Source organism: Actinokineospora auranticolor, assembly GCF_002934265.1.
GTDB lineage: Bacteria > Actinomycetota > Actinomycetes > Mycobacteriales > Pseudonocardiaceae > Actinokineospora > Actinokineospora auranticolor.
In genome coordinates, this window is sequence record NZ_PTIX01000018.1 from 57,322 (window position 1) to 114,992 (window position 57,671).

Below are 57,671 nucleotides of genomic sequence, written 5' to 3' on the forward strand. Positions count from 1 at the left end.
ACCTGCTCCACACCGGACAGGTCGGCGCCGACGGCGAACACGAACGGCTTGCCGGTCACCGCGATCGCGCTCGGGTCGGCGGCGAACGCCTCGTCCAGCGCGGCGTTGAGGCTCACCAGGCTCTGCGGACCGAACGTCGACGGGCGCGTGTGGTCGTGCCCGTTGTCGATGGTGATCAGCGCGACCGGCTTCGGCAGCCCCGGCTGGCGCACCAGCCGCGTGGTCGCCTTCGTGACGACCTCGTCCGGGAACGCCTCCGCGGCCTGTTCCTGCGTCAGCATCAGTTCCCGCTCCCGTCCCAGATGGGGTTCTCCCAGATCACGGTGCCACCCATGCCGATCCCGACGCACATGGTGGTCAGGCCGTAGCGCACGTCCGGGCGCTCGGCGAACTGGCGCGACAGCTGGGTCATCAGCCGCACGCCGGACGCGGCCAGCGGGTGGCCGCAGGCGATCGCCCCGCCCCACTGGTTCACCCGCGGATCGTCGTCGTCGAGCCCGAAGTGGTCGAGGAACGCCAGCACCTGCACCGCGAACGCCTCGTTGATCTCGAACAGCCCGATGTCCGAAATGGACAGCCCGGCCCGGGAGAGCGCCTTCTCCGTGGCGGGCACCGGTCCCACACCCATGACCTCCGGCTCCACACCGGCGAACGAGTAGCCCACGAGCCGCATCCCGACCGGCAGGCCCAGCTCGCGCGCGGTCCGCTCCTCGGCCAGCACGCACGCCGTCGCGCCGTCGTTGAGCCCGGCCGCGTTGCCCGCGGTGACCCGGCCGTGCGGGCGGAACGGCGTCTTCAGCCCCGCCAGCGCCTCGACCGTGGTCCCCGGCCGCGGCGGCTCGTCCTCGGTGGCCAGGCCCCAGCCCAGCTCGGCGGACCGGGTCGCCACCGGCACCAGCTCGGGCCCGATCTTGCCCGCCTTCACCGCGTCGGCGAACTTCTCCTGGCTGCGCGCGGCGTAGGCGTCGCAGCGCTGCTTGGTCAGGTGCGGGAAGCGGTCGTGCACGTTCTCCGCGGTCTGACCCATGATCAGGGCGGTCGGGTCGACGAGCTTGTCCGCGATGATCCGCGGGTTCGGGTCGACGCCCTCGCCCATCGGGTGGCGGCCCATGTGCTCGACGCCGCCCGCGATCACCACGTCGTAGGCGCCGAACGCGATTCCGCTCGCGGTGGTGGTCACGGCGGTCATCGCGCCCGCGCACATCCGGTCGACGGCGAACCCGGGCACCGACTTGGGCAGCCCGGCCAGCAGTGCGGCGGTGCGGCCGATGGTCAGGCCCTGGTCGCCGATCTGCGTGGTCGCGGCGACGGCCACCTCGTCGACCCGCTCCGGCGGCAGGCCGGGGTGCCGGCGCAGCAGCTCGCGGATGACCTTCACGACCAGGTCGTCCGCCCGGGTCTCGGCGTAGACGCCCTTGGGTCCCGCCTTCCCGAACGGTGTCCGCGCCCCGTCGACGAACACGACGTCGCGGACGACTCGGGAGGCGGACGCGGCGGATGGGGCCACGGTGGTGCTCCTCGGTGTCGGATCCTGGGCTACCGTCCGGTAACCCCTGCCCACTCTAGCCCTTGTTACCGCCGGGTAACCACTGCGGCGCGCCTCACCCGGCGACCACCGGCAGATCCGCCGCGAACCGCCGCCCGGCCACGTGCTCCAGGTGCGGCACCAGCCGCACGCCGTGCTCGCCCGCCTCGGTCCGCGCCACCACGGCCTCGGCGGGCTCGCTGCCGAGGTTGGCGACCAGGTGCGGCAGGTCGGCGGGCATGTAGACCATCTGCCCCGCGATGGCGTCGATCATGTGCTCGACGTTGTGCCCGTAGTAGGTCCGAATGCGACCCCGGGTCACGTACAGCGCCGACTCGTGGTCCTGAAGGCGCACCGGACCCCGGCCGCGCGCGGGCACGGAGACCACGTACATCCCCAGCCCCCGGGCGCCGACGGTGTCCCGGCAGATCCCCTGCTCGCCCGGCGTGATCACCCGGACCGTCGGCGCGTCCGGGGTGTTGCGGGCGCGCGGGATGGTCGCGGCGGCGAGCACGGGGTCGCGCTTGGTCGTGCCGGTCCGGTAGCAGTCCCAGTCCGCCAGCCGCGTCGCCAGGTCCCCGCAGTACGCCTGCTCGACCTCCAGGTGCGTGCCCTGGCCCGCCGACCCGTACGACCAGCCCAGCGCGCGCACGGTGTCGGTGTCCAGGCACGGCGCGGCGTCGAGGAAGTCCGCGACCCGCTGCGGCAGCGGCGGCATCAGGTCGTCCGGCACCCCGACGGCGTGCAGGCAGGCCCGCTCGGCGTGCCCGGTGTCCGCGCGGAAGGTGACGCCGATGCAGAAGTCCGCGGGCACCACCTTGCGCATGGCCTTGAGCGTCGTGACGCTCGGCGTCGGCAGCGCGATCCCGCCGAGCACCTGGGCGCAGCGCTGCGCCGTGAGCGGACCCCGGGCCCGGAAGTACGCGGTGATGGTGTCGTCGCGGTGGTCGACGGCGGCGAACCGTGCGTGCGTCAGGCCTGCGGCGACCAGCCCGGCCAGGTTCGCCCGCACCGCGGCGGGCGCGGCGTCGAACACCGCCTCGGCCGGTCGCGTCCCGCCGAAGTAGACCCACGTCCTGGCCAGGCCGCCGATGCCGTCGAAATCGCACGACTGCACCGCGTCCGGGTCGAACTGCGCGTCCCACACCTGCACCAGCCGGGTCAGCGCCGTCTCGACGATGAGCCCGCGGCGCAGCGCGGTGTCCACCGTGTCGGCGTGCAGGCGGGCCAGGAAGCGGTAGCCCAGGTGGTCGCCGGGGCGGCTGGTGGTCTTCCACAGCACCGCCCCCGTGTGGAAGTGGTGCTCGAACGCGCACAGGACCCGGCGCGCCGTGTCCTCGTCCCACGGGGCCTCCACGACCGCCGCCAAGTGGGCGCCGTCGGTGAGGAAGCGGGCGGCGTCGAAGTTGTTGGTGGTCATGCTCGGCTCCAGGGTTCTGCAACTGGGGCCGGTGGGGTCGCGGACGCCAAGAGCACCGTAACCGCGCCCGCCGATGATCGGTACGCGAAGACGCGATCAACCCCGGTCGGTGAGCCCGACGAACTCCGCCATCCGCCCGACCGCGTAGCCGAAGAACTCGTCGGCCGGGTCCGCGCTGCCCACGAGCTGGCCGAACAGCTCGAAGCTGATCATCCCGAACAGCTGGGTCCAGGCCAGCAGGATCCGCGCCAGGGCGCCGGGGGGCAGGTCGTCCGGCAGCACCGCCCGGACGGCCTCGGACTGCGCGTGCACGACCGGGGGCAGTTCGCTGTCGGGCACCCCGGCCTCGGCCGCGATGCCGATCAGCACCAGCGCGACCCGGGCCGCGGGCGCGACGGTGTCCTGCGGCGCCCGGTAGCCGGGCACGGGGGAGCCGTAGATCAGCTCGTACTCGTACCGGTTCGCCAGCGCCCAGCCGCGCACCGCCGCGCACGCCGAGTGCCAGCGGGCCAGCGGCGTCGGGCCGTCGTCGGCCTGCTCCGCCGCGGCGCCGAGCGCGTTGTACGCGTCGATGATCAGCGCGGTGAGCAGGTCGTCGCGGCTGGGGTAGTACCGGTAGAGCGCCGAGGACACCATGCCGAGGCTGCGGGCCACCGCGCGCAGCGACAGCCTGCCCGCGCCGCCGTCCGCCAGCTGCCTGCGGGCCTCGTCCTTGATCTCCCGAGTCAGTTCCGTGCGCGCCCGGTCCCGCGCGGTTCGCCCAGCACTCATGGTCACGAGTCTGGCACAGGTCGGAGCGGTGCACAAAGATGAGAGCAGTGCTCTTGACAAGGAACGCCGATCCGCGTTGACTGGGATCATCCGAGAGCACCGCTCTCGCTTTCGAAGGAGTCCCCGCCATGAGCACCCAGGCCCACTACAAGCGCCCCGGCCGCGTCGAGGTCAACACCTTCCACCGCCTCGTGCGGTTCCTCGTCCGGCACGGCGTCAGCCTGTGGGGCGCGCGCGTGCTCTCGGTGCGGGGGCGCAAGAGCGGAGAGCTGCGGTCCAACCCGGTCAACCTGCTGACCCTCGACGGCGCCGAGTACCTGGTCGCGCCGCGCGGGCACACCGAGTGGGTGCGCAACCTCCGCGTCGCGGGCGAGGGCGAGCTGCGCGTCGGCAAGCGCGTGGACCGCTTCACGGCCGTGGAACTCCCGGACGCCGACAAGGTCCCCGTCCTGCGCGCCTACCTCAAGCGCTGGGGCTGGGAGGTCGGCATGTTCTTCGACGGCCTCGACGCCAAGTCGCCCGACGAGGAGCTGCTGGCCGCCGCCGCCAAGTTCCCGGTGTTCCGCGTGGCGCTGACCTGACCGTCGGATTGTTCAACAGCCGGGCACGACCGCGATCGCCGACTCCGCGCCTCGATCAGGCGCTCGCCTTGAGCGCCTCGCTCACCGCGTCGACGGTCAACCCGATCTGCCACTGCCGGGCCCCGCCCGCGCGCAGCGCCTCGGCGACCGAGTCGGTGTCCAGGTCGGCCGGGGGCTGCCAGCAGGTGCGGCGCAGCAGGTCCGGCTGCAACAGGTTCTCCACCGGCAGCCGGTTGTCCTCGGCGATCTTGTTCAGCGCCGTGCGGGCCGCCGCGAGCCGGGCCGCGGCCTCGGGGTCCTTGTCCGCCCAGCGGTTGGCCGGGGGCGGTCCGTCCGCGGGCGGCGACGGGTCCGGCAGCTCCGACTTCGGCAGCTGCGCGGCCGCGCGCAGCGCCCGCATCCACGTGCCCGCCAGCCTGCGCTGCGCCCGGCCCTTGAACACCGGCAGCTGCAGCAGCGCCTGTTCGTCGCCCGGGTTCACCGAGGCCGCCTGGATGATCGCGCTGTCGGGCAGCACCCGGCCGGGGGCGATGTCGCGCTCGCGGGCCATCGCGTCCCGCGCCTCCCACAGCGCCCGGATCGAGGCCAGCCCGCGCGGCGTCCGCACGCTGTGGATGCCGGAGGTGCGCCGCCACGGCTCCTTGCGCGGGGGCGGCGGCCCGGCGGTGCGCAGCGCCTCGAACTCCTCCAGCGCCCACTCCAGCTTGCCCTGCTCGCGCAGCTCGGCCTCCAGCGCGTCGCGCAGCTGGATCAGCAGCTCGACGTCGAGTGCGGCGTAGTTGAGCCAGTCGACCGGCAGCGGCCTGCGCGACCAGTCCGCCGCGCCGTGGCCCTTCTCCAGCCGGTACCCCAGCAGCAGCTCGACCAGTGTGCCCAGCGCGACCCGCTCGAACCCGGCCAGCCGACCGGCGAGCTCGGTGTCGAACAGCCGGGCCGGGCGCAGGCCCAGGTCGGCGAGGCAGGGGAGGTCCTGGGAGGCCGCGTGCAGCACCCACTCGCCGGTGCCCAGCGCCTCGACCAGGGGTTGCACCCGGTCGTCCACGGCGACCGGGTCGACCAGGAAGGTGCCCGCGCCCTGGCGGCGGACCTGGACCAGGTACGCCCGTTGGGAGTAGCGGTAACCGGACGCCCGTTCGGTGTCCACGGCTATCGGCCCGTGCCCGCCCGCGATCCGCTCTGCCGCCCGCGCCAGCGCGTCCAAGTCGACCACGACGTCGGGGGTGCCCTCCGCGGGCTCGGTGAGCAGCACCGGGGCCGGGGGGTCGGTTGCGGCGGGTCCTGAGCCGGGGATGGTCACGGCCGATGACCCTACGGCACAACCGGTGACAAACGTCGGAGATCAGCAGCAGTCGTGTGGCTGGGCCATGCCCAGCCCAGCCACACGACTGCTGTTGTCCTACCGGATGACGCCCGCCCGCATGGCCAGCGCCACCATCTGTGCCCGGTCGCCGGTGCCCAACTTCCGGCCGATCCGCGAGAGGTGCGACTTCACCGTCAGCGCCGAGAGGTTCAGCGCCTCGCCGATCTCCTTGTTGGACTGCCCGTCCGCGACCAGTTGCAGCACCTCGACCTCGCGCGCCGAGAGCTCGCGCGGGGTGTTGTCGGTGCCGGGGACCCGCGTGCCCGTGGCGAGGACCGGCGCGACGCTCGGGTCGGCGTAGACGCCACCCTCGAGCACCCGGCGGACCCCGTCGGTCACGACCACCGGCGATGCGGACTTCAGCAGGTAGGCCTGGGCCCCTGCCTGGAAGGCCGATCGAACGGCGTACGGGTCGTCGGACGAAGCCAGTACGACGATGCGCGGCCAGTTGTGGCTGCGCAGCTCCGTGACCAGCTCGATCCCGCTACCGTCCGGCAACCCGAGGTCCAGGATCGCGAGGTCGCACGGGCCGGTGGCCTGTGCTCGCGCCCTTGCCTCGGCCACCGTGGCGGCCTCGTGCACTGTGCCCGCGCCCATCTGCGTGAGCCGAGCGGCTATCGCCTCCCTCAACAGTGGGTGGTCGTCGACCACCAGCACTGAGAACAGCTCCTCCCGCGGGTGCGGGACCATGTTCGCCGGCAAGGCGCCGGCTGGCGTGGTTCGAACGGCCTGACCTAAGCCGACGGCAGCCACGTCACTACCTCCCTGGAGTCGGTCGTTGCCCCCCGACCGGCACTGGGACTTTCGACCAAACAGCCGCGCCGCCGTTGGACCGAAAGTGGTGTCGACGAAGGCAGCCTAGCCGCCCAAGCGGGTTAGCGGGACGATCAATCGGGTAAGTATCCGATCGGGTTGTGACTGAGGGGCGTTAGGGTCACACGTTTGGGTGAGTCCCTAGTCGGTGACGTAACGCGTCGCCCCCACCACGCGATGAAATGGAGTCACGGGTAGTGCACACGGCCGCATCGGAGCGGGCTCGACTGCTCCTCTCGCGCACCCCCCTCATCGACGGTCACAACGACCTCCCCTGGGCGCTGCGCCTCCGACCCGGCGACGACCCGGCCACGATCGACGCCGCGGGCCTGGTCGCGGGCACCGACCTCACCACCGAGCAGGACGGCCTGCACACCGACCTCGCCCGGCTGCGCCGCGGCCACGTCGGCGGCCAGTTCTGGTCGGTCTACGTGCCCTGTTCCCTGGTCGGCCACGCGGCCGTCACCGCCGTGGTCGAGCAGGTCGAGCTGGTGCACGCGCTGATCGCCCGGTACCCGGACCACCTGCGCCTGGCCACCACCGCCGACCAGGTCGAATCCGCCTTCGCCGACGGCCGGGTGGCCTCCCTGCTCGGGGCCGAGGGCGGGCACAGCATCGCCGGGTCGCTGGGCGTCCTGCAGGCCCTGCACCGCCTCGGGGTCCGGTACATGACCCTCACGCACAACGACAACACGCCGTGGGCCGACTCGGCCACCGACCAGCCCGGAGTGGGCGGGTTGTCCGATTTCGGCAGGCAGGTGGTCGCCGAGATGAACCGCCTGGGCATGCTCGTGGACCTGTCCCACGTGGCGGACACGACGATGCGCGCCGCGCTCGACACCACCACCGCGCCCGTGCTGTTCACCCACTCCTCGTGCCGGACGATCACGGATCACGCTCGGAACGTGCCCGATGACGTGCTCGAACGCCTTCCCGGGAACGGCGGCGTGCTGATGGTGACCTTCGTGCCGCGGTTCGTCTCGTCCGCCATCGCGGCCTGGGACCAGCGGATGGCCGAGGCCATGGCCGCCGCCGGGCGCAAGCACGCCGACCTGGCCGACCGGGAAGACTTCTTCGCCACCTGGGACGGCCGCCACGACCAGCCGACGGCCACGTTGTCCGACGTCATCGCCCATCTGGAGCACGCCCGCGAAGTCGTGGGAATCGACCACATCGGCATCGGCGGCGACTACGACGGCTGCGCCGAACTCCCCACCGGGTTGGCGGACGTCAGCGGATATCCGACGCTTTTCGGCGCGCTCCTCGACCGCGGTTGGAGCGAGGACGACTGCGCGAAGGTTGCTGGGCGTAACGTCCTCCGGGTCATGCGTTGCGCCGAAGAGGTGGCGCGCGCCGCCCGATAACTGGCAAAAGGTAATTTCTCCCCGCCGTCCGTTATCCGGACACGGGGCCGGTCGGGGGACCGACGCGTCGTGGACCCATCGGCGCAACCCCCGTCCGCCACCTCCCAACTGGCAACCGGTAACCCGTTTAGCGGTTCGCGCCATGGCTAGCGTCACGCTGACGCCCGTGCGCGCGCACGGGCTCCGCTCTGGGAGGAGACGGGTTTTGAGCGTGACAGCCAGACGTGTCCCGACGTGGCGGGTCGCCGCCGCCGTCGGGCTCAGCGGGGCCGTGGTCATCGGTCTCAGCGCCGCGACGGGCACCCCGGCGGGTGCCGCCGACAACATCCTGCGCAGCGACGACTCCGTCGCCCGCTCCTGCTTCGAGAAGCTGCTGCCCGCGGGCACCCGCGGCACGGACCGCCGCGAGGTCACCGCGGGCGTCGACGGCCTCGTCCAGGCCCGCCTCGCCCCGCAGGGCGCGGGTGTCGGCGACTGGGACATCGCGGTGTTCGACAAGAAGACCGGTGGCGTGGTCGCCGCCTCCGCCGCGCTGCGCAGCGCGGAACTGGCCGAGAGCTTCGTGACCAAGGGCCAGCAGCTGGTGGTGCAGGGCTGCCGCTACGCCGGTTCCGCCCGCTCCGCGCGCCTCGGTGTGGACTTCCTGGCCATCAACGCCCAGGGCGGCTCCACCAAGCCCGCCCAGCTGGTGCGCGTGGAGACGCCCACCCGCCAGCAGAAGGACCGGCTGCTCACCCTCGACCTCGACGTCACCGAGAAGGCCGACGCCACCGGTGTCGAGGTCATCCTCTCCTCCGACGAGGACCGCAAGGTCCTGGCCGAGAGCGGGTTGCGCTCCACCGTCGTGCGGCCGGACCTGTCCGCCGACTCCGCCGCCAACGCTCGCCGGGACGCCGCGTTCACCGCGCGCACGCCCAGGTCCGCGCTGCCGTCGGGCCGGTCGAGCTACCGGCACCTCTACGACTACGACTACGAGGTCAAGGAACTGGCCCGCCGCAACCCGGGGCTGGTCCGCGCGATCACGCTGCCCAACGCGACCTGGGAGGGCCGCGAGGTCAGCGGCCTGGAGATCGCGACCGACGTGGACAACCTGGCCGACGGCAAGGCGGTCAACGTCACCATGGGCGTGCACCACGCCCGCGAGTGGCCCTCGGCGGAGCACGCCATGGAGTGGGCCTACGAGCTGGTCAACGGCTACCGCGCGGGCGGCGAACTCCGTTCGCTGGTCGGCAAGACGCGCAACATCATCGTCCCGGTGGTCAACGTCGACGGCTTCTCGATCTCCCGCGAGGCCGAGCCCAAGGGCGACTTCACCCGCTTCGACTACGAGATGAAGCGGAAGAACTGCAACGTCAACGACTCGCCCGCGGAGTTCCGCACCGGCGTGTGCAAGGCGAACCCGGGTGGCCGCAGCCGCGGCACCGACCCGAACCGCAACTACGCGGGCTTCTGGGGCGGCGCGGGCGCCGGTCTCGGGTGGAGCAGCGACACCTTCCGCGGCTCGGCGCCGTTCTCGGAGCCGGAGACCCGCAACATCCGCGACCTGGTGTCCAACCGCCAGGTGACCAACCTGGTCACCCTGCACACGTACTCGAACCTGGTGCTGCGCGTCCCGGGCGTCGCGGACGTCCGCCCGCCGCTGGACGAGCCGGTGTACAAGGCCCTCGGCGACAAGATGGCCTCCCGCAACGGTTACACGAGCCAGCCCGCGTGGATGCTGTACGACACCACGGGGTCCACTGAGGACTGGTCGTACTTCGCCACGGGCGGCTACGGCTTCACCTTCGAGATCGGCGCCAACGAGTTCCACCCGCCGTACGAGACCGGCGTGATCGCGGAGTACGCGGGCCTGGCCCCGGCGCCCGGCGCGGGCAAGGGCGGCAACCGGCAGGCGTTCATCGACATGCTGAGCAACGCGGCGGACCCGGCGGCGCACTCGACGCTGATCGGCTCGGCGCCGAAGGGCTACCAGCTGCAGCTGCGGAAGTCCTTCCAGACCCCCACTTCCCCCGTCCTCAACCCCGACGGCTCGACCGGTCTGCCGATCTACGTGGCGGACACGCTGACGTCGAACCTGTCGTCGACCGGTGGTCGGTTCAGCTGGGCGGTCAACCCGTCCACCCGCCCGTACGTCGCGGGCCGCTACGGCCGCGACCCGAAGGGCCCGGCCCAGGCGGGCGTCGTGCTGCCGAACCCGCCGGGGGTGCCGCCGGTCAACACCAACTTCCCGGCCGACACCACGGCGGAGCGCATCCCGTTCCACGTGGACGGTCTGCCCAAGGTGGACAACGGGAAGCTGACCGTCTCGATCAGCTGGGCCGACGCCGCGACCGACTGGGACCTGTACATCTTCGACGCCAAGGGCAACGTCGTGACGTCCTCGGCGAGCGGCGGCACCAACCAGGAGCGGGCCGTGCTGTTCGACCCGCCCGCCGGTGACTACACGGCGGCGGTCGTCAACTTCTCGCAGGCGGGCCCGACCACGGACGACTGGGGCAGCCTGAAGGTCGACTTCGCCTCCCCGCTGCCGACCACGTACGGCCCCAAGGAGCCCTACCAGCTCACCTGCACCGACAAGAAGGGCAGGCTCGTCGGCCTGGCCGACGTCTACGCCGACCGCGGCCAAACCGTCGACGTCGGCGACGTCTGCCAGCGCTCGGCCCGCCAGACCAAGGAGCGCGGCAGGCGCTGACCGCCTGACCGGCCACCCTTGACCCACTGAAGAAGCCGCAGGGCCACCCGGCCCTGCGGCTTCTTCCATCCGCTGGCTCTGTTTGTTCGCCTACCCGCGAGGCCCGCTCTTCTTCTTTCCCGCTACCCCGCGATCCGCCCGCCCACGCAATCCGCTCTTTTCTCGGCCACCCCAGAATCCGCCGCTGAATCCCAGCCCCCACCCCAACGCAACGCGCCCCCGCTATACGCCTTGACTGGGTGGATTTGCTTTGTGTGGGGGAGCGAGTCTGCCAAGCTTCCCGTGGGTGGGGCGGGCTTGCCCATCCCACCCGGCTTCTCGCCCCACCGCAGGCTCGTAGGGGACCCGCGCAAAGCAAGTTCGCCCAATCGAGGCCGCCCATCTTTTCCGCGAAGAGCCGGACCGATCAACCCGACCACGGCCCCAGGCGGCACCCCGCGACCACAAAGATGATCAACGCATGCTTCCGGCCCCCACTATCCATTCTAGCCACGGGGAACGACAGTTCCGGCCGAAGACAATCATGCCTGTGGACAACTCGGACACCCGACAAACGAGCGAGCGCCCTACTCCCCGCCACGCCGCTGCTCGAACAACGCGACCCCCACCGGCGGCAACCCCACCACACTCGCCATCAGGTCGCAGAACGCCTCCCCGTGCGGCGCCAACCCGCCGGTCGGCGTCCACGACGCCCGCAACTCCAGGTCATCCGTCCGCGCGGGTCCCGCGATGTCCCCGAACCGCGCCGACGAGGTGTCCGTCACCGTCCCCCCCAGCGCCGTGAACTCCGCCCCCGACGCCGCCAGCGCGTCCGTCAGCCACGACCAGCCCACACTCGGCAGCAGCGGGTCGTCCGCCAGCTCCGCGTCCAGCTCCGCGCGCACGTACGCGACCACCCGCAGGACCCCGTCCCACGCTTCCTGCCCCTGCGGGTCGTGCAACAGGATCAGTCTGCCCGTGGCCTGCACCTCGGCCGGGCCCAGCGCCTCCGCGGTCAGGGCGAAGGCCCAGGGGGCGAGTCTCTGCGGGGGGCGGACCTCGGCCAACTGGAGTTCCGGGCGGGGTCGCAGCGACTTCAGCGCCTGTACGGCCTGGGTGAACAGCTCAGGCGCGGTCGACGTTCCGGTCACGACTGGTAACTGTAGGACCACCCGAGTCGGTGAGCGGGGAGGGCGCGCCGAGCTTTTGGGAGCGCTTTGCGGCACCCTCGGTGTGGGGGAGGGGCGCACCGGTCCACGGTGCGCATGGGAGCATGGGGGAGCGATGACTGATCTGATCACGCAGGTCGCCGCCAGGCGGGACCTGTCAACGGCACCTTTCCTCGTCGCCGCGCGGGGAGGGGCACCCGAGCGGGTGCCCGTCTGGTTCATGCGGCAGGCCGGGCGCTCGCTGCCGGAGTACCGCGAGCTGCGCAAGGGCACCCGGATGCTCGACGCGTGCTTCGACCCGGCGATGGTCGCCGAGATCACCCTCCAGCCGGTGCGCAGGCACGGCGTGGACGCGGCGATCCTGTTCAGCGACATCGTGGTGCCGTTGGTGGCGGCCGGTGTCGACCTCGACATCGTCGCGGGCACGGGTCCGGTCGTGGCCGCGCCGGTCCGCGACGCGGCGGCGGTGAAAGCGCTCCCCGCGCTGGACGCCCAGCAGGTCGACAAGGTCGCCGACGCGGTCCGCCTGCTGACGGCCGAGCTCGGCGAGACGCCGCTCATCGGCTTCGCGGGCGCCCCGTTCACCCTGGCGTCCTACCTGGTCGAGGGCGGTCCGAGCCGCAACCACGAGCTGACCAAGGCGCTCATGTACGCCGAGCCCGACACCTGGCACGCCCTGCTCGACCACCTCGCCGACACCGCGCTGACCTTCCTGCGGGCGCAGATCGCCGCCGGGGTCGACGCCGTGCAGCTGTTCGACTCGTGGGCGGGCGCGCTGTCGCTGCGGGACTACCGCGAGTTCGTCCTCCCGCACTCGACCAAGGTGCTCAGCGGCCTGGCCGACGCGGGCGTCCCGCGCATCCACTTCGGCGTCGGCACCGGCCACCTGCTGGCCGCCATGCGCGAGGCGGGCACGGACGTCGTGGGCGTCGACTGGCGCACCCCGCTCGACGTGGCCGCCAAGGCCGTCCCGGGCTCCGCGCTCCAGGGCAACCTCGACCCGGCCACCCTGTTCGCGGGCGACGACGTCATCCGCCGCGAGGTCAGCCGCATCGTCGACGAGGGCCGCGCGGCCCCCGCGCACGTCTTCAACCTCGGGCACGGCGTGCTGCCGGAGACCGACCCGGACGTGATCACCCGTACGGTCGACTTCATCCACACCAGGTGACCCCTCCGCGCGTGGCCGTCGTGGGTGGCGGCATCTCCGGCCTCACCGCCGCCCACCGCCTGCGCGTCCTCCTGGGCGCCGACGCGCGCATCACCGTCGTCGAGCAGACCGACCGGCTCGGCGGCAAGATCCGCACCGCCGAGGTCGCGGGCAGGCGCTACGACGTCGGCGCCGAGGCGTACCTGGTGCGCCGCCCCGAGGTCACCGCCCTGCTCGACGAACTCGGCATCACCGGCGTCGCGCACCCCACCGCCGCCCGCTCCACGGTCCGCGCGGGCGGCGTCACCCGCCCCATCCCGGGCGGCACGGTCATGGGCGTCCCCGCCGACCCGGCCGCGGTGAAAGACCTGCTCAGCGACGCCGGCCTGCGCCGGGTCGCCGCCGAGGCCGCGCTGCCGCCCGTCGACCTCGACGGCGACGCCCCCCTCGGCGCCCTGCTCCGCGACCGCTTCGGCGACGAGCTCCCGGACCGGCTCGTCGACCCTCTCCTCGGCGGCGTCTACGCGGGCGGCGTCGACGGGCTCGGCCTGCGCGCCACCCTCCCCGCCATCGCGGGCGCGCTCGACGCGGGCGCCCGCACCCTCACCGAGGCCGCCGCCAAGGCCCTGCCGAAGCCCACGAGCCGACCCGTCTTCGGCACCCTCGCCGGGGGCCTGTCCGCCCTCGTCGACCGCCTCGCCGGGTCCGCCGACGTCCGCCTCGGCACCACCGTCCGCGCACTGGCCCGCACCGAGCACGGCTGGCGGCTCACCCTCGGCGCCAACGCCCCCGCGCACGCCCCGGCCGACCCGGTGCTCGACGTCGACGCCGTGGTCCTCGCCGTGCCCGCGCCCGCCGCCCGCAAGCTCCTCGCCGACGTGGCCCCGGTCGCCGCCGCCGCGTACGGCCGCGTCGAGGTCGCCTCCATGGCCGTCGTCGCGCTCGCGCTGCCCGAGGGCACCGAGCTGCCCGGCACGTCCGGGGTCCTGCTCGGCGCGCGCGAACGCCGCCTCGACGGCACCCCGTTCGCGGTCAAGGCGTTCACCTTCTCCGCGTCCAAGTGGGCGCACCTCGGCGGCGAGACCGTCGTCGTGCGCGGCTCGGTCGGCCGCCACCGCGACCCCGGCGCCCTGCGCGCCGACGACGACGAACTCGTCCGCCTGGTCCGCGCCGACCTCGTCGAGCTGACCGGGGTCACCGCGCCCCCGGTCGACGCGCTGGTCACCCGATGGGGTGGCGGTCTGCCCCAGTACGCGGCGGGCCACGCCGACCTGGTCGACGAGATCGAGCGCGCGGTCGACGCGCTGCCCGGTCTGGCCGTGGCGGGCGCGACCCTGCACGGCGTCGGCATCCCCGCGTGCATCGGCACCGGCGAGGCGGCCGCCCGGCGTGTCGCCGCACACGTGCGCGCCCCCGCCACCGGGTGAGGGTGGGAGCATGGGCGGCATGGCCCGCCTGAACTACAACGAGCTCAACGACACCATCCGCTACACGATGTGGTCGGTCTTCCGGATCGAGCCGGGCAGGCTGCCCGAAGACCGGGGCACCGCCGCCACCGAGACCACCGAGTTCCTCGACGCGCTGGAGGCCAAGGGCGTCACCGTGCGCGGGGTCTACGACGTCGCGGGCCTGCGCGCGGACGCGGACTACATGATCTGGTGGCACGCGGAGGCCATCGAGCAGGTGCAGGCCGCCTACACCGCGTTCCGCCGCACCGCGCTGGGCCGCGCGTCCACCCCGGTGTGGAGCCAGGTCGCGCTGCACCGGCCCGCCGAGTTCAACCGCAGCCACATCCCCGCGTTCCTCGCGGGCGAGGAGGCGCGCAAGTACATCTGCGTGTACCCGTTCGTCCGCTCCTACGAGTGGTACCTGCTGCCCGACGACGAGCGCCGCAAGATGCTCGCCGACCACGGCAAGGAGGCCCGCGACTACCCGGACGTGCGCGCCAACACCGTCGCGTCCTTCGCGCTCGGCGACTACGAGTGGATCCTCGCCTTCGAGGCCGACGAGCTGCACCGCATCGTCGACCTGATGCGGCACCTGCGCGGCACCGAGGCGCGGCTGCACGTGCGCGAGGAGATCCCGTTCTACACCGGCACGAAGGTGCCGCCCGCCGAGCTGGTCGCCAACCTGCCGTGAGGTTCGTCGGCGACGAGCGGGTCGTGCGCCCGCTATGAGGCTCGTCGGCGACGAGGACGTCATCGCGGGCCCGTTCCGGGTGGCGCTGGCCGCCGCCCGGTGCGTCGGCGAGGTCACCGAGGCCGCGGCGGAGTTGTTGCGGCAGCGGGGAACCGAGCCCGGTCCGGTCACTGTGGACGTTCGGCACGCGGTCGAGTCGTTCCGCAGCGAGCAGCACCTGCGCGTCGACGGCGAGGTGCCCGGCGACCTGTGGGCGCCGCTGACCGGCGACTACCGGGCCGCCGACGGCTGGGTCCGGGTGCACTGCAACTACCCGCACCACGAGGCCGCCGTGAAGGCCGTGCTCGGCGAGGACGTCGCGGCGGGCGCCGCGGTCCGGTCGGCCGAGGACGTCGTCGAGGCGGTGATCGACGCGGGTGGCGCGGCATCGTGGTTGCGCGCACCCGAGGAGTGGGCCGCGCACCCGCAGGGCCGCGCGGTCGCGGCGGAGCCTTTGGTTGCCGTGGAACGGATCGCCGACGCCCCGGCGCGCCCGCTGCCGCGCGCCGACCGGCCGCTCGCGGGTGTGCGGGTGCTGGAGTTGACGCACGTGCTCGCCGGACCGGTCTGCGGCCGGACCCTGGCCGCGCACGGCGCGGACGTCCTGCACATCGGCGCCGCGCACCTGCCGACCATGTGGCCCGCCGTGGTGGACACGAGCTTCGGCAAGCGCACCGCGCACCTGGACCTGCGCACCGACCCGGCCCGGGACCGGCTGCGCGAGCTGCTGGCCGACGCGGACGTCATGGTGCAGTCGTTCCGCGCGGACTCGCTGGCCGCCAAGGGTTTCGGTCCGGTGGATCTGCCGCCCGGCGCGGTCCTGGTCACGCTGAACGCTTACGGCCACACCGGCCCGTGGCGCACCCGCCGCGGCTTCGACAGCCTGCTGCAACTCGCCACCGGCATCGCCTATCGGGGCGACGGTGCCAAGCCGGTCCCGCTGCCCGTCCAGGCGCTCGACCACGCGGCGGGCTGGCTGGCGGCCCTCGGCACCATCCAGGCGCTGCACCGCCGCGCCACCGAGGGCGGGACCTGGCACGTCCGCGTCTCCCTCGCCCGCACCGCGCTCTGGCTGGACTCGTTGGGGCGCGTCGACTCCACCGATTCGCCGGACCCGGTTGACGCCTACCTGTCAGAAATGGACAGTCCATTGGGGAGTGTCCGGCACATCCGGATCCCCGGCGGCCTTCCTGGCGCGCCCCCGCGCTGGGGCCACGGTCCGCGCGTTCCCGGTTCCGACGAACCGACTTGGTGACAGCGCACGACCGGCCCCCGGGAATCCCGGGGGCCGGTCATGTGCCAACCGATCTCTACCGCTTGGTCAGCAGGTAGGCCTTGATGATCGTCTGCTGGACCGTGCCGCCGCGCGAGTCCTCGGCGGTGGCGCGCAGCGACACCGAGGTCGCGCCGCGCGGGTGGTCCAGCTGGACCTCGGACTTGTCCTTGACCCGTGCCCGCTGCCAGGTCTTGCCCTCGTCGTAGGAGACCTCGACGTCGAGCCTGCGGGCCCGGCCCTGGCTGCCGTCTTCCAGCCGCAGCGCCACGGGAACGGTGAACTTCCCGGTCGGTGCCGCGTTGTTCGCGTCCAACCTCGGGGAGAACCGCACCACCGACAGCTTGATCGGCTCCGGGGCGGGTCCCGCCTGCGACCGGAACGTCCACGCCGCCGAGACCCGGGTGCTCACCTCGTACTCCGGTGCCCGGGTCGCGCTCGCCTCCAGCCGGAACTCGCCCGACGCGTCGCCGATGGGGAGCGCGGCGCCGAGTTCATTGCCGCTGCCCAGCTCGCGATCACCCTGGAACAGCGCGAGTCTCGCCGTACTGGTCTCCGTGAAGCCGATGTTGTCGCCGCCGTCGCCGAACAGCGAGACGACCGCCACCAGGTTCCCGCCGATCCGCTGGACGCGGGTCTCCGCCTGGTCGAACGCGGGGCCGAACACCGCCACGTTGGTCCGCTGCCGGTAGGTGTGGCCCCCGCGCGGGACGAACGCCTTGCCGTAGAACTGGGCGTTGTGCGACGCCGCGCCGATCAGCAGCGTGTCCGCCGACCACGTCTGGCCGGTCGCGGCGATCTGGTCGGTGTACTCGTCGCCCGGGGCGAGGTACCCGATTCCGGCCGAGCCCCCGCCTGCCTGGCCCGCCCTCGCCGCGAACACCCGGACCGTCTGGGTGTCGGGGATCCGCTTGCCGATCGTGGTCTTGATCGTCGCCAGGTCCCTGGCCGCGACCGACTCGCGCAGGCCGTGCGGGAGGTCGCCCGCGCCGGAGTACGCGACGAACCGCGACTGCGTGGCGTCGGCGTAGCGGGCCACCAGCTGCCATTTCACGTCCTGGACGGTGCCCCGGGACCCGATCTGGCCGGTGCGCAGGCCGCCCAGGTCGGCGACACCGAGCGCGTTGCCCTGGCCGCTGCCGCTGGGGCTGGTGGCGTCGAAGGCGATGAGCCCGCCCGCGGACGGCACCTCCGGGTCCGGCAGCCGGATGTCGACCGGACCCGCGTCCCGCCGGGTGTCCACGTCCAGGGTCGTCGCCTTGTCCACCACGACCGAGGGGGCCGTGATCAGCGCGGTCGTCTCATCCCCGAAGTACACGTTGGTGATGAAGTACTCGCCCTTGGGCAGCCGGGTGCGCGCCGTGCCGGTCGCGTCGGCGAGCGCCTCGGTGTGGTAGCCGTCGGCCACACCCCACGCGAACCCGATCCAGATGCCGTTGGCCGCGTCGACGCCGCTGTAGCGCACGGTCACGTCGTAGGCCTCGGACTCGCGTTCGACGGCCACCGGCGTGGCCAGGGCCTGCCCGCCCCCGGTCGCCGTCACGAAGCCGCTGAAGAGCCCGTCGACGGTGCCGATCCGGGTGTCGGCGGTGATCCGCACCGACGCGGTGCCGCCCGCCGGGACCGCCACCGTGGTCGCGGACAAGGTGACCACGCCCGCGGGCGCGGGCTTGCCGTCCGGCCCCTTGACGTCCAGCGCCAGGTCCAGGGTCACCGCGGCTGAGGAGCTGTTGCGGTAGGTGATGTCCTTGCTGACCGGCGCGTCGTCGTCGTGCGGCCAGAGCTGCGTGCCCAGGCTCGCCGTGGACGGCGAGGCCGTCAGGGTCTGGGTGAGGGCCTTGGCCACGTCGACGCGTCCCGCGCCCTGCTGGAACACCCCCTGCGCCGGGTTCGGCTTGGCCGAGGCGGTCAGCAGGGCCTTGAGCTGCGCGCCGGTCCAGTCCGGGTGGGCCTGGGCGAGCAGCGCGGCGGCGCCCGCGACGTGCGGGGTGGCCATGGAGGTGCCGGACATCGACACGTACCCGGGCTCGGCTGGCTCGCCGATGGTGCCGTTGGCGGCCTTGGCGGCCACGATGCCCGAGCCCGGCGCGGTGATCTCCGGCTTGATCGAGCCGTCGAGCGTCGGGCCCCGGCTCGAGAAGAAGGAGATGCTGTCGTCGCGCTCGACGGAGCCGACGGTCAACGCGGACGGGGCGCTGCCGGGCGAGCCGATGCTGCGGGGGCGTGGGCCGGAGTTGCCCGCCGCGACCACGAACAGCGCGCCCTTCTCCGCAGACAACCGCTCGACGGCCTCCTCGATCACGTCGACCTCGGGCGTGTCCGAGGCGCCCAGGCTCAGGTTGACGACGTCCGCGCCCTGCGCCACCGCCCACTCGATACCGGCCAGCACCCAGGAGTCCCGACCGCCGCCCGCGCCGAGGACCTTGGCGTCGAGGATCTTCGCGCCGTTGGCCACGCCCCGGTACTTGGCGCCGCCACCGGCGATGATCGAGGCCACGTGCGTGCCGTGGCCGACCCGGTCGACCTGGTCCTCGTCGGTGAAGTTGGCTTGCGCGACCTCACGGCCCGCCAGGTCCGGGTGGGTCTCGTCGACGCCGGTGTCGACGACCGCGACCTTGACGCCGGTTCCGGTGAGCCCGGCCTGCCAGGCGGCCGGGGCGCCGATCTGGGCGGTGCTGCGGTCGAGGTCGGGTGTGCGCTTGGCGTCGAGCCACAGCTTCCCGCCGGGCGCGACCAGGCTCTGCCACGAGTTCGGCAGCGCGGCCTTGTCCGCCGACAGCGCGCGGGCGTCGACCGCGGTGAAGTCGCGGGTCTCGCGGACACCGGCGGCGCGGGTCGCGGGGCCGGTCTGGATCAGCGGTAGGTCTGCGCTCCGCTCGTCGTAGCCCGCGTCGACCAGGGCGTCCACGTCGAACAACCGGCGGTCGAGGGCGCCGGAGCGCAGCAGCGGCACGGCGTCGACCGGGACGACCAGGGTGTGGCCGTCGGCGGTGGTCGTGTAGTGGCGGACCCGCTCGCGGCCCTTGGCGGGCACGAACAGTGGCCGCCTCCCGTGGCCGGGTACGACGACCCGGTCGCCGGTGACCAGCGTGACCACCGGCCCCTTGACGTCTGCGGCGAGCGGGGAGCCCGCCGTGGCGGGCTCGGCGGCGGCCGTGCCGGTCGCCGTGCTGATCAGGCCGAGGACTAGTGCCGCGGTCGAGGCGACCGCGATGGTGCGTCTAGGCATGAGACCCCCGTCGGAGAATCCGATTCTGGGCAAAGGGGAGTGCGGAAGGGGCGCGTGATTCCACCCGTTTCGACAATCCCCCAGTGGCCACGAAACTAGCCGGCGCCGTTGCCCGGTAGCAATCCGCCAATTGGATGTCCGGTCGGCGAAAAACCGACCCGTTCGGATGTTCGGCGCGGCGTGTTTTTCGCCTACTGGGAATGGTGATCACGAGCTGGTAAGGATTTCAAGACCTGGTCCCATCGAATTACTTGGCGGCTTCTGGGAGAACGGGAGATGTCCGCGGCCGCGACATTCGTGCCCGGAGTTCCGGCGATTTTCAAGCGGTGGTGAAACACGGTCGGGCCCCGGGGAACCCCGGAGCCCGGCCGCGTTCGAGCCGATCTCTACCGCTTGGTCAGCAGGTAGGCCTTGATGATCGTCTGCTGGACCGTGCCGCCGCGTGCGTCTTCGGCGGTGGCGCGCAGGGACACCGAGGTGGCGCCCTTCGGGTGGTCCAGCAGGACTTCGGACTTGTCCTTGACCCGTGCTCGCTGCCAGGTCTTGCCTTCGTCGTAGGAGACCTCGACGTCGAGCCTACGGGCCTTGCCGTGGCTGCCGTCCTCCAGTTGCAGCGCGACGGGGACGGTGAACCGGCCCGTCGGCGCGGCGTTGTTCGCGTCCAACTTCGGTGTGAACCGGACAACGGACAACCGGATGGGGTCCGGTTCCGGGTTCGTGGTGGGCTGGGACCGGAACGTCCACGCCGCCGACACCCGGGTGCTCACCTCGTACTCGGGTGCCCGGGTCGCGGTCGCCTCCAGTCGGAACTCGCCGGACGCGTCGCCGATCGGCAGGACACCGCCGAGGTCGGGGGTGCTGCCCAGTTCGCGGTCACCCTGGGACAGCGTGAGCTTGGCGGAGGTCGTGTCGGTGTAGCCGACGTTCCCCGCGCCGTCGCCGAACAGCGGGGTGTCCGCGCCGAGCAGACCGTTCCACCGGCTGACGAACGGGTACTTCGACGGCGCGAAGGCGGGGCCGAACACGGCCACGTTCGCCCGGAACCGGTAGGTGTGCCCGCCCTTCGGCGTGAAGGCCGTCCCGGCGAACTGGGCGAAGTGGGCGGCGTCGGGACTCGCGCTGAGCAGGGTGTTGTCCGAGGTCCACCACTGTCCGTCGCCCGTGTTGACCTGCTCGGTGAACTCGGACCCCGCGGCCTCGTAGGCGTCCCCGAGGAACGCCGAGTCCGACCCGGTGGGACCGACCGAGAAACCGCGGGTCACCAGCGTGTCCGGCAACCGCTTGCCGATCGAGGTCTTGATCGTCGCCTGGTCCTTGGCCCGCACGGTGCCGCGGAACCCGCGCGGGACCTCGCCGTCGCGGAAGAACGCGGAGAACCACTTGTGCGTGTCGTCGGCGTGCGCGGCGAGCAGACCCCAGCGCAGCCGTTCGGCCGAGACCCGGGGCCCGATCTGCCCGATGCGCAGCGACGCCAGGTCGGTGGTGCGGACCCCGACGCCGAAGATGCCCGTGCCGTCGGCGCTCTCGGACTCGAACGCCGTGGAGGCGAGGCCGAGGGGCACCGCCGGGTCCGGGGTGCGGACGTCGAGCGGCCCGGTGGCCCTGCGGACGTCCACGTCCACGGTCTCCGTCCGCACGACCGCGGTGGCGGGCGCGGAGATCATCGCGCTGACCCGTTGCCCGGCGGCGTCGAGGTTGAGGTGGGCGAGGAAGTACTCGCCCTTGGGCAACCGCAGGCGCAGCACGCCGTGCTCGTCCGGGCTGTCGCCGAGGTAGAGCTGCTGCTCGTGGTTCCACACGATGGAGACCCAGTTGCCGTCGGACTTCCCGGCGGCGTCGCGGTAGCGCAGGGTCAGGTCGTAGCTCTCGATCTCGCGCTCGACCGCGACCGGGGTGCGCAGCGCCTGCCCGCCGCCGGTGGCGGTCACGCCGCCGCCGTAGGCGCCGTCGAGGGTGCCGATCCGGGTGTCCGCGGTGATCCGCACCGACGCGGTACCGCCCGCCGGGATGGTGACCTTGGTGGCGGACAACGAGAACTGACCCGCCGGTGCCGGTTTGCCGTCCGGACCGTTGATGTCCAGGCCGAGGTCGAGGGTCACCGCGGCGGCGGAACCGTTGCGGTAGACCAGTTCCTTCGTGACGGGGGTGTCGTCGTTGTGCGGCCAGAGCTGCGTGCCCAGGTTCAGCGCCACCGGAGTGCTGGTCAGGGTCTGGGTGAGTGCCTTGGCCACGTCCACGCGGCCCGCGCCCTGGTCGAACGGGCCCGCGGCCGGGGTCGGCTTGGCCGAGGCGGTCAGCACCGCCTTGAGTTGCGCGCCCGTCCAGTCCGGGTGCGCTTGGGCGAGCAGCGCGGCGGCGCCCGCCACGTGCGGGGCGGCCATGGAGGTACCGGACATCCGCACGTAGCCCGGCTCGACCGGGTCGCCGAGGAAACCGTTGGCGGCCTTGGCGGCCACGATGCCCGAGCCCGGCGCGGTGATCTCCGGCTTGAGCGCGCCCTCCAGCGCGGGGCCCCGGCTGGAGAACCGGGAGACGCTGTCGTCGCGCTCGACGGAGCCGACGGTCAACGCGGACGGGGCGCTGCCGGGGGAGCCGATCGTGCGCGCTATCGGGCCCGAGTTGCCCGCCGAGACCACGAACAGCGTGCCCTTCTCCGCCGACAACCGCTCGACGGCCTCCTCGATCACGTCCAGTCCGGGCGCGTCCGTGGTGCCGAGGCTCATGTTCACGATGTCCGCGCCCTGCGCGACGGCCCACTCGACGCCCGCGAGCACCGACGAGTCCGAACCGCCGGTCTGGCCGAGGACCTTCGCGTCGAGGATCTTCGCGCCGTTGGCCACGCCCCGGTACTTGGCGCCGCCGCCCGCGATCGTCGACGCCACGTGCGTGCCGTGGCCGACCCGGTCGACCTGGTCCTCGTCGGGGACGAAGTTCGCCTGGGCGATCTCACGACCGGCCAGATCGGGGTGCGTCTCGTCGACGCCGGTGTCGACGACGGCGACCTTGACGCCGGTTCCGGTGAGCCCGGCCTGCCACGCCGCCGGGGCGCCGATCTGCGCGGTGCTGCGGTCGAGGTCGGCCGTGCGCTTGGCGTCGAGCCACAGCTTCCCGCCGGGCGCGACGAGGTTGCGCCAGCCGGTGGGCAGCGCGGCCTTGTCGGCGGAGAGGGCGCGGGCGTCGACGGTGGTGAAGTCGAGGGTCTCCCGCACGCCCGCCGCGCGGGTGCTCGGCCCGGTCTGGATCAGCGGCAGGTCCGCGCGCCGCTCGTCGTAGCCGGACTCGGCCAGGGCGTCCACGTCGAACAACCGGCGGTCGAGCGCGCCGGAGCGCAGCAGCGGCACCGCGTCGATCGGGATCACCAGGGTGTGGCCGTTGGCGGTGGTGGTGTAGTGGCCGACGTGCTCGCGGCCCTTGGTGGGCAGCACGAGCGGTCGCCTGCCGTGCCCCGGCACGACGACCCGGTCGCCGGTGACGAGCGTGACGATCGGCCGGTTGGCGGCCTGGGTATCGGTGTTGGGCACGGGTTCGGCGGCGGCCGTGGCGGCCGCCGTGCTGATCAAGCCGAGGACTAGTGCCGCGGTCGAGACGGCCGCGGTCGTGCGTCTGGGCATGTGACCCCCGGTCGGAGAATCCGATTCTGGGCAGGGGGGAGCGCGAAAGGGCGTGTGATTTCCCCCCGTTTCCGCAATCCCCCCGGTGGGCACGAAGCTAGCCACCGGCGTCGCTTGGGAGCAATCCGCCAATTGGATGTCCGGCCGGCGAAAAACCGACCTGTCCAGCGTAGTGGGCCTAAGGCTATGTGCAGGGGTTCACTTACTGGGAGCGTTACATGATCCCCTGAAGACGTTTCCGTATCAATTCCATGACTTCGTGTCGGCGAGTTGTTCGGCGCCGGGGGACATTGGTAGTCGTCGGTTGCGCCATTTGTCCCCGGCACCCTGCCCGCCGCCTACCGGCGGTGGAACGGGGGGCGGCACCTACCGCTTGGTCAGCAGGTAGGCCTTGATGATCGTCTGCTGGACCGTGCCGCCGCGTGCGTCTTCGGCGGTGGCGCGCAGGGACACCGAGGTGGCGCCCTTCGGGTGGTCCAGCAGGACTTCGGACTTGTTGTGCACCCGTGCTCGTTGCCAGGTTTTGCCTTCGTCGTAGGAGACCTCGACGTCGAGCCTGCGGGCCTTGCCGTGGCTGCCGTCCTCCAGTTGCAGCGCCACGGGAACGGTGAACTTCCCGGTCGGCGCCGCGTTGTCGGCGTTCAGGTTCGGCTTGAACCGGACGGCGGCGAGCTTGATGGGCTCCTGGTCGGCCCCGGGCCGCGACGTGAAGGTCCACTCCGCCGACACCCGGGTGCTCACCTCGAACTCCGGTGCCCGGGTCGCGGTCGCCGTCAGCCGGAACTCGCCCGCCGCGTTCCCGATGGGCAGCACGGATTCCACGAGGTCGCCGCCGCTGCCCAACTCGCGGTCACCCTGGTACAGCGTGACCTTCGCCGAAGTCGTCTCGACGAACGCGACGTTGTCCGCGCCGTCGTTGAACAGCGGGGTGGCCACCACGAGCGACCCGTCCCGGCGCGCGAACCACGGCTCGAACTGGGCGCCGAACCCGGGGCCGAACACGGCCACGTTCGCCCGCTCCCGGTACGTGCGGCCCTTCTTCGGGACGAACTGCGAACCGTAGAACTGGTTCAGCCGGGACTGCCCGTCGACCACCAGGTTGTTCGAGGTCCACCGCGCGCCGCCGGTGGTGACCTGGTCGGTGAACTCGGTTCCCTCGACGGCGTGGCTGATCCCGAAGCCCGGGTCGTCCGGGCGCGTGCTCGCGGACAGTTCGCGGATCACGCGCGAGCCCGGCAGCGACTTGCCGATCGTGGTCTTGATCGTCGCCTGGTCCTCGGCCCGCACGGTCCCCCGGAACCCGCGCGGGACCTCGCCTTCGCGGAAGAACGCGGAGTACCACGAGTGCGTGGCGTCGGTGTGCGCGGTGAGCAGCGACCAGGTCAGCCGCTCGGCCGAGACCCGGGGACCGATCTGGCCGATGCGCAGCGACGAGAGGTCGTCCTTGCCGATCCCGGTGCCGAATCCGCCACCGCCGGGGGCCCGGGAGACGAAGCTGATCGAGGCGTAGCCGAGCGGCACCGCCGGGTCCGGGGTGCGGACCTCGATCGGCCCGGCGTTCTTCCGCACGTCGACCTCCTGGGTCGTCGCCCTGGTCACCGCGACGGTCGGGGCGGTGATCACCGCCTTGGCCACCTGCTGGGTGCCGTCCGCCGCGAAGTTGACGTGGGTGAGGAAGTACTCGCCCTTCGGCACGCGCAGGCGCGCCACACCGGTCTCGTCCGCGTAGACCTGGGCGGTGTACCAGGTGACGGGGTTGATCGCGGTGGTCAGCCAGTTGTCGTCCGCCGCGCCGGTGGCGTCGCGGTAGCGCAGGGTCAGGTCGTAGCTCTCGGACTCGCGTTCCACCGCGACCGGGGTGCGCAGTGCCTGCCCGCTTGCCGTCGCCGTCACGACGCCGCTGAAAAGCCCGTCAGCGGTGCCGATCCGGGTGTCGGCGGTGATCCGCACCGACGCGGTACCGCCGGCCGGGACCGTGACCTTGTCCGCTGACAACGCGAACAGGTCCGCCGGTGCGGGTTTCCCGTCCGGTCCCTTGACGTCCAGGCCGAGGTCGAGCGTCACGTCGGCGGCGGAACCGTTGCGGTAGGCCAGTTCCTTGGTCACCGGGGTATCGTCGTTGTGCGGCCACAGCTGGGTACCGAGGCTGACCGCGGATGGCGTCGTAGTCAGGGTTTGGGTGAGTGCCTTGGTCACGTCCACGCGACCCGCGCCCTGGTCGAACGGACCCGCGGTCGGGTTCGGCTTCGCCGAGGCGGTCAGCACCGCTTTCAGTTGCGCTCCAGTCCAATCCGGGTGCGCCTGCGCCAACAACGCCGCCGCACCCGCCACGTGCGGGGCCGCCATCGAGGTGCCGGACAGCGCGACGTACCCGGGCTCGACCTGGTCGCCGATACGTCCCTGCGCGGCCTTGGCGGCCACGATGCCCGCGCCGGGCGCGGTGATCTCCGGTTTGATCGAGCCGTCCGGGCCGGGACCGCGGCTGGAGAACCGGGAGACGCTGTCGTCGCGGTCGACGGAGCCGACGGTCAGCGCCGAGGGGGCGCTGCCGGGGGAGCCGATCGCGTGCGCGGTCGGGCCCGAGTTGCCCGCCGAGACGACGAACAGCACACCCTTCTCCGCCGACAGGCGCTCGACTGCCTCTTCGAGGACGTCGAGCCCCGGGGTGTCGGTGGCGCCGAGACTCATGTTGATGATGTCGGCGCCCTGCGCGACGGCCCACTCGATGCCCGCGAGCACCGACGAGTCCGAGCCGCCGATCGGGCCGAGGACCTTGGCGTCGAGGATCTTCGCGCCGTTGGCCACGCCCCGGTACTTGGCGCCGCCGCCCGCGATGATCGAGGCGACGTGGGTGCCGTGGCCGACCCGGTCGACCTGGTCCTCGTCGGTGAAGTTGGCCTGGGCGATCTCGCGGCCCGCGAGGTCGGGGTGGGTCTCGTCGACGCCGGTGTCGACGACCGCGACTTTGATGCCCGCACCGGTGAGCCCGGCCTGCCAGGCGGCGGGGGCGCCGATCTGGGCGGTGCTGCGGTCGAGGTCGGGGGTGCGTTTGGTGTCGAGCCACAGTTTCCCGCCGGGGGCGACGAGGTTGCGCCAACTGGTGGGCAGCGCGGCCTTGTCGGCGGAGAGGGCGCGGGCGTCGACGGTGGTGAGGTCGCGGGTCTCGCGGACACCGGCGGCGCGGGTGCTCGGGCCGGTCTGGATGAGGGGGAGGTCCGCGCGCCGCTCGTCGTAGCCGGACTCGGCGAGGGTGTCCACGTCGAACAGCCGCTGGTCGAGCGCGCCGGAGCGCAGCAGCGGTAGGGCGTCGATCGGGATCACCAGGGTGTGGCCGTTGGCGGAGCTGGTGAGGTGGTCGACGTGTTCGCGGCCCTTGGCGGGCAGGAACAGCGGTCGCCGTCCCTTGGGTGGCACGACGACCTGGTCACCGGTGACCAGCGTGACGAGCGACCGGTGCGCGGTCTGGGTCGTGGTTGTCGGCGCGGGCTCGGCGGCGGCGGTGGTCGCGGCCAGCGAGCCGAGGATCATGGCCGCGGTCGAGACGGCCGCGGTGGTGCGTCTGGGCATGTGACCCCCGGGTCTGCGGAATCCGATTCCGGAATGCGAAAGCGGAACATTTACGCGGTTCGCGATTTCTCGGTGGCAAGAAGTTAGCCATCTCCGTTGCCCGGCCGCAATCCGCCAACCGGACGTGCTGACCAGCGCGGAATTAACGTTCTAGCGGTCTTCCGTCCAAGACTCCGTGGAGGGTTTCACCTGTTGGGAGCGATGTTCGCACCCGGGGGTCAGTTGTGTATCAATTCCATTTACCGTAGCCCAGCGAGTTGTTTGGCGGACCGATTTTCGCTGGTTTTGCTATTCATCGCCGGTCATCGCCCGCCTGAGGGAGTGCCGCTGTCGGTGGTTGGGGTTAGCGTGTCCGCGTCTGTTCGACCACCAAAATATTCTCTTGGAGGAACACATGGTCACCCGCGACACCGCCTGGGAGCCCGGCACCCCCTGCTGGGTCGACCTGGGCACCGACGTGGCCAAGGCCAAGGTCTTCTACTCCGCCCTCTTCGGCTGGCAGATCGAGGAGGGTGACCCCCAGTTCGGCGGCTACGCCAACTGCTTCGTCGACGGCCGCCCGGTCGCGGGTCTCGGCCCGCTGCAGGAGGGCCAGGAGACCGGCTGGGTCACCTACCTGTCCACCACCGACCTCGACGCCACCCTCGAGAAGGTCACGGCGGCGGGCGGCAAGGTGTTCGTGCCGCCCATGGAGATCGGCGAGATGGGCGCCATGGCCATCGCCGCCGACAGCACCTGCGCGACCTTCGGCCTCTGGCGCTCCGGGATCCACACCGGCATGCGGCTGGCCAACGAGGTCGGCGCCGTCACCTGGAACGAGCACCTGAGCACCGACTACGACAAGGCCAAGCAGTTCTACGCCGACGTCCTCGGCTACTCCTACCAGGAGGTGGGCGACGACGGCTTCAACTACGCCACCATCGTCACCACCAACCCGGAGTGGCCTGTCGGCGGCATCGGCGGCAACACGGACAAGTCCGGGTGGACGACCTACTTCCAGGTCTCCGACGCCGACGCGGCCGTCGCCAAGGTCCAGGAACTGGGCGGCAAGCTGGTGTCCGGCCCGACGGACAGCCCGCACGGCCGCAACGCCGTCGTCACCGACGACCAGGGCGCCGAGTTCGTGGTCATCGCCGTCCCGTCCCAGCAGTAGCCCTCGACCCGCCGCCGCAGGCGGGCTCGGCCACCCGCCGACCCGCCCGCGGCGCGGTCACCCGACCCCGACTACCCGACCGTGCTTCCACCCGCTCAGTGGGCGTTCGCGCGCACCAGCCAAGCCACCACCGCGACACCTGTCGCGGACGGACGCGGCCACCCGCTGACTCGCGCCCGACGCGTCCCCGCGCCTCGTGCTCCTACCGCTTCTCGGCACTTGCCCTCACCGGCCAGCACCACCAGGCCCGCCACGGCAACACCCGTCGCGGATGGACGCGGCCACCGCTGAGTCGCGCTCGGCGCGGACACCCACCTCCAACCACCTGGTCGAGCTTCCCGTCCACGCACCGGGCTTTGCGCGATGCTCGCCCGGTCACCGAGTTCGCCGCCTTGGCGGGTCCGTGGCACGAGTCGCGGGCAGACTCTCGGCCATCCCGCCGACCGCCCGCGCTTCCACTCACCCACCGGGCTCGCCTTCAGTGGCTGGCTCATCGCCAGGCCTGCCGCCGCGATACCCATGGCAGACGGATGTGACCACTCCCTGAGTCGCGCTCCGCGCGGTCCCTCATCTCCAACCACCCGGTCGGGCTTCTCGTCCACGCACCGGGCTTTGCGCGATGCTCGCCAAGTCACCGAGTTCGCCGCCTCGGTGGGTTCGTGGCACCAGCCGCAGGCGGACTCAGCCAACCGTCCGACCGCTCGCAGGCGCGGTCCGCCGCCTGCCGCGCGTCCGGCAATCCCGCTGCCGCTCCACCGGCGACCAAGGTGCCGAGTCCCACCACCGCGCGACCATCCCGGCCAGCGGGTTCGGCTGGCCCACCGAGCCATCCGTGGCGCGGTCCGCCCCTGTTCGCGCCGCGTCGACCCACTCCCCCCGTCACCGCATGGCGCCACCGGCCAGTCAGCCACCGGTCCCGCGCGACAGCCCGGCCATCCGCCGCGACGGCCTCAGCCGCGTTTCCACCACCGCTTGCGCTTCGGTGCCTCGATCTCGCCGCGCTCGACCAGCCAGGTCTCGAACGCCGCCGCGTCCTCCCGGAACCGGCTCCCCGTCACGCGCGGGTTGCCCGCCGCGTACGCCGCGAACAGCTCCGCGTACCGGTCGCCCACTTCCTCCGCCACCCCCGGCGCGAGCTGGGCCACGATCCGCCGCCGCTTCGCCAGGAGCGCGGCGGCCTCCACCCGAACCGCCGCCGCGTCGAACCCGTCCGGTACCGGCCCCCCGGCCAGCACCGCCCGCAGCAGTTCGGCTTGGGCGGCGGCCAACTCCGCGCGGCTCACCGCTCCACCACCGCGCGGATGGCGGCCAGTTCCGCCGCCAGCGCCTCGTCCGACGGGTAGTGGTCGTCCCGTTCCAGCAGCACCCCCGGTGGCCGCACCCGCGAGCACAGTTCCCCCAACAGTTCCAGCACCCCGGCGGGCACCGGGTGCGCGTGCGTGTCGTGGTAGACGCCGTCTTTCTCCAGGCCCCCGGCCACGTGCACGTACGCGATCCGCTCCAGCGGGAGGCCGTCCAGCGTCGCCAGCGGGTCGTCGCCCAGGTTGCGGGCGTTGGCCCACATGTTGGCGACGTCGATCAGCAGCGCGCAGTCGGTGCGCTCCACCAGTTCCGTGAGGAACTGCGCCTCGGTCAGGTCGGCGTCCGGCCACCGCAGGAGGGCCGCGATGTTCTCCAGGGCCAGCGGGACCGGCAGCACGGACTGCGCTGCCCGCACGTTCTCCACCAGCACGTCCAGTGCTTCCCGCGTGCGCGGCACCGGCATCAGGTGCCCCGAGTCGAGGCCGCCCGCGCGCACGAAGCAGATGTGGTCGCTCACCAGCGGCGCCCCGGTCAACTCGGCCACCGCCGCCAGGTGCTCGACCCGGTCCATCTCGACCGGGTCGGCACCGCCCAGCGAGAGGGAGACGGCATGGGGGAGCACCGGCAGCCCGCGCCCACGCAACACGAGCAACGACTCCGGTAGTTCGTCGTGGTGCAGGTTCTCCGCCACGACCTCCACGAAGTCCACCCCCGGCATCCGCTCGACGGTCAGGTCGATCTCCGACCGCCAGCCGATGCCCACCCCTAGTCGCTCACCCATGCCGTCATCCTCCCCCTTGGGCGCCTTGCCCCTGGCGCCCCGGGTACCGCGATCAGCCGCCGCCACCCCCGCAGCCGCCGCCACCGCCGCACCCACCCCCGCCGCAGCTCGACGACCCGCCCGAGCACGAGGACCCGCTCCCGCAGGAGGAGCCCGACGAGCCGGACGACCCCGAACCGCCGCTCCACGCGCTGGCCTGGGCCATCTGCAGCGCGCGGTCCTGTTCCAACGCGGCCACCACCGCGGCGTCCGGGTAGCTGGTGATCCCCCCGATGGCCACCAGACCCGCCACCCCGCCGAAGGCCGCGAACTCGGTCAACGCCGTGTGCTCGGACGGTCGCGGAGCGCGCCGGTGCGCCCGCTTCGCCTCGCCCACGACCCGGTCCCCGGCGTAGGTGCGGGCCGGGACCGGCCAGCGCCACACCAGGACCGCCAGCGCGGCCGTGCCCAGCAGGCACAGCGTCAGCCAGCCGACGGGGAAGCCCTGCGCCACCCCGGTGACCCACCGCGCCACACCCACCGCCAACAGCACCAGCAGCGGTGCCGAGGACAACCGCGCCTTCCGCCGCCGGTCACCGACCAGCAACCCCTTGCCGACGAGCCCGTCCGCGATCGTGGTGACCACGGACAACCGCTCGACCCGGTCGATGATCCGGCCGACGGAACGCGCGCGGTCGTTGCTGGTCTCCGCCAGCACCGCCGCGTCCAGGCCGGACGGGCCCGGGACGGCCCCCTCAACCGCCCGCACCCGCCCTTCCCGGCTCGACCGCAACTTCCCCTGGTCCAACAACCTGGCCACGGACAGCTCGACAACGCGCCGCGCGCCCCCGACCAGGTACGCCAGCTCCTCGACGTCGAGCGGTCGACCCACCCCGTCCCGGTGCCGCGCCGCACCGGACCGGGCCAAGATCCGCACGGCCCCCGCGATCAGGATCGCGAACGCCGCGCCGACCAGGTACACCCGCAGGAACTCAGGTCCCGACAATCCCCAAGGCTGCTCCATCCCCGCCCCCTCCCCGAGGGACCGCCGGTCCTCGTCCGGCTGGTGCCGGTCGCGGCCGCTTTCCCTCCTGTGCCACCGGTTTTCGTGCTCCCGGTGTGCGCACAATGCTGGGGTGGTGTGACCGCGCGCACAAGGTGGCTTAGGGAGGATTTAGGGCGTTGCGGTGCTGGATTTAGGCTTCTTGACCTGGGCTTGAGGTCTCCGGCACGAGGGTGAGGGAGATCGAGTTGATGCAGTACCGCTGATCGGTCGGCGTCGGGTAGCCCTCGCCCTCGAACACGTGCCCCAGGTGGCTGTGGCAGCTCGCGCAGAGCACCTCGGTGCGGACCATGCCGTGCGTGCGGTCCTCGCGCAGCACGACGCTCTCGCCCGCCAGGGGCGAGTAGAACGACGGCCACCCGCAGTGCGAGTCGAACTTCGTCTCGCTGCGGAACAGCTCCGCGCCGCAGGCCCGGCACCGGTACACGCCGACGGTCTTGGTCTCGGTGTACTCGCCGGTCCACGCGGGTTCGGTGCCCGCCTCGCGCAGCACCGCGTACTCGCGCGGGTCCAGCTGCGCGCGCCACTCCTGCTCGGGCTTGACCACCCGCGGCGTCGCCCCGACGACCGGTTCCATAGCCACTTGGTCCTACTCTCCTCGCTGCCGCTCTCAGCCGAACACGGCGCCGACGATGAACACCAGGGCGTCCCACGCGGCGACCAACACACCCAACAAGATGAGTGTGGCCACTATGCCCGCGGTGAGCCGGTGGTGGCCGCCGAGCCGGTTGGCCGAGTCGGCGAACTCGTTCACCTGGCCCAGGTAGCCCTCGACGGTGTAGTTCGGGTGCACCCGCTCCATCCGGTCCAGGTGATCGGCGAACGCCTTGGCCTCCGGGTCGGCGGGGTCCAGTCCGACGAGGTCGTCGGCGAAGCGGCCCGGGGGGCCGGTGGGGCGGTCGGGCTCATCCGGGTGTTCCGATGAGCCCCCGACCGTTCCAGTCACGCCCATGCCCACACGGTAACCCGCAGGGCCGGCGTTGCGTACTACCGTCCGCCGAGCGGACGCTCTTCCGGGGTATCCCCGGCGTCGCCCTTGAGGTGCACGACCGAGGTGAAGCCCCACTCCTCCAGCCGACCCAGCTGAGCACCGAACTTGCCCCTGCGGCGGATCGGGGACACCGCCCGGTCGCCGCCCGCGCGCAGCTCCCGCGCGGCGCCGGTGACCGTGGTCAACGGCACATCGGCCTCGTACAGCACCGCGACGCGCGCACCGGCCGCGACGCCGCCGAGGATGTCGATGATGCGCTCGAAGCCGATGGAGAACCCGCAGGCGGGCACGTCGCGGCCCAGGGAGCGGCCGATGAGCTTGTCGTAGCGGCCGCCGCCCGCGATGGAGCCGCTGCTCGCCGGGTGGACGATCTCGAAGATCTGCCCGGTGTAGTAGCCCATGCCGCGCACCAGGGTCGGGTCGAATTCCCAGGTCAGGCCGTCGAGGGCGGCCAGCGCGGACGCGGTGGCGGTGAGGTCGGCGACGAACTCCTCCGGCGCGTTCGGCACGGCCGCCACGAGCCGCTTCTCCAGCGTCGCCGGGTCGCCGCCCTGGAGACTGGTGATGCTCTCCTGCAACCGGTCGATCGCGGCCCCGCCGAGCCCCCGGCCGGGCAGCTCGGCGCGCACGCCGTCCCAGCCGATCTTGTCGAGCTTGTCGAGGGTGATGAACAGCCCGCCCCAGGCCGCCTCGGGCAGACCGGCGGCCGCGGCCAGCGCGGAGAGGAACCGGCGGTCGGAGACGCGCACGGTGGCGCCGTCGAGGCCGGTGGCGGCCAGCGCCTCGGTGGTCGCCTCGATCAGCTCGACCTCGGCGAGCACGCTCTCCTCGCCCAGCATGTCGATGTCGCACTGGTAGAACTGGCGGTAGCGGCCCTTCTGCGGCCGCTCGGCCCGCCACACCGGACCGATCTGGAACGAGCGGAACGGCTGCGGCAGGGTGGCCTGGTTGTTGCCGTAGAAGCGGGTCAGCGGGACCGTGAGGTCGTAGCGCAGGCCCAGGTCGACCAGGTCGGTGAGGGTAATGTCGGCGGCGACGGTCTCGTCGAGGCCGCGGCGCAGCACCCGGTAGATCAGCTTCTCGTTCTCCCCGCCCTGACCGCCGGTCAGCCGCTCGATGTTCTCCAGCGCCGGGGTCTCGATGCGCTGGTAGCCGTAGCGGTGGTAGACGCCGGTGATCTTCGCCAGGACGTGGTCGCGCACGGCCACGGTCGCGGGCAGCAGGTCACGGGTGCCCCGGGCGGGGCTGTTGTCCATCTTCACCGGTGGGCTTCCTCTTATCGGGGGGATATCGGCACGTCAACGCTACCGAGGACCGCACGCGGGTTTCCCGGCGGCCGTAGGCTGGCGGCCATGGCACCGGCTGTGGAGATCGAGGTCGACGGCCGGGTGGTGCGGGTGTCCAATCCGGACAAGCCGTACTTCCCGGCGCTGGGCGTGGTCAAGCGCCAGGTAGTGGAGTACTTCCTGGCCGTGGGTCCGGGCATCCTGGGCGCGCTGCGCGACCGCCCGACCACGCTGGAGCGCTGGCCGGGCGGGGTGTTCGAGGGCGCGAAGCTGTCCACCCGCGGCGACCACACCGGCGACGCGTTCTACCAGAAGCGGATCCCCAAGGGCGCCCCCGACTACGTGGAGACCGCGCGCATCACGTTCCCCAGCGGCAGGCCCGCGGATGAGGTCTGCCCGACGGAACTGGCCGTGGTGGCCTGGGCCGCGAACCTGGGCACCCTGACGTTCCACCCCTGGCCGGTGACCCGCGCGGCCGTCGACCACCCGGACCAGTTGCGCGTCGACCTGGACCCGCAGCCCGGCACCGACTTCGCCGACGCGGTCCCGGTGGCCTACGAGACCCGCGAGTTCCTGCGCTCCCTGGGCATGGACGCCTTCCCGAAGACCTCCGGCGGTCGGGGCGTGCACCTGTACGTGCCGATCGAGCCGCGTTGGACGTTCGTCGAGGCCCGCCGCGCGCTGATCGCCCTGGCCCGGGAGATGGAGCGCAGGCTGCCCGACCAGGTGACGGTGAGCTGGTGGAAGGAGGAGCGCGGCGAACGGGTCTTCGTCGACTTCAACCAGATGGCCCGCGACCGCACCATCGCGTCGGCCTACTCGGTGCGCCCCACCGCGCGGGCGCAGGTCTCGGCGCCGCTGACCTGGGCGGAACTGGCGGACGCGCGGCCGGAGGACTTCACCGTGCTGACCATGCCCGCCCGCTTCGCCGAGGTGGGCGACCTGCACGCCCCCATCCGCGACGCCGCGTACTCGCTGGAACCGCTGCTGGAACTGGTCGAGCGCCACGAGCGGGACCTGGGTCTCGGCGACCTGCCGTACCCGCCGGAGTACCCGAAGATGGCGGGCGAACCCAAGCGCGTCCAACCGTCCAAGGCGCGCGACGACTAGCGGGTCGCCAGGTAGGTGCCCAGTGCGGTCAGGGTGGGGCCGTCGGTGAGCTCGCCGCGGGCGACCAGCGCCGGGAAGTCGGCCAGCGGGACCCACTCGACGCGGTGGGCCTCGGTGGGGTCGGGCGCGCCGTCGAGCACCGCGCCGGTCGCGGTGAAGAGGTGGAACCGCGCGGTGCTGATGCCGTTCATCGGCTGGTAGGCAACCAAAGGCTCGATCCTCCCGACCCGGTGGCCGGTCTCCTCGTGGACCTCCCGGACCGCCGCCGCGGCCGGGTCCTCACCCTCGTCGACCCAGCCCGCCGGGATCTCCCAGCCCCACCGGTCGCCGATGAACCTGTGGCGCCACAGCAGCAGCACCCGCCCGGCGTCCACGACCACCGCCCCCGCCGACTCGCGCGGGAACCGCAGCACGTGGTGCTCGAACGGTGCCCTGCCCGGGATCTCGACCTCGTCCAAGTCGACGTTGACCCACGGCGACGCGTAGACGCGACGCGTGCCGTGCACGGTCCACTGTGTGGCCCCCATGTGATCGACACTACCGACATTCCACAGTGTCCGGGTCGCGGACCGTGACCGGTGGCGCGCGGGCAGAACACCTTACGGGGGAATGCGGGGGCCCGCACCGAAGTTGCTCCATCCGGTTGACCGGCGGGCCGGGAACTGGTTCGGATCAGCGGCATCCGTCGGTGGACGACCTACACTCCGAGTACGGCACCGGCCACCAGGAAGGGGAACTCCATGACGGACAGCTACGTCGTTCGCTATGTCGGCGGTCCCCTGGACGGCCGGGTCGACACCCTGGCCACGGTCCCCGGCGACCCGCGGTCGACCGTCACCCACGTGCACCTGCACGGCGGCCCCAAGATCGTGCACCACTACGACCTGCACTACGCGCTCGAGTACGGCTGCGAGTACCGCCTCCGCGAGATCTGACCGGTCCACTCGCGACGGTCGGCTAGTGCGCGGGCACGCCGCCGATGATGAGCACGCACAGCTCGCAGCGCGGCCCGTCGGGCGCCCCGCCCGCCAGGTCCGGGGGCGCCGCGTGCGTGCACGACGCGCGGTAGTGCTGGTGCGCGAGACGGCTGCCCGCGACCATGGGGAACGCGTGCAGAACGCCGTCGTAGCAGCTCCGCCACCACAAGTACCGGACGCTCATCACCGCAGAAAGTAGGTCGCCTCGCCCGATTCGGCACGTTGGGCCGCCCGAACAGGTGACTGTCGTACCCACCGGGCACACTGTGCCGCTGTCAGGGCAGCAAGATCGAAAGGGCGGGCACCCATGGCCAAGTCGCTAACCCCGGAGGACATCGACCGGTTGCGCGCCGCGCTGGCGGACAACAAGCCCACCCCGGTCTGGTTCACCGAGGCGGCGGTCGGCGTGGCCACCGGGCAGCAGGCCAAGGTCATCGCCTTCGACGAGCCCGCGGAGGGCGATTTCATCCAGGTCCGACCCAACGGTTCCCGGGACGTCCTGCAGTTCTCCCCGGCGGAGCTGACGGCGGTGAAGCCGCCCGCCAAGCCCGCCACCCCCAGGCCCCGCCCCCGCCCGACCGTCCCCGAGCCCGTGGACTCGCCCGAAGAGGTGGTCCAGGGCATCGAACCCGGCAGCCCCACTCCCACCACCCGCCAACCCAAGCCCCGCAAGCAGCAACCGACGGAGATCACCGTCACCCTCCACGCCACCCCCGAGGGCGAGTGGTCGGTGGACGTCCTGGTCGGCAAGAAGCGCACGGTCCGCTGGGAACCGGTCACGGCGGGGGACATCGCCAAGGCCGCCAAACACCTACCCCCGGCCGTCGGGGAGGCCATCGAAGGCGCCCTGACCACCGCCCGAGAACGAGGCCTCCAGCGGGTCGAGGAGTTGAAGGCCCAACTGGAAGCCGCCCAACGAGCCCTCCGTGACCTCGGCTAGACCCCGTCGGGCTGTCCTGGGCCACCGCTCACCAGCACAACACACCTACACCAACACGCTCGCACTCTCACGCCGCGTTTGGCGCTCCCAACCACACGCCTTCGGCCCCCACGACCACCACTTCCGACCCCACCCCGCTCATCGCGCACCTTGACCGAACACCTCTCGCGCTGCTCCGTGCCTTCACTCATCGGCACAACGCTCTTGCGCTCCACGCCCGCTGCTCTCACACGCCCGCCGCTCTCACACGCCCGCCCTGCCGCCCACCCACAGCGCACAGCGCTTTTCCCACCACCCAACCGCCACTTCGATCCCACACCGCCCGCCAGCGCAACGCGCCTCCACCAACCTTGATCAGGTGGACTCGCTTGGTGTGGGGCAGAAGGATGGTCGTAAACTCGCTCCGGTGAGTGGGGCTTCCCTTCAGCCCCACCCGCGGTCCCACTAGACCACCCTTCTTAGGGGTCCCCGCGCCAAGCGAGTTCACCTGATCAAGGCCCCCACGCAATTCGCGAAGAGCCAGAGCACGAACGACCTCAGCGATCTTCGACGCCCGGCGAGTTCACCAGATCAAGGCCCCACGCAACTCGCGAAGAGCCGAGCCACAACCCCGCGGCAGCCCGACTCACGGAGGGCAGACGGTCCCGTCCCGAGGAACCTTCCCCTCCACCAAGAACCCCGAAGCCGCCTCCGTAGCGCACGTCGAGAACCCGAGCGCCCCATGCCCAGCCCCCTGCCACGTCACCAGCGACGCCGTGGCCAACTGCTGCGCCGCCCGCTCCGTCCCCGACAACGGCGTGACCGGATCCACCGACGTCCCCAGCACCACCATCGGCGGCGCCCCCGATGCGCTCGGCGCCGCCACCGGCCGCGACGGCACCGGCCACGGGCTGCACACCGCCAGCCACTCCGCCGTCAACGCCCCGAACAGCGGGAACCGCCGGTTCCAGTCCGCCGAGGCCCCCGTCATCGCCTGCGTCGACAGCCGCGACTTCGTGTCGTTGCACCGGGTCACCAGTCCGGCGTCGAACACCGCGGGCACCCGTTCCTTCCCCAGGACCGCAGGCGACACCAACGCCACCAACCCGTCCGGCGACCCCCCACGCGCAGCCGCCAGCGCCGCCGAGAGCGCGGGCCAGGAAGCGCGATCGGACAGACCGACCTGCACCGCCCGCAACACCACCCCCGGACTCAGCTCCAACTCCTCATCCGAGGACACCAGCGGATCCGACGCCGCCCGGTTCAGCACATCGGTCAGCGCCTGCCGCGCCTGCGACCCCAGCTCGCACCCGCGTTGCGCGCAGTCGTCCGCGAACGCCCCGAACGCCTTGTCCGACGCCTCCGCCACCCCCTCCAGCGCCACCACGGCGTCCTGGTTCGGATCCGGCAGCCCGTCGAGCACCATCCGGCCGACGCGGTCGGGGAAGCGCTCCGCGTACACGGTCAGCACCCGCGAGCCCTCGCCGTGCCCGATCGCGTGCAGCTTGTCCACGCCGAGCGCGGCGCGCACCGACTCGGCGTCGCCCGCCGTGCGCCACGTGTCCAGCGACGGCAGGCGGGTCTCCAGCGTGATCGAGCACTGCTGCCCGGCCGTGCGCGCCTGGTCGACCAGGCCCTCGACGTCCAGTGCCCGGGGGTCCGCGTCGACGATCGCCGCCCGCACCTCCTCCGGCACGCACGACACCGGGTCGGACCGCCCGGTCCCGCGCCGGTCGAGGCCGATCAGGGAGAACCTGGTCAGCAGCTCCTTCGGCAGCGTCCGCGCGAGCCGCGCCGCGTACCGGCTGCCGGGGAGGCCGTCGACGTCGTTGAGCACCAGGACCGGGATCGGTCCGCTGCCCGCGCGCAGCACGGCCATGCGGACGGTGCCGCGGCCCGGCGCGTACGGGGAGTCGAGGACGCCGTTCACCCGGCCGCAGCTCAGCGGCACGTCCGGTGTCGGGGTGAGCCCGGGGATGGCCTCCGGCGGGCACGGCGTCCAGTTGATCGACGCGGCCTTCGGCTCGGTCAGCGGCGGCAGCGGCGCCGGTCCCGTGCTGCTCGGCGTCCCCGCCCCGCCACCGGTGTCGCCGTCGTTGACCACGATGCCCGGCCGGTTCGACGGGCCCGCGGTGCACGCGGCGAGCAGTACCAGCGGCAGCAGCGCGACACCGCGACCGACCTTCACGCCTGCGTGTCCTCCCGTCGAGCTGTCCTACCGGGACCCAACCTTGCCACGCGCAGGGTGAGGCGCGGGTGAGCGGGCAATTCATAGGATGTCTCCGCGTTCGCTGCCGTAGTGTGCTCGCCGTGGCCGTGGTGCGCATCGATTCCGGGAGATCCCGTCTGCCCAGGTGGTCCGCGGTGCTCGCGGGCGCGCCCGCGAGGGTCGGCGCGGTCCCGCCGACGGTGCAGGTCCTCATCGCCATCGTCAGCGTCCAAGTGGGCGCGGCCGTCGCCAAGCAGCTGTTCACCGCCGCGGGCGCCGCGGGCGCGGTCACCCTGCGGCTCGGCCTCGCCGCCGTGGTGTTCGTGCTGCTGTGGCGGCCGTCGCTCAAGCTCAACCGGCACGCGCTGCCGGTGATCCTCGGCTACGGCGCCGTGCTCGGCACCATGAACCTCTGCTTCTACCTGGCCATCGAGCGCATCCCGCTGGGCATCGCCGTCACCGTCGAGTTCCTCGGCCCGCTGGCCGTGGCGCTGGTCGGCTCCCGCCGCTGGCTCGACGGCCTGTGGGCGCTGCTGGCCGCGGCGGGCGTGGTCCTGCTGTCGCAGACCGGCGGTGACGCCGACCTGGTCGGCCTGCTGTTCGCCCTGGCCGCGGGCGCCTGCTGGGCCTTCTACATCCTGCTCGGCGCCGCCCTCGGCAGCCGCACCACCGACGGCTCCGGCCTGGCGCTGGCCTCGGTCGTGGCCGCCGCGCTGGTGGTCCCGTTCGGCGTCGCCGACGCGGGCACCACGCTGCTGGAGCCGTCGGTGCTGGTCGCGGGCCTCGGTGTGGCCCTGATGTCCTCGGTGGTCCCGTACTCGCTGGAGCTCAAGGCGCTGCGCAGCCTGCCGCCCCGGGTCTTCGGCGTCCTGATGAGCCTCGAACCGGCCGTCGCCGCCCTCGCGGGCCTGGTGGTGCTGGGCGAGGCGCTGCGCCCCACCCAGTGGGTCGCCATCTGCTGCGTGGTCGCCGCCTCGGCGGGCGCGACCCGCTACGGCCGCCCCAAGCCGGAGTAGGTCAGCCGATCGTCCAGCGCTGGTTCGGGTTGCGGTACTGGCTGCACTCGCCGGTGAAGGCGGCCTTGTCCGCGGGCGAGCTGTCCAGGCACCGGCCCGACCAGGCGTTGCGGATGACGACCTCCTCGCCGTCCGGGACCGCCAGGTAGTCGATCCGCCAGTCCTGCAACGCCGCGCCCACGCACGCCTGCGTGTGCACGGGGGCGTTCACCTCGCCGGTCAGGCAGTTGCCGTTCGCCTCACCTACGACCTCGACGCTGCCACCGGTCTTGGGCCGCAGCGTCCATTGTTGGTTCTGCGCCTCCCCGCACCCGGCCACGTGCACGGAGTTGTCGCGCGTCGCGTGGTCCAGGCAGAGCCCCGTGTCGGCCTTGCTCACGAGGTGGACCGGTCCGGGGCCCGCCGCGGCGGCGGGGGTGGCGAGCAGGAGAGCGGCTGCGGCGGTGAGAACGTAGCGGTGCACGGGCGTCGGCCTTCCGGTTGGGTGTCCACAGGTGACGCCCGTGATCTATCGGACTCGCGGCACCGTCTCAACGCGACACCCGAGCCAACCGCCCGACCGGGGGACCAGGGTCATCCGGCCGCGTCGTCGCGCGCTTTCACCTCACCGCGCAGCACCGCCGCCAGGTCGTAGTTGGCGGGCTCCTCCAACTGCTCGTAGTTGCACGACGCGGGCTCGCGGTCCGGCCGCCACCGCTGGAACTGCGCGGTGTGCCGGAACCGGCTCGGGTAGCCGCCCTCGGTGTGCTCGTACGCCACCTCGACGACCCGCTCCAGCCGCAGCGGCACCCACGGCTGCTCCGTCGTGCGCCAGCGGCTGACCGCGCCGGGCACCCGCGCCCCGTCGGACTGCGCGCCGCTGACCCACGGGTGGTTCGCGCCGCCGTTGACCATCAGCTCCGCCAGGTCGGTCGCCAGCTCGCGGCGGGTCGCGACCGGGAACGCGCCGACGACCCCGACGTGGTTCAGGTCGCCGGACCGGTCGTACAACCCCAGCATCAACGACCCGACGGACTCACCCGGCGAACTCCCCTTGTGCCACCGCAACCCGGCGACCACGCAGTCGGCCGTCCGCGAGTGCTTGAACTTCAGCATCGTCCGCTTGTTCGGCGTGTACGGCCCGCGCGACGGCTTGCCGATCACCCCGTCCAGCCCCGCGCCCTCGAAGATGGTGAACCACTGCCGCGCCAGCTCCGGGTCGTCCGTCGCGGGTGTCAGGTGCACGCGGTCGGTGAAGGTGAGCGCGCTCTCCAGCAGCCGCCGCCGGTCGCGCGCGCCGACGTCGAGGTAGCTGTCGTCGTCCAGCGCCAGCAGGTCGAACGCGATGAACCGTGACGGCGTCTGCTCGGCGAGCATGCTCACCCGGCTCGCGGCCGGGTGGATGCGCTCGGCCAGCGCGTCGAAGTCCAACCGCCCGTTCCGGTCGACCACCAGCTCACCGTCGATGACCACGCGGTCGGGCAACGCCGCTTCCAGCGCCGTCACCAACTCGGGGAAGTACCGGTTGAGCGGTTTGCCCGAACGCGACTGGAGCGTCAGCTCGCGGCCGTCGCGGAAGACCAGGCAGCGGAAACCGTCCCACTTGGGTTCGAACACCAGTCCGGCGTCGTCCGGGATGGACGGTGCGGGTTTGGCGAGCATCGGTTGGACCGGTGGGGTCAGCGGAAGGGCCACGCGCCCCATACTGCCTTGTCAGCGGGCGGACCGCCGGTGTTCGCGCGTTACGGGCGGCAGGCGCGCCGGTAGCGGAGCATGAGGAACCCGTTGTCGGTCAGCACCGACGCCAAGTCCAGACCAACCGGCACCGAGGTCGGCGCGCCCGTCGCGATCCGGCCCGCGCCACCGCCCGCGAGCACGGGGGAGACCGTCAGGCACATCTGGTCGACCAGGTCCGCCTCGACCAACGCCCCCAGCAGCCGGGGGCCGCCCTCGCACGTCACCCGCCGCAGCCCGCGCTCGGCCAGCGCGGCCAACGCGAACCGCAGGTCGACGGTCTCCGCGCCCGCCACGATCACGTCCGCCCCCGCCGACGCGAGCGCCGCGCGCCGGTCGGCGGGCGCCGACGCGGTGGTGACGACGATCGGCGGCACGGTCGTGTCGGTGACGATCGGCGCGTCCGGGGCCACCGAGCCGCGCGCGGTGACGACCGCGATCGGTGGCAGCGGGCTCAGCCCCAGCCGCGCCCGCCGCTCCCGGCGGACCTCGGTCCGCTTGACCCCCCGGTACCCCTCCGCCGACGCCGTGCCCCAGCCCACCAGCACCACGTCGGCCAGGTCGCGGCCCAGGGAGAACACCTTCTTGTCGGCCGGGCTGGACAGCCCCGCCGACAGCCCGTCCACCGCGACCGCCCCGTCGACGCTGCTGACGAAGTTGGTCTGCACCCAGGCCCGGTCCAGGTCGGGCGGGTAGTCGTAGAGCCGCTCCAACTCGGTGTCGTCCACCACAGCCGCGTGGGCCGCGGCGGGCTGACCTGGGGAAACCGGTGATAACGGATAAAGCCTCTGCACGGCACCATCAGAGCACGCCACTACGCTGCCCGGCATGTCCGCCCGTCTCGTCGACCGCGCGCCCGTGGTCGGGCCCGAGGAACTCGTCGCCGAACTGGTCCCGCCGCCGCGCTTCGACGCGGTCCGGTTCGACACGTACCTGCCCAACCCCGACGAACCCAGCCAGGCCGCCGCCGTGCGCGACTGCGCGGCCTTCGCCACCCGGGTCGGGTCCCGCGACGGCGGCGGGTCGCTGTTGCGGCGCGTGTTCAAGGCCGCGAAGGCCGAGGGCAGACCGGGCCTCTACCTCGACGGCGGTTTCGGCGTCGGCAAGACCCACCTGCTCGCGTCGCTGTGGCACGCGGTGCCGGGGACCAAGTCGTACGGCACGTTCGTCGAGCTGACCAACCTGGTCGGCGCGCTGGGCTTCCGCGAGGCCGTCGCCCGGCTCGGCGAGCACCGGCTGCTCGCCATCGACGAGTTCGAGCTCGACGACCCGGGCGACACCATGCTGGTCACCCGGCTGCTGACCGAGCTGACCGACGCGGGCGTCGTGGTCGCGGCGACCTCCAACACGCTGCCGGACAAGCTGGGCGAGGGCCGCTTCGCCGCGGACGACTTCCTGCGCGAGATCCAGGCCCTGTCGTCCCGGTTCACCGTGGTCCGCGTCGACGGGCCGGACTACCGGCACCGCGGCCTGCCGGACGCGCCCCCGCCGACCGACGACGCGGGGCTCGCGGCGAGCGCGGCGGGCATCCCGGGGTCCACTGTGGACGATTTCGACGGGCTGTGCGCGCACCTGGCGACCCTGCACCCGTCCCGCTACGGCAAGCTCGTCGACGGCGTGGCCGCGGTGCACCTCCGGGGCGTACGACCACTGTCCGCACAGGATGTGGCACTGCGCGTGGTCGCCTTCGCCGACCGCCTCTACGACCGCGCCATCCCGGTGGTGGTCTCCGGCGACCCGGTCTCCGCCCTCTTCACCGAGGAAATGCTGCGCGGCGGCTACCGCAAGAAGTACCTCCGCGCCGTCAGCCGCCTGGTCGCCCTGTCCCGCGACGCCGCGAAGCTCGGCTAGGAGCGCCTGCGGCCGGGCTTGGCGTCGGGGGTGCGGTGCTCGTCGATCAACGCCCAGACCGACACACCGGTACCCGACTCGGGTTCGCTGCGCTGTCGGGTTCGCGGTTGCGGGTCTGTCTTGTCCGACTGTGCTGCGCTGAGGAGTTCCTGGCGTATCTGGTCGTAGATGGGTGTGTCGGTCACCGCCATCCTTTCCGTTCGCGCGGAGGCCCTGCCAGGTTACGCACGGTACGCCTGTTCACGTGTGAGGCGGCGCGCCGGGTGTGTCCCGGGGAGCAGGTCGAGCAGCGCCGCGACGGTGATCACCCCGCCGGTCGCCCAGAAGAATGACCCCACGGAATCGGTGAGGTAGTGGTACCGCAGACCCACGATCGCGCTCACCGCCACGGCCGTCAGGACGACCGTGACCGCCCCGCACACGACCGTCTGCTTGAGCCGTTCCCCGGCGGGCGCGTTGGCGACTACCACCAGCGTCAACACAACCAGGATCGAGACGAGCGTCGTCGTGTGCCCGCTCGGGTAGGCCAGGTAACCGTCGTGCGTCCGTCCGACCACCGGCTTGAGCACCCACGAGTTCACCCCCGCGGTCACCACCGGCCCCAACACGCACAGTGACGCCACCCGGTAACGACGCCTCCAAAGAGCGATGATCGCCATGACCACAATCACAGTGATCATGGCAGGCGGCCGCGACGCGTTGGACAGCGGTTCGGCCACCCCGGGCAGCGCGGAGAACACCCAGTCGGCCACCCGGAACGCGGCCCGGTCGAGCGGCCCGGCGGTCCGCTCGTTGGCCACGTCCCGCCCGATCGCCGCCACGACGCCGAACGACACGGCCGCCACCCCCACCGCCGGGATGATCAAAGCCTTGGGCAACAGTCGGTTCGGCTCCACGGGAATCACTATGCCGGGTCGGTTGTGTACGAGCATGACCGGTTACGTGAGGGTCCGGTGCAGATCACCCAACCCCTCACCCGACTTCTTCATCCAACGTCGACCGAACACCCCCGCAACTCCCGCAGGAGCTGTGGCGCCCGAACCCACCGCAGGCAAGGATCGTCCAACCCCACGGTCACGTCCCCCGCGACAACCGGCTTGCCCGCCCCGGGCACATACCGCTCCCCCTGCACCCCTGCGATGTCATGCCGCCTAACGCGGACCAAAACGTGCCCCCGCCAAAAAGCCGGACAAAGCCTCGTGGCCAACTCCGCACACCGGCGGCTCGGCCGCCGCCATGCCCTCGGGCCAGCCGTCCCAGTCCTGGCGGTGGTCGAGCAGCAACCACAGCACCCCGTCGGCGGACTGATCGGCCGCCTTCCCGCACACCTGGCAAAGAAGTCGTCGCATGGCCCGCCGCTGCCGCAGCGGGTGAACCTGCCCGAAGAGCGGCCACCCCACACCCGGCCGCGACGCCATCCGCTGCCGCACCACGCCGGGCGTCGCCGGAAAGCGGTCGCGCCCACCCGCCCCGGTCCGCCACCATGCGCGGGTGGGTCATCTTGATGCCAGTGGGCTCTCCTGCACGCTCCCCGACGGGCGCGTGCTCTTCCGCGACGCCGGTCTCAAGGTCGGCGCGGGCCAGGTCGTCGCTGTCGTGGGCGAGAACGGGGCCGGGAAGACGACCCTGCTGCGGATCATCTCCGGCGACCTGACCTCCCCCGACGGCGGCGTCTCCGTCAAGGGCGGTCTCGCCGTGATGCCCCAGTTCGTCGGCTCCGTCCGCGACGACCGCTCGGTCCGCGACCTCCTCCTCTCCGTCGCCCCCCAGCCGCTCCGCCGGGCGGCGGCCGAGCTGGACCGGCTCGAGCTCGCCCTCATGGACACCGACGACGAGGACACCCAGCTCCGCTACGCCGCCGCCCTGGTCGACTACGACGAGGCGGGCGGCTACACCACCGAGGTCACCTGGGACACCGTCACCACCGCGGCCCTCGGCGTCGGCTACGACAAGGCCCGCTTCCGCGAGGTCCGCACCCTCTCCGGCGGCGAGCAGAAGCGCCTCGTCCTGGAGGCCCTGCTCCGCGGCCGCGAACAGGTCCTGCTCCTCGACGAGCCCGACAACTACCTCGACGTCCCCGGCAAGCGCTGGCTGGAGGAGCGGCTCGCCGAGACCGCGAAGGCCGTGCTGCTCATCAGCCACGACCGCGAACTCCTCAACGCCGTCGCCACCCACGTCGTCACCGTCGAGGCCGGGACCGCGTGGACGCACGCGGGCGGCTTCGCCACCTGGCACGACGCGCGCGAGGCCCGCTGGGACCGCATCGCCGAGCAGCAGCGCCGGTGGGACGAGGAGCACGCCAAACTCAAGGAGCTGGTCCGCTCCCTGCAACGCGCCGCCACCATGAGCGACGTCATGGCGGGCCGCTACCGCGCCGCCCAGACCCGGCTGCGCAAGTTCGAGGAGGCGGGCCCGCCGCCGGTCCCGCCCAAACCGCAACGCGTCAAGCCGCGCCTGCGCGGTGGTCGCACCGGCATCCGCGCGATCACGTGCGAGAACCTCGAACTCACCGGCCTCATGAAGCCCTTCGACACCGAGGTCTTCTTCGGCGACCGCCTGGCCGTCCTGGGGTCCAACGGCTCCGGCAAGAGCCACTTCCTGCGCCTGCTGTCCGATCAGGACAGCGTCGCCCACACCGGCGTCTGCCGCCTCGGCGCGCGCGTCGTCCCGGGCCTGTTCGCCCAGACGCACCAGCACCCCGAGTGGCACGGCAAGACCCTCGCCACCATCCTCTGGCACGGCGACGACACCCGCGCGGGCCTCGACCGGGGTTCCGCCGCCGCGACCCTCAGCCGATACGGCCTGGCCGCGTCCGGCGACCAGCTCTTCGAAACCCTGTCCGGCGGCCAACAGGCCAGGTTCCAGATCCTCCTCCTCGAACTCTCCGGCGCCACACTCCTCCTGCTCGACGAACCGACGGACAACCTCGACCTCCACTCCGCCGAAGCCCTCCAAGACGCCCTCGAGGCCTACGAGGGCACAGTCGTGGCGGTAACCCACGACCGCTGGTTCGCCCGCACCTTCAACCGCTACCTCATCTTCCGCACCGACGGCACCGTCGCCGAGTCCCCGACGCCCGTCTGGGACGAAGCCCGGGTCCAACGATCTCGCTGACTCGCGCGGGCTTTCGGCTCAAGCTCCACCCGCGCACGCCACGGGGGTCGGCCTGTACCGGGCTGGCTGGTTCGCCCGCACCGTCAACCGCTACCTCATCTTCGGCACCGTCGCCGAGTCCTCGACGCCCAGTGGGATGAGGCCCGAGTCCAGCGGCCCCACGGGAGCTTCTTGGCTCAAGCCCCACCCGCGCACGCCACAGGAGCCAGCCTGCACCGGACCGACTGGTTCGCCCGATTCCCGACCACCGGGTTCCGACGAACCAGCCGACCACCCGCGCGCACCACTCACCGAGCCCATGGACAGTGCCGCCGCTGTCCCGTGAACCCGTTGCCCGTGATGCCGTTGCCCGTGATGCCGTTGCCGTGAACCCGTTGGTGCCGAAACCGATCCGACTCAGCCCGGTTTCCACGTTACCGACGGCGGCCGACAAAACCCGGGGCTCTTCAGTTGCCTGTGGACAACTCGGCGGGATGTGGACTACCGGCGGCGGAGCAGGAATCCGTGCTCCGTCAGGCTCTCCAGGGTGAACTTCTCCACCATCCGGTGGTCCGGCCGCTCCTCCTTGGCCACGTGCTCGATGTCGAACGCGCCGCCGAAGTAGGCCTCGATCTGGTCCGGGCCGACCGAGAACGGCGGCGAGGGCAGCGCGGGCCGGTACTCCAGCGTGTTGATGAAGTACCGCGTGCCCGGGGCCGCCAACTCCGTCATGGCCGCCACGTACCGCGGGCGCATCTCCTCCGGGAACGCGATCAGCGCCGCCCGGTCGTACACCAGGTCGAACTCGCCCACCTCGGCCGGGGACAGCGCGAACACGTCACGGTTCAGGATGGTCAGGTTGTCCTTGCGGTACACGCCTTCGGGGTCCTCCACAAGAGTGACCCCGTTGTCCGCCATGAACTCCTCGATGGCCTGCGGGACCAGCTCCACACCGACCACCGACACCGCCTGCGCGGCGAAGAACAGCATGTCCGCCGTCTTGCCGCACAGCGGGACCAGCACGCGGGCGCCCGCCAGCAGGCCGCGCTCCGCGAGCATCCTGGCGTGGGGGTGGACCACCGGGAGGTGGAAGCTGGTCTTGGTGCCGCCCTCGTGCCAGGAATCTATCCAGAATTGGGTTTCCACGCGGGGATTCTGGCAGGACCTGGTTCACCCTAAAGGCTGGATTTTCGGGGACGTGACGTTTTTTCGCCGTGGCCGGGCGGCCGGGGCCCTCGCGCGCGGCCGCCCGGTGTCCTCACGTCCCCAGCACCTCCGCGATCACGTCGACCCCGCGGTCGACCTCCGCCTCGGTCACGACCAGCGGCGGCGCCACCCGCAGCGTGGTCTCCTGGGTCTCCTTGCACAGCACGCCGCGCGCCATCAGCGCCTCGGACGCCGCCCGGCCGCCCGGGCCGCCGGGCGCGATCTCCACGCCCGCCCACAGCCCGCGCCCCCGGACCTCCGCGACCCCGCGCCCGACCAGCTCGCCGAGCCGCCGGTGCAGGTGCTCGCCGACGACCCGCGACCGCTCCTGGAACTCGCCGGTGGCCAGCAGCTTGATCACCGCGCGGCCCACCGCGCACGCCAACGGGTTACCCCCGAAAGTGGAGCCGTGCTCACCGGGGCGCAGCACGCCGAGCACCTCCCGGCGCCCGACGACCGCCGAGACCGGCAGGATCCCGCCGCCCAGCGCCTTGCCCAGCGTGTACAGGTCCGCGCGCACGCCGTCGTGGTCCAGCGCGAACAGCTCGCCGGTCCGGGCCAGGCCGGACTGGATCTCGTCCGCGATCAGCAGCACGTTGTTCTCGTCGCACAGCCGCCGCAGCTCCCGCAGGTACCCGGCGGGCGGCACGACCACCCCGGCCTCGCCCTGCACCGGCTCGACCAGCACGGCCGCGGTCCGGTCGGTGATCGCGGCCTCGACGGCCTGCGCGTCCCCGTACTTCACCGCGGTGAACCCCGGGGTGAACGGCCCGAAGTCCGCGCGGGCCACCTCGTCGGTGGAGAACGACACGATCGTGGTCGTCCGGCCGTGGAAGTTCGCGCCCGCGACGATGATCTGCGCGGTGTCCTGCGGCACGCCCTTGACCCGGTACGCCCACTTGCGGGCGACCTTGAGCGCCGACTCCACGGCCTCGGCGCCGGAGTTCATCGGCAGCACGAGGTCGGTCCCGGTCAGCTCCGCCAGCTCGCGGCAGAACGGCCCGAGCTGGTCGTGGTGGAACGCGCGGCTGGTCAGCGTGACCCGGTGCAGCTGCTCGACCGCCGCCGCGACCAGGGCCGGGTGCCGGTGCCCGAAGTTGAGCGCGGAGTACCCGGCGAGGAAGTCCAGGTAGCGCTTGCCCTGCACGTCGGTCACCCACGCGCCCTCGGCCTCGGCGATGACCACCGGCAGCGGGTGGTAGTTGTGCGTGCTCCACCGCTCGTCCAGCTCGATGAACGCGGCGGTGGTGGGAACGGTGGCGGTCATGCTGCCAGGTTAGGCCCAGGTACGCGGTTGATTCATCCGTGGAGCGTTGCTTCTGCCGCGTGTTCGTTGCGCCATCACCCGATCTGGTGAGCGAATCGTTGCACCGGACGGGTGGCCCGCTCACGCTGGGAGCGGGGCGGGGGAGTTGGCCCCCTCCACCAGCAGCGCGGGCGCCCCCGTGCCGTCGGCCCGCGTCGACCACACGTCGTTGACGCCGTCCGGCCGCTGCAGGCCGTAGGTCACGGTGTCGTTATCCAGCCACACCGCCTGGTCGTCGACACTGTGCTCCTCCGCCAGCGGGGTGCGTCGCAGCATCTTCAGGTCGAGCACCGACAACCGCCACCCCTTCTTGGGATCCTCATCGATGGCGGACTTGAACGCCACGCGCGTACCGTCCGGCGACACCGAGGCACACTCGACGTTCGTAGTGAGCGTGCGGACCGTGCGCGCACTCAGGTCGCCCTCGACCAGGTAGCGCTTACCGCCGGTCGACAGGGTTGCGTAGAACCGGTTGTCGTCGCCGGTGAACGTGACACCCCAGTAGTTGGCGTCCGCTGCGGTCAAGGGCTTCCCCTCGACGGTGGCCTTGAACTCCTCCAACGAGCTGACGACCGCACCGGTTTGCGTGTCCAAGATGCCGGTCTGCGTCGAGAAGCCCGTAGTGGCGTACGAGTGGCCTTCGAGGAACACCGTCCACGACACCATCCGCCCGCTCGCGGAGATCTTGAGCCGATTGGGGAAGCCGGTCAGCGGTACCGTCTTGCGCTCGTTCATCTGCGCGTCGAACACCATAAGCCGAGTCGCGGTAAGCGCGTCCACCGGCGCGAGGCACGCGACCGTCCCGCCGGCCGCGTACGCGCGGTCGCACTTGCGCTCGCTGATCGTGCGCGGTCCGCGGGTGTCGCTCGCCGACACCGACGACAGCAGCCCGTTGGTCAGCACCTGCAACCGCGGGCCTGCCCGCAGCGCGCCCACGGTCTCCGCGTCGACGACCTCGGCGGGCGCCGAGTTCGCGGCGTACGCGACAGCGGCGCCACCCAGGACCGCCGCGGCCACTACGGCGGTCAGGACACGTGCCTTGAGACTGAGCATCAGACGGCCTTCCTGTTCACGTGGGCGAAAATCACCGCGGTGACGACGATGACGGTGACCACAGCCAAGGCGGCCGCGAGGCACGCGGCCGAGATCCCCCAGAGTTGCCACGCGAGTCCGAAGAGAACCGACGAACCAAGGTACGCAAGCGCTTGCCCCGTCTGCACCAGGGCCATTCCCGTGGCCCGCAGCGACTCCGGCAGCACTCGACCGGCCAATGCCATCAGCACACCGTCGGTCGCGGCGTAGAACAGCCCGTAGAGGCAGAGGACGAGCACGATGAGCGGTATCCCGCTGAACGGCCCCAACAGCGCCAGGTAGGCCCCGGCCAGTGCGCAGTACCCGCCGAGCATTACCCGCGAGCGACCCACTTTGTCCGCGAGGACGCCAAGAGGGGCAGCCAGTAGCAGGTAGACCAAACTCGTCCCCACCGCCAACACGGGGAACCAACCGACGGCGAGGTCGCCGCGCTCTTGGAGCATCAGGTAGACGAATCCGTCTCCCACGGTCACCAGCCCGAGTAGCGTCGCGGCCAGAAGAAGGGCTCGCACGCCCGGTAGGCGTAAGAGGCCCGTGGCTGCGCGTACCGACACCGCCTTGCGCGCAACGGGCTCCTGCTTGTTCTGCACGAACAGCACGAGCACCACGACCGCGAAGGCTGCGATCACGAAGCTGGTGAAGAACACCGCGTCGAACGCCTGCGAGCCCGCGTACGCCAACACGGCCAGCGCGACAAGAGGCCCGGCGAAGGCTCCGGTGGCGTCCATGGCACGGTGCACGCCGAACGCGCGCCCCAGGTGCTCTTGCGGCGTGGACAGGGTTATCAGCGCGTCCCGCGGTCCGGTGCGCATCCCCTTGCCCGCGCGATCCGCCGTGATGGCCAACCCGATCAGGCCGGTGGAGTTGCCCGCCGCTATCAGCCCCAGTTTGGCCACCGACGAGATCCCGTACCCCAGGCCCGCCACGGTCTTGTGTCTGTTCGTGCGGTCGGCGAGGTACCCGCCGACCAGACGCAGAAGAGCCGTCGCGCCCGTATAGAGGCCGTCGATGGCCCCATACGCCAAGGGGCTCATGTTCAGTCCGATGACCAGGTACAGCGGCAGGACGGCGGTGACCATCTCCGAGGAGATGTCAGTGATCAGGCTTACCGCGCCAAGGGCCAGCACATTGCCGCCGACCCTCCACTTGCGGCTCTTACCGGCCTCGGTCACCTGCGGCGTGGTGACGGTGGACAGGTACACGCAACACCTCCGAGCGGGCAGGGGAGTGCTGCCGGACCCCGGAGGGCCCGGCAGCACTACGGAACCGACTGCGTTCGTCTTCCCAAGACCACCCCGACCGTCACAACACCCAAGCGGTGGTTACCTCACCGAGCCGGGGACGGTGCCGGGCGGGGGTGGGTGGTGGGAGGAATGAACTCAGTGGCAGGAGTTGGTACCGCTGTCGGTGTACGTCTTGCCCGCCTCCGGCACGAACTGCCAGTCGTAGCTGTTGGCGTGCAGGGTGAACTTGAGGACGCCGTGCGTGTTGCTGTTGCGCGCCTCGCTGTTGGGCTGGATGGTGCCGAAGCCGTAGAAGCCCGCGCCGCCCATGCCCGCGACGAAGTGCCGGATGCCGCGCGTGGCATCGGCCGTGCCGCTGGGGTTCATCGGCGCGAACCGCTCGTACTGGTGGTTGTGGCCGGTCACGATCACCTCGGCGTTGTTGTCGTACAACGCCTGCACCAGCGGGCCGGTGGAGCTGTCCGGCGCGTGGTTGGAGCCGGAGGTGAACCGCGGCTTGTGCCAGTAGGCCAGGGTGCAGGGCTTGGTGTTGGCCGCGAGGTCCTGGCGCAGCCACACTTCCTGCGGCGAGCCGACGGACTTGCTGATCTCGCTGTTGAGCGACACGACGTGCCAGTTGCCCAGGTCGTACGAGTAGTAGCCGAGACCTGAAGTGCCCGCCTGCGCGCCGAAGTAGCCGTAGTAGCCGGTGGCGCCGGAGGTGTTGTAGTCATGGTTGCCGGGCGAGGGGCGCGTGCGCGCCTTGTGCCGACCCCACGTCGGGTTGTAGTAGGTGGTGAACTGCGACGCAGTGCCGTCCGGGTAGACGTTGTCGCCGGTGGTGAAGACCGTGCCGGAGATGCCGTCGAGCAGGTTCGCGGTCGCCGTGTCACCGGAACCGGAGTCCGCGATGTCGCCCGCGCCAACCAGGACGGGGTCGGCGGACTGGCCGGTCGTAGTAGTAGTGGTGGTGGGCGGTGTGGTGGTGGTGTCGCTGGAGATGACCAACTGTGGCGCGGTGGCGCTACCGGACTCGCGAGAGTCGTAGTCGGCGCCGTCGCTGTTGGTGGAGGTGATGGCGATGCTGTACGTGCCGTTGCCGGTGACCGCCGAGGTCACGTCGACCTCGTACCAGGCGTTGCGGCTGACCGAGCCCAGGGTGCCCAGGGTGGCGCCGTCGATGGCGGGCTGGTTCGACCAGGTGGTGGCGGTCTCCGACCAGGTGTTGTTCGACACCGCGCGGAAGGTGCCCCCGGCGGGGCTGTTCGAGCCGCTGACGTCGTCGGTGTGCACCCGCAGCTTGGCGTTGGCGACCGGCGCGGTGAGCCCGCTGACGGTGAACCGCAGGAAGATCCGCTTGACCGGCGAGTTGTCGACCCCGAGCTGGCCGGAGGTGCCGTAGTTGGTGCCGGTCGAGCCGTTGTCCACGTAGGTGTCGGCGGCGGGGGTGAAGGTGGTCGTCGCGGCGGAGGCCACGTTGCCGCCGCCGGTCACGGCGACCGCGGTGGCCGCGGCGACGGCGACCGCCGACGCGACCGCCACCCTGGCTTTGGCTGTGCGACTGGACATGAGGATGCCCTTCCCTGGGTCGGTAGTCCGTTCGGGACTCCTCACCTTCCCGGGCGCCCCCAAACGATCACCACGGCGTCTTCGGACGGTCAGATGGCGCCCGGGTGAACAGTCCGGTTGCGGGGTCAGTGCGCGCGGTAGCCGTAGAGAAAAGCGCGCACTCCCGTTGTGGCGATCTCGTCCAACTCCGCCTCTGTGGGGCGTGTGCGCAGGGAAGGGTTCTGGGTGGACACCAGCATCATGAAGTGGATAGCGCCACGCACGGGGTCGTCGAGTCGTAGTAGGCCCCGGTCGGCCAGTTCGGAGAACTTGGCCGCGAGTTCACGTTGGGCCCGTAGTGGACCGTTCTCCTGCCATGCCACAAGAGCCGCCTCCGGCACATGTGCGGTTTCCACGTTCACTTGGCGGACAAGGGCGAAGTGGTCGGGGAACTCCTCGGTGGAGCGCACCCACGCGATGGCGAACGCGACCAGGTCCGCTTCCAGGTCGGTGACCTTGGACAGGTGCCGGTCGATGGTCGCGGTCTGCGCGTCGGCGACCCGGGTCGCGCTCTCCTCGATGACCGCGCCGAACAGGGCCGCCTTGTCGGCGAAGTGGTTGTAGATGGTCCGGGTCGACACCCCCGCCGCCGCCGAGATGGCGTCGATGCTGGCGCGGGTGTAGCCGTCGCGGGCGAAGGTGGCCAGCGCGCCGTCGAGGATCGAACGGCGTTTGTCGGCTAGTCGGACCATGGGCGGCCTCCGGGTGCAACGGGCGTTTTACAGTTTGCCATGCACGTTGTACTTTACCTGACATGACCCGCATCGCCGTCATCACCGGCAGCACCCGCCCCGGCCGCCGCGCGCTCGCCGTCGCAGAGTGGGTGGTCACCGCCGCCCGCGCCCACTACCCGGCCGAGGTCGGCGTCGGCCTGGTCGACCTCGCCGACTTCGCGCTCCCCCTGCTGGACGAACCGGCCCCCGCCATCACCGGCGACTACCGCAACCCCCACACCCTCGCGTGGTCCAAGACCATCGCCGCCTACGACGGCTTCGTGTTCGTCACCCCCGAGTACAACCACTCGTACCCGGCCTCCCTGAAGAACGCCCTGGACTACCTCTACGCCGAGTGGCACGACAAGGCGGCGGGCTTCGTCAGCTACGGCCCCCAAGCCGCCGGCGTCCGCGCGGTCGAACACCTCCGCCTGAGCCTCGCCGAACTCAAGGTCGCCGGCGTCCGAACCCAGGTGGCCCTCTCGATGCACACCGACTTCACCATCACCAACCCCCTGGAACAGGGCGACTTCACCCCCGCCCCGCGCCAACTCACCACCCTCCACGTCCTCCTCGACGAAGTCCACGACTGGTCCCGGGCCCTCGCCACCCTGCGCGCGTCCGCGGTCGCGGCCTGACCGGTCTGTCCACAGGCTTGATCGTCTTCTCCGCGAACCGTCGGTGCCCGCCGGTAGGCTGGATACCGGGGGCCGGAGGCATCACGGCCCTCGCGGTAGAGGTCGCGTCCGTACCCTGTGGACACTCCACCCGGATACGCGGAAGGGACCGCGCGAGCCCCGAAACCCGCGCGGTCCCTCCTCCCTCGAAGATCAGCTGATCTGCGCGACCACCTCCTTGGCCGCGTTGACCGGGATGCTGAACCCGATGCCCACGCTGCCCGCCGCGCCGTCCGCACTGGACACCGGCGAGTAGATGGCCGAGTTGATCCCGATCACCCGACCGGTCGTGTCGAACAGCGGCCCGCCCGAGTTGCCCTGGTTGATCGACGCGTCCGTCTGGATGGCCTTGTACGACACCGAGGACGAAGTCGACGCCGCCCGGCCGCGCATGTCGCGGCTGTCGCTCTCCGCCGGGATCTTCACGTCGCGGTCGAGCGCGCTGACGATCCCGGTCGTCACGGTCCCCTGCAACCCGGCGGGGGAGCCGATCGCGATCACCTCGTCACCCACCCGCACCTGCGAGGAGTCGCCGAGTTCGGCGGCGGTCAACCCGCTGACGCCGGTCGCCTGCACGACGGCCAGGTCCGCCGACGCGTCGGTGCCCACTACGGAAGCCTTGGCGGTCTTACCGTCGGAGAAGGTGATCGTGATGTCCCGCGCACCGGACACCACGTGGTTGTTGGTCAGGATGCGCCCGTCCGAGGTCAGGACGACGCCGGAGCCGATGCCCTCGGCGTTGCTCGTGCGCACGCTGATCTCCACCACGCTCGGCATCACCTTCTCCACCACCGCGCTGATGTCGGTCGGCACCGTCGCGGACGCGGTCTGCGCGTTCGTGCTCACCGTGTAAGGGGCGGCCGTGGCGCCGTCGGACCCGATGAACGCGCCCGCCACGCCGCCGAGCGCGCCCGCGCCGAGCACCGACGCCGCCACCAGGGCGACCGTGCCGCGTCGAATGCGATTCCGCGGGGCCTGGGAATGACCTGGGTACGTCGGGTGCGCGTAGAGGGGGAGTTGCTGCTGCTGCGGTCCGGGGTACGTGTCCATGGCACCAACTGTCGGACCCGCGCTTATGAGGAACCTGTGGAATCCCAGGGGATTACCCAAGAACCCGGGAACCGGCCACTTGTCCACATACCCAGAACCTGTCCACACCCCACGCCTCCACCCTGCCGCGCCAGCCCACGGGCGGATAGGTTGTGCCCGTGACCAGTGAGACCTCCTTCCTGCGCCTACAGGCGCGGACGCAGCGCTTCACCCTCGGCACGCCGAGGGAGTTCCGGATCGCGCCCGACGGCAGCCACCTGCTGTTCCTGCGCGCCGCCTCCGGCGAGGACCGCACCCACGTGTTGTGGAAGCAGGACCTCGCCACCGGCGGCGAGAGCAGGCTCGGCGACCCCGACACCCTGCTCGGTGGCGGCGCCGAGGAACTGCCCGCCGAGGAACGCGCCCGCCGCGAGCGCACCCGCGAGCAGGGCGGCGGCGTCACCGCCAACGCCACCGACGCCGCGGTCCGCGTCGCCGCCTTCGCGTTGTCCGGCCGCCTCTTCGTCGCCGACGCGCTCTCCGGCGAGGCCCGCGAGGTGGCCACGGTCACACCCATCATCGACCCGCGCCCCGACCCCACGGGCACCCGCGTCGCGTACGTCGCCGAGGGCGCGTTGCGGGTCGTCAACGTCGACGGCACCGACGACCGCGCCGTCGCCACCCCCGACGGCGCGGACCGCACCGCGGGCCTCGCCGAGTTCGTCGCCGCCGAGGAGATGGGCCGCTCCCGCGGCTACTGGTGGTCCCCCGACGGCACCCGCCTGCTCGTCGCGCACGTCGACAACAGCGACGTCCAGCGCTGGTACATCGCCGACCCGGCGAACCCGGGCGCCGAGCCCAACGTCGTGGCCTACCCGGCCGCGGGCACCCCGAACTCGAAGGTCGCGCTCGCCGTGCACGGCGTCGACGGCAGCCGCGTCGACGTGGACTGGGACGGCGTCGACCTGCCGTACCTGGTCACCGCGCACTGGTCGACGGGCGGCAGGCCGCTCATCGCCGTCCAGTCCCGCGACCAGCGCACCCTCGAGATCCGCGCCCTCGACCCGGACACCGGCGCCACCGAGGTCCTGCACACCGACACCGACGAGCACTGGGTCGAGATCCAGCCCGGCGTCCCCGCGTGGACCACGGGCGGCGAGCTGGTCCGCACCGAGGCCCGCGACGGCAGGTACCGGCTCGTCGTCGGCGACACCGTGGTCAGCGGCGACCTCCAGGTCCGCGCCGTGCTCGACGTGGCCGACGACGTCCTCTACTCGGCGTCCGCCGACGACCCCACCCAGGTGCACGTCCACCTGGGCGACCAGCGCCTGTCCACAGTGGATGGCGTGCACACCGCCGCCCGCGCGGGCGACGTCGTCGTGCTGTCGTCGTGGTCGCTCGACTGGTTCGGCCCTCGAGTCACCGTGCTGCGCGGCGGCGAACAGGTCGGCGAGGTCGCCGCGCTCAACGTCGAGCCCCCGTTGGCCGTCAACGCGCGACTGCTGACGGTCGGCGAGCGCGGCCTGCGCGCCGCCCTGCTCTACCCCACGGGCCACGTCCCGGGCAGCGGCCCGCTCCCGGTGCTCATGGACCCGTACGGCGGCCCGCACGCCCAGCGCGTGCTGTCCACGCGCGGCACATTCCTCACCTCGCAGTGGCTGGCCGACCAGGGCTTCGCCGTCATCGTCGCCGACGGCCGCGGCACGCCCGGCCGCGGCCCGGAGTGGGACCGCGCCATTGCGGGCGACCCGGCCGAGGTCACCCTCGCCGACCAGATCGACGCCCTGCGCGCCGTCGCCGCCGAACACCCCGATGTCGACCTGACCCGCGTCGCGATCCGCGGCTGGTCCTACGGCGGTTACCTGTCGGCGCTGGCCGTGCTGCGCGCCCCCGAGGTCTTCCACGCGGCCATCGCGGGTGCCCCGGTCACCGACTGGAGCCTCTACGACACGCACTACACCGAGCGCTACCTGGGCCACCCGGAGACGAACCCGGACGCCTACCGGCGCAACTCGCTGATCGACGACGCCCCGAAGCTCGACCGGCCGCTGCTGATCATCCACGGCCTGGCCGACGACAACGTGGTGGTCGCGCACGCGCTCCGCCTGTCGAGCGCGTTGACCGCCGCGGGCAGGCCGCACGCCCTGCTACCCCTACCGGGTGTCACCCACATGACGCCGCAGACCGACGACGTGGCGGAGAACTTCATGCTCCTCCAGGTCCGCTGGCTCAAGTCCGCCTTGGGCGCCTGAGACGACAACGCGTCCGCCTCACCTGTTCGGTGGGGCGGACGCGTCTCTCCAGCGACCTCGCGCGGATCGCCGCCCGGCGGAATGGGCCGAGTTCGGCGGGAACTCGGCTGCGTTCGCGGCGGTGCCCCGCGTGATCGCCGATCGGCGATTCGGTCCGAGCGGCGCGCCTACCTGCGTGATCCCTACCCGGCACCGAGGCGGTCAGGTGTCGCGCGACCTGCCGCGACGCGCCCCTGGTAGGTCAGGCGAGGGCCCGTGCCAAGTCCTACGCGCGGTGTTCGAACAACTACCGGCAACCCGCGTCGAGTCGTCCGTGCCGAGTTGTTCCCGCCCTCGCGGTGTGGATCATGCGCGAACGCGACAGCGGTCCCGGGTTTCCACTCGCCGTGACAAGACTCGGTCACGGCCACCCGTTCGTGTGGACGTACAGCCCGGTCGCGCCG

General features: G+C 72.0%; 47 protein-coding genes (1 of these 47 running past the window's edge). 16 read left to right on the forward strand and 31 right to left on the reverse strand.

Going from position 1 to position 57,671, the window contains the following annotated elements; genetic code table 11:
• The 4 genes from CLV40_RS26670 to CLV40_RS26685 form a co-directional block, all read right to left on the reverse strand.
• Positions 1–281, reverse strand: partial view of a 3-hydroxyacyl-CoA dehydrogenase NAD-binding domain-containing protein gene (locus tag CLV40_RS26670; RefSeq protein ID WP_104481743.1) — the beginning only. Its footprint begins 1,828 nt before the window's first position; 281 of the gene's 2,109 nt are visible here — the first part of the coding sequence; it begins with the start codon at positions 279–281; the stop codon falls past the left edge of the window.
• On the reverse strand, positions 281–1,507 hold the full coding sequence (locus tag CLV40_RS26675; protein WP_104481744.1) for a thiolase family protein: 1,227 nt from the start codon (positions 1,505–1,507) through the stop codon (positions 281–283). The genes CLV40_RS26670 and CLV40_RS26675 overlap by 1 nt, the downstream gene beginning before the upstream one ends.
• 94 nt (positions 1,508–1,601) lie before the next feature.
• Entirely contained in the window at positions 1,602–2,945 is a 1,344-nt protein-coding gene (locus tag CLV40_RS26680; protein ID WP_104481745.1) for an aromatic prenyltransferase, read from the reverse strand.
• Positions 2,946–3,041: 96 nt separating this feature from the next.
• On the reverse strand, positions 3,042–3,716 hold the full coding sequence (locus tag CLV40_RS26685; protein ID WP_104481746.1) for a TetR/AcrR family transcriptional regulator: 675 nt from the start codon (positions 3,714–3,716) through the stop codon (positions 3,042–3,044).
• Positions 3,717–3,844: 128 nt separating this feature from the next.
• Between CLV40_RS26685 and CLV40_RS26690 the strand changes: the two genes are divergently transcribed.
• Complete coding sequence (locus tag CLV40_RS26690; protein WP_104481747.1) at positions 3,845–4,297, forward strand: nitroreductase family deazaflavin-dependent oxidoreductase; 453 nt, start codon at positions 3,845–3,847, stop codon at positions 4,295–4,297.
• A 55-nt stretch (positions 4,298–4,352) separates the two neighbouring features.
• Here the strand turns inward: CLV40_RS26690 and CLV40_RS26695 are convergent, their stop codons facing one another.
• Positions 4,353–5,594, reverse strand: coding sequence for a ribonuclease D (locus CLV40_RS26695; protein ID WP_245931588.1), 1,242 nt, complete (start codon positions 5,592–5,594; stop codon positions 4,353–4,355).
• Positions 5,595–5,693: 99 nt separating this feature from the next.
• The gene (locus CLV40_RS26700) at positions 5,694–6,410 is read right to left on the reverse strand and encodes a response regulator transcription factor (protein ID WP_104481749.1); all 717 of its coding nucleotides are present in this window, start codon (positions 6,408–6,410) and stop codon (positions 5,694–5,696) included.
• A 257-nt stretch (positions 6,411–6,667) separates the two neighbouring features.
• On the opposite strand from CLV40_RS26700, the gene CLV40_RS26705 reads away from it, so the two are divergent.
• Both CLV40_RS26705 and CLV40_RS26710 read left to right on the forward strand, forming a co-directional pair.
• Positions 6,668–7,834, forward strand: coding sequence for a dipeptidase (locus CLV40_RS26705; RefSeq protein ID WP_104481750.1), 1,167 nt, complete (start codon positions 6,668–6,670; stop codon positions 7,832–7,834).
• Positions 7,835–8,045: 211 nt separating this feature from the next.
• Entirely contained in the window at positions 8,046–10,526 is a 2,481-nt protein-coding gene (locus CLV40_RS26710) for a M14 family zinc carboxypeptidase (protein ID WP_374065107.1), read from the forward strand.
• A 566-nt stretch (positions 10,527–11,092) separates the two neighbouring features.
• Here the strand turns inward: CLV40_RS26710 and CLV40_RS26715 are convergent.
• Positions 11,093–11,656 (reverse strand): DUF3000 domain-containing protein, encoded by a 564-nt coding sequence (locus CLV40_RS26715; RefSeq protein ID WP_104481752.1) that lies wholly within the window; start codon positions 11,654–11,656, stop codon positions 11,093–11,095.
• A gap of 133 nt (positions 11,657–11,789) precedes the next feature.
• Between CLV40_RS26715 and hemE the strand changes: the two genes are divergently transcribed.
• From hemE to CLV40_RS26735, 4 genes are read left to right on the forward strand one after another with little or no spacing between them, the layout of a single operon-like run.
• A complete protein-coding gene (gene hemE / locus CLV40_RS26720) occupies positions 11,790–12,842 on the forward strand; it encodes a uroporphyrinogen decarboxylase (protein WP_104481753.1) in 1,053 nt (350 codons plus the stop codon).
• Positions 12,839–14,248: a protoporphyrinogen oxidase gene (gene hemG / locus CLV40_RS26725; protein ID WP_104481754.1), complete on the forward strand. Its 1,410-nt coding sequence runs from the start codon at positions 12,839–12,841 to the stop codon at positions 14,246–14,248. The genes hemE and hemG overlap by 4 nt, the downstream gene beginning before the upstream one ends.
• Before the next feature lie 19 nt (positions 14,249–14,267).
• Positions 14,268–14,960, forward strand: a complete 693-nt coding sequence (gene hemQ, locus CLV40_RS26730) for a hydrogen peroxide-dependent heme synthase (protein WP_104481816.1) — start codon at positions 14,268–14,270, stop codon at positions 14,958–14,960.
• A gap of 34 nt (positions 14,961–14,994) precedes the next feature.
• Positions 14,995–16,254, forward strand: coding sequence for a CoA transferase (locus CLV40_RS26735; RefSeq protein ID WP_104481755.1), 1,260 nt, complete (start codon positions 14,995–14,997; stop codon positions 16,252–16,254).
• A 55-nt stretch (positions 16,255–16,309) separates the two neighbouring features.
• Here the strand turns inward: CLV40_RS26735 and CLV40_RS26740 are convergent, their stop codons facing one another.
• The 3 genes from CLV40_RS26740 to CLV40_RS26750 all read right to left on the reverse strand — a co-directional run bounded on the left by CLV40_RS26740 (position 16,310) and on the right by CLV40_RS26750 (position 26,679).
• Entirely contained in the window at positions 16,310–19,501 is a 3,192-nt protein-coding gene (locus CLV40_RS26740) for a S8 family serine peptidase (RefSeq protein WP_104481756.1), read from the reverse strand.
• Between the two features lie 386 nt (positions 19,502–19,887).
• A complete protein-coding gene (locus CLV40_RS26745; protein ID WP_104481757.1) occupies positions 19,888–23,112 on the reverse strand; it encodes a S8 family serine peptidase in 3,225 nt (1,074 codons plus the stop codon).
• A 366-nt stretch (positions 23,113–23,478) separates the two neighbouring features.
• Complete coding sequence (locus tag CLV40_RS26750; RefSeq protein WP_104481758.1) at positions 23,479–26,679, reverse strand: S8 family serine peptidase; 3,201 nt, start codon at positions 26,677–26,679, stop codon at positions 23,479–23,481.
• Between the two features lie 394 nt (positions 26,680–27,073).
• Here CLV40_RS26750 and CLV40_RS26755 point away from each other — a divergent pair, with 394 nt between their 5' ends.
• Positions 27,074–27,832, forward strand: a complete 759-nt coding sequence (locus tag CLV40_RS26755; protein ID WP_104481759.1) for a VOC family protein — start codon at positions 27,074–27,076, stop codon at positions 27,830–27,832.
• A 950-nt stretch (positions 27,833–28,782) separates the two neighbouring features.
• Here CLV40_RS26755 and CLV40_RS26760 read toward each other — a convergent pair.
• From CLV40_RS26760 to hisS, 6 genes are all read right to left on the reverse strand, one after another.
• Entirely contained in the window at positions 28,783–29,115 is a 333-nt protein-coding gene (locus CLV40_RS26760; RefSeq protein ID WP_104481760.1) for an SCO6045 C-terminal-like domain-containing protein, read from the reverse strand.
• Entirely contained in the window at positions 29,112–29,915 is an 804-nt protein-coding gene (locus CLV40_RS26765; RefSeq protein WP_104481817.1) for an MbnB/TglH/ChrH family RiPP precursor modification enzyme, read from the reverse strand. The genes CLV40_RS26760 and CLV40_RS26765 overlap by 4 nt, the downstream gene beginning before the upstream one ends.
• A 52-nt stretch (positions 29,916–29,967) precedes the next feature.
• Positions 29,968–30,900: a TIGR04222 domain-containing membrane protein gene (locus CLV40_RS26770; protein ID WP_181043755.1), complete on the reverse strand. Its 933-nt coding sequence runs from the start codon at positions 30,898–30,900 to the stop codon at positions 29,968–29,970.
• 190 nt (positions 30,901–31,090) lie between these two features.
• Positions 31,091–31,534: a peptide-methionine (R)-S-oxide reductase MsrB gene (gene msrB / locus CLV40_RS26775; RefSeq protein WP_104481762.1), complete on the reverse strand. Its 444-nt coding sequence runs from the start codon at positions 31,532–31,534 to the stop codon at positions 31,091–31,093.
• Positions 31,535–31,567: 33 nt separating this feature from the next.
• Positions 31,568–31,909, reverse strand: a complete 342-nt coding sequence (locus CLV40_RS26780) for a hypothetical protein (RefSeq protein WP_104481818.1) — start codon at positions 31,907–31,909, stop codon at positions 31,568–31,570.
• Positions 31,910–31,944: 35 nt separating this feature from the next.
• The gene (hisS, locus tag CLV40_RS26785; RefSeq protein WP_245931593.1) at positions 31,945–33,204 is read right to left on the reverse strand and encodes a histidine--tRNA ligase; all 1,260 of its coding nucleotides are present in this window, start codon (positions 33,202–33,204) and stop codon (positions 31,945–31,947) included.
• A 96-nt stretch (positions 33,205–33,300) separates the two neighbouring features.
• Here hisS and CLV40_RS26790 point away from each other — a divergent pair, with 96 nt between their 5' ends.
• Positions 33,301–34,344, forward strand: coding sequence for a DNA polymerase domain-containing protein (locus tag CLV40_RS26790; protein WP_104481764.1), 1,044 nt, complete (start codon positions 33,301–33,303; stop codon positions 34,342–34,344).
• Here the strand turns inward: CLV40_RS26790 and CLV40_RS26795 are convergent.
• The gene (locus tag CLV40_RS26795) at positions 34,341–34,871 is read right to left on the reverse strand and encodes an NUDIX hydrolase (RefSeq protein WP_104481765.1); all 531 of its coding nucleotides are present in this window, start codon (positions 34,869–34,871) and stop codon (positions 34,341–34,343) included. The two genes, CLV40_RS26790 and CLV40_RS26795, sit on opposite strands and share 4 nt — an antisense overlap.
• 213 nt (positions 34,872–35,084) lie before the next feature.
• On the opposite strand from CLV40_RS26795, the gene CLV40_RS26800 reads away from it, so the two are divergent.
• On the forward strand, positions 35,085–35,279 hold the full coding sequence (locus CLV40_RS26800) for a hypothetical protein (RefSeq protein ID WP_104481766.1): 195 nt from the start codon (positions 35,085–35,087) through the stop codon (positions 35,277–35,279).
• A gap of 22 nt (positions 35,280–35,301) precedes the next feature.
• Here the strand turns inward: CLV40_RS26800 and CLV40_RS26805 are convergent, their stop codons facing one another.
• The gene (locus tag CLV40_RS26805; protein ID WP_146108258.1) at positions 35,302–35,505 is read right to left on the reverse strand and encodes a hypothetical protein; all 204 of its coding nucleotides are present in this window, start codon (positions 35,503–35,505) and stop codon (positions 35,302–35,304) included.
• A 123-nt stretch (positions 35,506–35,628) separates the two neighbouring features.
• Between CLV40_RS26805 and CLV40_RS26810 the strand changes: the two genes are divergently transcribed.
• The gene (locus CLV40_RS26810; RefSeq protein WP_104481768.1) at positions 35,629–36,261 is read left to right on the forward strand and encodes a DUF6319 family protein; all 633 of its coding nucleotides are present in this window, start codon (positions 35,629–35,631) and stop codon (positions 36,259–36,261) included.
• Between the two features lie 625 nt (positions 36,262–36,886).
• Here the strand turns inward: CLV40_RS26810 and CLV40_RS26815 are convergent.
• On the reverse strand, positions 36,887–38,428 hold the full coding sequence (locus CLV40_RS26815; protein ID WP_104481769.1) for an alpha/beta hydrolase: 1,542 nt from the start codon (positions 38,426–38,428) through the stop codon (positions 36,887–36,889).
• 122 nt (positions 38,429–38,550) lie between these two features.
• Between CLV40_RS26815 and CLV40_RS26820 the strand changes: the two genes are divergently transcribed.
• A complete protein-coding gene (locus CLV40_RS26820; protein WP_104481819.1) occupies positions 38,551–39,465 on the forward strand; it encodes an EamA family transporter in 915 nt (304 codons plus the stop codon).
• A 1-nt stretch (position 39,466) separates the two neighbouring features.
• On the opposite strand, the gene CLV40_RS26825 is transcribed toward CLV40_RS26820, so the two are convergent.
• From CLV40_RS26825 to CLV40_RS26835, 3 genes are all read right to left on the reverse strand, one after another.
• A complete protein-coding gene (locus CLV40_RS26825) occupies positions 39,467–39,928 on the reverse strand; it encodes an RICIN domain-containing protein (protein WP_181043756.1) in 462 nt (153 codons plus the stop codon).
• 110 nt (positions 39,929–40,038) lie between these two features.
• Complete coding sequence (locus CLV40_RS26830) at positions 40,039–41,148, reverse strand: ATP-dependent DNA ligase (protein ID WP_181043757.1); 1,110 nt, start codon at positions 41,146–41,148, stop codon at positions 40,039–40,041.
• Positions 41,149–41,186: 38 nt separating this feature from the next.
• Positions 41,187–41,909, reverse strand: a complete 723-nt coding sequence (locus tag CLV40_RS26835) for a pyrimidine reductase family protein (RefSeq protein WP_245931594.1) — start codon at positions 41,907–41,909, stop codon at positions 41,187–41,189.
• 97 nt (positions 41,910–42,006) lie between these two features.
• Here CLV40_RS26835 and zapE point away from each other — a divergent pair, with 97 nt between their 5' ends.
• Positions 42,007–43,029 (forward strand): cell division protein ZapE, encoded by a 1,023-nt coding sequence (zapE, locus tag CLV40_RS26840; RefSeq protein ID WP_104481772.1) that lies wholly within the window; start codon positions 42,007–42,009, stop codon positions 43,027–43,029.
• On the opposite strand, the gene CLV40_RS26845 is transcribed toward zapE, so the two are convergent.
• Together CLV40_RS26845 and CLV40_RS26850 are read right to left on the reverse strand one after the other, a co-directional pair.
• Positions 43,026–43,214, reverse strand: coding sequence for a hypothetical protein (locus tag CLV40_RS26845; protein WP_146108259.1), 189 nt, complete (start codon positions 43,212–43,214; stop codon positions 43,026–43,028). The genes zapE and CLV40_RS26845 overlap by 4 nt on opposite strands.
• 36 nt (positions 43,215–43,250) lie before the next feature.
• Complete coding sequence (locus CLV40_RS26850; RefSeq protein ID WP_104481774.1) at positions 43,251–43,925, reverse strand: phosphatase PAP2 family protein; 675 nt, start codon at positions 43,923–43,925, stop codon at positions 43,251–43,253.
• Positions 43,926–44,520: 595 nt separating this feature from the next.
• Here CLV40_RS26850 and CLV40_RS26860 point away from each other — a divergent pair.
• Positions 44,521–46,143 (forward strand): ABC-F family ATP-binding cassette domain-containing protein, encoded by a 1,623-nt coding sequence (locus CLV40_RS26860; RefSeq protein ID WP_104481776.1) that lies wholly within the window; start codon positions 44,521–44,523, stop codon positions 46,141–46,143.
• A gap of 480 nt (positions 46,144–46,623) precedes the next feature.
• Here CLV40_RS26860 and CLV40_RS26865 read toward each other — a convergent pair whose 3' ends face one another.
• The 6 genes from CLV40_RS26865 to CLV40_RS26890 all read right to left on the reverse strand — a co-directional run bounded on the left by CLV40_RS26865 (position 46,624) and on the right by CLV40_RS26890 (position 53,249).
• Complete coding sequence (locus tag CLV40_RS26865; protein WP_104481777.1) at positions 46,624–47,268, reverse strand: class I SAM-dependent methyltransferase; 645 nt, start codon at positions 47,266–47,268, stop codon at positions 46,624–46,626.
• Positions 47,269–47,380: 112 nt separating this feature from the next.
• Positions 47,381–48,595 carry an ornithine--oxo-acid transaminase gene (rocD, locus tag CLV40_RS26870; protein WP_104481778.1) on the reverse strand — a complete coding sequence of 405 codons (1,215 nt, stop codon included), beginning with the start codon at positions 48,593–48,595 and terminating at the stop codon, positions 47,381–47,383.
• A gap of 120 nt (positions 48,596–48,715) precedes the next feature.
• Positions 48,716–49,687 carry a TolB-like translocation protein gene (locus CLV40_RS26875; RefSeq protein WP_104481779.1) on the reverse strand — a complete coding sequence of 324 codons (972 nt, stop codon included), beginning with the start codon at positions 49,685–49,687 and terminating at the stop codon, positions 48,716–48,718.
• Positions 49,687–50,928, reverse strand: a complete 1,242-nt coding sequence (locus CLV40_RS26880; RefSeq protein WP_104481780.1) for an MFS transporter — start codon at positions 50,926–50,928, stop codon at positions 49,687–49,689. The genes CLV40_RS26875 and CLV40_RS26880 overlap by 1 nt, the downstream gene beginning before the upstream one ends.
• A 177-nt stretch (positions 50,929–51,105) precedes the next feature.
• Positions 51,106–52,518 carry a CBM96 family carbohydrate-binding protein gene (locus CLV40_RS26885; protein ID WP_104481781.1) on the reverse strand — a complete coding sequence of 471 codons (1,413 nt, stop codon included), beginning with the start codon at positions 52,516–52,518 and terminating at the stop codon, positions 51,106–51,108.
• A gap of 125 nt (positions 52,519–52,643) precedes the next feature.
• The gene (locus tag CLV40_RS26890; protein WP_104481782.1) at positions 52,644–53,249 is read right to left on the reverse strand and encodes a TetR/AcrR family transcriptional regulator; all 606 of its coding nucleotides are present in this window, start codon (positions 53,247–53,249) and stop codon (positions 52,644–52,646) included.
• Positions 53,250–53,311: 62 nt separating this feature from the next.
• On the opposite strand from CLV40_RS26890, the gene CLV40_RS26895 reads away from it, so the two are divergent.
• Positions 53,312–53,908, forward strand: coding sequence for an NADPH-dependent FMN reductase (locus tag CLV40_RS26895; protein ID WP_104481783.1), 597 nt, complete (start codon positions 53,312–53,314; stop codon positions 53,906–53,908).
• Positions 53,909–54,100: 192 nt separating this feature from the next.
• Here the strand turns inward: CLV40_RS26895 and CLV40_RS26900 are convergent, their stop codons facing one another.
• Positions 54,101–54,997, reverse strand: coding sequence for a S1C family serine protease (locus tag CLV40_RS26900; protein WP_104481784.1), 897 nt, complete (start codon positions 54,995–54,997; stop codon positions 54,101–54,103).
• 158 nt (positions 54,998–55,155) lie between these two features.
• On the opposite strand from CLV40_RS26900, the gene CLV40_RS26905 reads away from it, so the two are divergent.
• On the forward strand, positions 55,156–57,228 hold the full coding sequence (locus CLV40_RS26905; protein ID WP_104481821.1) for a S9 family peptidase: 2,073 nt from the start codon (positions 55,156–55,158) through the stop codon (positions 57,226–57,228).
• Positions 57,229–57,671 lie beyond the last annotated feature (443 nt).

Excerpts from the sequence above, each read along its gene's own strand:
- hisS (WP_245931593.1), bottom strand. The coding sequence starts at position 33,204 with ATGGACAACAGCCCCGCCCGGGGCACCCGTGACCTGCTGCCCGCGACC.
- CLV40_RS26690 (WP_104481747.1), top strand. The coding sequence starts at position 3,845 with ATGAGCACCCAGGCCCACTACAAGCGCCCCGGCCGCGTCGAGGTCAAC.
- CLV40_RS26680 (WP_104481745.1), bottom strand. The coding sequence starts at position 2,945 with ATGACCACCAACAACTTCGACGCCGCCCGCTTCCTCACCGACGGCGCC.
- CLV40_RS26745 (WP_104481757.1), bottom strand. The coding sequence starts at position 23,112 with ATGCCCAGACGCACGACCGCGGCCGTCTCGACCGCGGCACTAGTCCTC.
- hemQ (WP_104481816.1), top strand. The coding sequence starts at position 14,268 with ATGGCCCGCCTGAACTACAACGAGCTCAACGACACCATCCGCTACACG.
- hemE (WP_104481753.1), top strand. The coding sequence starts at position 11,790 with ATGACTGATCTGATCACGCAGGTCGCCGCCAGGCGGGACCTGTCAACG.
- CLV40_RS26900 (WP_104481784.1), bottom strand. The coding sequence starts at position 54,997 with ATGGACACGTACCCCGGACCGCAGCAGCAGCAACTCCCCCTCTACGCG.
- CLV40_RS26890 (WP_104481782.1), bottom strand. The coding sequence starts at position 53,249 with ATGGTCCGACTAGCCGACAAACGCCGTTCGATCCTCGACGGCGCGCTG.
- CLV40_RS26875 (WP_104481779.1), bottom strand. The coding sequence starts at position 49,687 with ATGCTCAGTCTCAAGGCACGTGTCCTGACCGCCGTAGTGGCCGCGGCG.
- CLV40_RS26780 (WP_104481818.1), bottom strand. The coding sequence starts at position 31,909 with ATGGGCGTGACTGGAACGGTCGGGGGCTCATCGGAACACCCGGATGAG.
- CLV40_RS26830 (WP_181043757.1), bottom strand. The coding sequence starts at position 41,148 with ATGGGGCGCGTGGCCCTTCCGCTGACCCCACCGGTCCAACCGATGCTC.
- CLV40_RS26750 (WP_104481758.1), bottom strand. The coding sequence starts at position 26,679 with ATGCCCAGACGCACCACCGCGGCCGTCTCGACCGCGGCCATGATCCTC.
- CLV40_RS26755 (WP_104481759.1), top strand. The coding sequence starts at position 27,074 with ATGGTCACCCGCGACACCGCCTGGGAGCCCGGCACCCCCTGCTGGGTC.
- CLV40_RS26805 (WP_146108258.1), bottom strand. The coding sequence starts at position 35,505 with ATGAGCGTCCGGTACTTGTGGTGGCGGAGCTGCTACGACGGCGTTCTG.
- CLV40_RS26735 (WP_104481755.1), top strand. The coding sequence starts at position 14,995 with ATGAGGCTCGTCGGCGACGAGGACGTCATCGCGGGCCCGTTCCGGGTG.
- CLV40_RS26810 (WP_104481768.1), top strand. The coding sequence starts at position 35,629 with ATGGCCAAGTCGCTAACCCCGGAGGACATCGACCGGTTGCGCGCCGCG.
- CLV40_RS26765 (WP_104481817.1), bottom strand. The coding sequence starts at position 29,915 with ATGGGTGAGCGACTAGGGGTGGGCATCGGCTGGCGGTCGGAGATCGAC.
- rocD (WP_104481778.1), bottom strand. The coding sequence starts at position 48,595 with ATGACCGCCACCGTTCCCACCACCGCCGCGTTCATCGAGCTGGACGAG.
- zapE (WP_104481772.1), top strand. The coding sequence starts at position 42,007 with ATGTCCGCCCGTCTCGTCGACCGCGCGCCCGTGGTCGGGCCCGAGGAA.
- CLV40_RS26800 (WP_104481766.1), top strand. The coding sequence starts at position 35,085 with ATGACGGACAGCTACGTCGTTCGCTATGTCGGCGGTCCCCTGGACGGC.
- CLV40_RS26685 (WP_104481746.1), bottom strand. The coding sequence starts at position 3,716 with ATGAGTGCTGGGCGAACCGCGCGGGACCGGGCGCGCACGGAACTGACT.
- msrB (WP_104481762.1), bottom strand. The coding sequence starts at position 31,534 with ATGGAACCGGTCGTCGGGGCGACGCCGCGGGTGGTCAAGCCCGAGCAG.
- CLV40_RS26740 (WP_104481756.1), bottom strand. The coding sequence starts at position 19,501 with ATGCCTAGACGCACCATCGCGGTCGCCTCGACCGCGGCACTAGTCCTC.
- CLV40_RS26885 (WP_104481781.1), bottom strand. The coding sequence starts at position 52,518 with ATGTCCAGTCGCACAGCCAAAGCCAGGGTGGCGGTCGCGTCGGCGGTC.
- CLV40_RS26795 (WP_104481765.1), bottom strand. The coding sequence starts at position 34,871 with ATGGGGGCCACACAGTGGACCGTGCACGGCACGCGTCGCGTCTACGCG.
- CLV40_RS26790 (WP_104481764.1), top strand. The coding sequence starts at position 33,301 with ATGGCACCGGCTGTGGAGATCGAGGTCGACGGCCGGGTGGTGCGGGTG.
- CLV40_RS26895 (WP_104481783.1), top strand. The coding sequence starts at position 53,312 with ATGACCCGCATCGCCGTCATCACCGGCAGCACCCGCCCCGGCCGCCGC.